The 56,548-nt window shown below is 70.6% G+C and carries 52 protein-coding genes, 2 tRNA genes and 1 other RNA gene (1 of these 55 only partly in view); 33 read left to right on the forward strand and 22 right to left on the reverse strand.

Annotation, left to right across the window (positions count from 1 at the left end; genetic code table 11):
• Positions 1-681: 681 nt before the first annotated feature.
• Positions 682-766: transfer RNA gene (locus ACGFIW_RS13385), tRNA-Ser, on the reverse strand.
• A gap of 82 nt (positions 767-848) precedes the next feature.
• Here ACGFIW_RS13385 and ffs point away from each other — a divergent pair.
• Both ffs and ACGFIW_RS13395 read left to right on the forward strand, forming a co-directional pair.
• Positions 849-938, forward strand: an RNA gene (ffs, locus tag ACGFIW_RS13390) — signal recognition particle sRNA small type.
• A gap of 203 nt (positions 939-1,141) precedes the next feature.
• On the forward strand, positions 1,142-4,144 hold the full coding sequence (locus ACGFIW_RS13395) for a DNA polymerase III subunit gamma and tau (protein ID WP_393314164.1): 3,003 nt from the start codon (positions 1,142-1,144) through the stop codon (positions 4,142-4,144).
• Between the two features lie 58 nt (positions 4,145-4,202).
• On the opposite strand, the gene ACGFIW_RS13400 is transcribed toward ACGFIW_RS13395, so the two are convergent.
• A complete protein-coding gene (locus ACGFIW_RS13400) occupies positions 4,203-4,877 on the reverse strand; it encodes a DUF998 domain-containing protein (protein ID WP_393314167.1) in 675 nt (224 codons plus the stop codon).
• Between the two features lie 201 nt (positions 4,878-5,078).
• Between ACGFIW_RS13400 and ACGFIW_RS13405 the strand changes: the two genes are divergently transcribed.
• From ACGFIW_RS13405 to ACGFIW_RS13435, 7 genes are all read left to right on the forward strand, one after another.
• A complete protein-coding gene (locus tag ACGFIW_RS13405; protein WP_007466279.1) occupies positions 5,079-5,387 on the forward strand; it encodes a YbaB/EbfC family nucleoid-associated protein in 309 nt (102 codons plus the stop codon).
• 8 nt (positions 5,388-5,395) lie between these two features.
• Positions 5,396-5,989, forward strand: coding sequence for a recombination mediator RecR (recR, locus tag ACGFIW_RS13410; protein WP_278149514.1), 594 nt, complete (start codon positions 5,396-5,398; stop codon positions 5,987-5,989).
• A 244-nt stretch (positions 5,990-6,233) separates the two neighbouring features.
• Positions 6,234-7,907 carry an ABC transporter substrate-binding protein gene (locus ACGFIW_RS13415; protein WP_393314170.1) on the forward strand — a complete coding sequence of 558 codons (1,674 nt, stop codon included), beginning with the start codon at positions 6,234-6,236 and terminating at the stop codon, positions 7,905-7,907.
• 97 nt (positions 7,908-8,004) lie between these two features.
• Positions 8,005-9,012 carry an ABC transporter permease gene (locus ACGFIW_RS13420; RefSeq protein WP_357803309.1) on the forward strand — a complete coding sequence of 336 codons (1,008 nt, stop codon included), beginning with the start codon at positions 8,005-8,007 and terminating at the stop codon, positions 9,010-9,012.
• A gap of 107 nt (positions 9,013-9,119) precedes the next feature.
• Positions 9,120-10,079 carry an ABC transporter permease gene (locus ACGFIW_RS13425; RefSeq protein WP_357554740.1) on the forward strand — a complete coding sequence of 320 codons (960 nt, stop codon included), beginning with the start codon at positions 9,120-9,122 and terminating at the stop codon, positions 10,077-10,079.
• 112 nt (positions 10,080-10,191) lie between these two features.
• On the forward strand, positions 10,192-11,178 hold the full coding sequence (locus ACGFIW_RS13430) for an ABC transporter ATP-binding protein (protein WP_393314174.1): 987 nt from the start codon (positions 10,192-10,194) through the stop codon (positions 11,176-11,178).
• Entirely contained in the window at positions 11,175-12,275 is a 1,101-nt protein-coding gene (locus ACGFIW_RS13435; protein ID WP_393314177.1) for an ABC transporter ATP-binding protein, read from the forward strand. Before ACGFIW_RS13430 ends, ACGFIW_RS13435 begins: the two co-directional genes overlap by 4 nt.
• A 60-nt stretch (positions 12,276-12,335) precedes the next feature.
• Here ACGFIW_RS13435 and ACGFIW_RS13440 read toward each other — a convergent pair whose 3' ends face one another.
• Complete coding sequence (locus tag ACGFIW_RS13440; protein WP_393315271.1) at positions 12,336-12,665, reverse strand: hypothetical protein; 330 nt, start codon at positions 12,663-12,665, stop codon at positions 12,336-12,338.
• A gap of 35 nt (positions 12,666-12,700) precedes the next feature.
• On the reverse strand, positions 12,701-13,357 hold the full coding sequence (locus ACGFIW_RS13445) for an HNH endonuclease family protein (protein ID WP_393314180.1): 657 nt from the start codon (positions 13,355-13,357) through the stop codon (positions 12,701-12,703).
• 107 nt (positions 13,358-13,464) lie between these two features.
• On the opposite strand from ACGFIW_RS13445, the gene ACGFIW_RS13450 reads away from it, so the two are divergent.
• Positions 13,465-14,958, forward strand: coding sequence for an MFS transporter (locus ACGFIW_RS13450; RefSeq protein WP_393314183.1), 1,494 nt, complete (start codon positions 13,465-13,467; stop codon positions 14,956-14,958).
• A gap of 30 nt (positions 14,959-14,988) precedes the next feature.
• Here ACGFIW_RS13450 and leuA read toward each other — a convergent pair whose 3' ends face one another.
• Together leuA and ACGFIW_RS13460 are read right to left on the reverse strand one after the other, a co-directional pair.
• The gene (gene leuA, locus ACGFIW_RS13455) at positions 14,989-16,740 is read right to left on the reverse strand and encodes a 2-isopropylmalate synthase (protein ID WP_393314186.1); all 1,752 of its coding nucleotides are present in this window, start codon (positions 16,738-16,740) and stop codon (positions 14,989-14,991) included.
• Between the two features lie 237 nt (positions 16,741-16,977).
• Positions 16,978-17,529, reverse strand: a complete 552-nt coding sequence (locus tag ACGFIW_RS13460) for a hypothetical protein (RefSeq protein ID WP_393314189.1) — start codon at positions 17,527-17,529, stop codon at positions 16,978-16,980.
• Between the two features lie 38 nt (positions 17,530-17,567).
• On the opposite strand from ACGFIW_RS13460, the gene ACGFIW_RS13465 reads away from it, so the two are divergent.
• Positions 17,568-18,557, forward strand: coding sequence for an ArsR family transcriptional regulator (locus ACGFIW_RS13465; RefSeq protein ID WP_393314192.1), 990 nt, complete (start codon positions 17,568-17,570; stop codon positions 18,555-18,557).
• Positions 18,558-18,569: 12 nt separating this feature from the next.
• On the opposite strand, the gene ACGFIW_RS13470 is transcribed toward ACGFIW_RS13465, so the two are convergent.
• Together ACGFIW_RS13470 and ACGFIW_RS13475 are read right to left on the reverse strand one after the other, a co-directional pair.
• Positions 18,570-19,100, reverse strand: coding sequence for a nitroreductase family protein (locus ACGFIW_RS13470; protein ID WP_393314195.1), 531 nt, complete (start codon positions 19,098-19,100; stop codon positions 18,570-18,572).
• Between the two features lie 84 nt (positions 19,101-19,184).
• Entirely contained in the window at positions 19,185-19,973 is a 789-nt protein-coding gene (locus tag ACGFIW_RS13475; RefSeq protein ID WP_393314198.1) for a hypothetical protein, read from the reverse strand.
• 258 nt (positions 19,974-20,231) lie between these two features.
• On the opposite strand from ACGFIW_RS13475, the gene ACGFIW_RS13480 reads away from it, so the two are divergent.
• Both ACGFIW_RS13480 and ACGFIW_RS13485 read left to right on the forward strand, forming a co-directional pair.
• A complete protein-coding gene (locus ACGFIW_RS13480) occupies positions 20,232-21,497 on the forward strand; it encodes an aspartate kinase (protein WP_393314200.1) in 1,266 nt (421 codons plus the stop codon).
• 5 nt (positions 21,498-21,502) lie between these two features.
• Complete coding sequence (locus ACGFIW_RS13485; protein WP_393314203.1) at positions 21,503-22,564, forward strand: aspartate-semialdehyde dehydrogenase; 1,062 nt, start codon at positions 21,503-21,505, stop codon at positions 22,562-22,564.
• Between the two features lie 196 nt (positions 22,565-22,760).
• Here ACGFIW_RS13485 and ACGFIW_RS13490 read toward each other — a convergent pair whose 3' ends face one another.
• Positions 22,761-24,125 carry a diguanylate cyclase gene (locus ACGFIW_RS13490; RefSeq protein WP_393315274.1) on the reverse strand — a complete coding sequence of 455 codons (1,365 nt, stop codon included), beginning with the start codon at positions 24,123-24,125 and terminating at the stop codon, positions 22,761-22,763.
• A gap of 250 nt (positions 24,126-24,375) precedes the next feature.
• Between ACGFIW_RS13490 and ACGFIW_RS13495 the strand changes: the two genes are divergently transcribed.
• The 6 genes from ACGFIW_RS13495 to ACGFIW_RS13520 all read left to right on the forward strand — a co-directional run bounded on the left by ACGFIW_RS13495 (position 24,376) and on the right by ACGFIW_RS13520 (position 27,555).
• Positions 24,376-24,717 (forward strand): ArsR/SmtB family transcription factor, encoded by a 342-nt coding sequence (locus ACGFIW_RS13495; protein ID WP_393314206.1) that lies wholly within the window; start codon positions 24,376-24,378, stop codon positions 24,715-24,717.
• Positions 24,718-24,945: a hypothetical protein gene (locus ACGFIW_RS13500; protein WP_393314208.1), complete on the forward strand. Its 228-nt coding sequence runs from the start codon at positions 24,718-24,720 to the stop codon at positions 24,943-24,945.
• Positions 24,942-25,532 carry a CDP-alcohol phosphatidyltransferase family protein gene (locus tag ACGFIW_RS13505; protein ID WP_393314211.1) on the forward strand — a complete coding sequence of 197 codons (591 nt, stop codon included), beginning with the start codon at positions 24,942-24,944 and terminating at the stop codon, positions 25,530-25,532. Before ACGFIW_RS13500 ends, ACGFIW_RS13505 begins: the two co-directional genes overlap by 4 nt.
• A gap of 11 nt (positions 25,533-25,543) precedes the next feature.
• Complete coding sequence (locus tag ACGFIW_RS13510) at positions 25,544-26,029, forward strand: hypothetical protein (RefSeq protein WP_393314214.1); 486 nt, start codon at positions 25,544-25,546, stop codon at positions 26,027-26,029.
• A gap of 87 nt (positions 26,030-26,116) precedes the next feature.
• Positions 26,117-26,896 carry a phosphodiesterase gene (locus tag ACGFIW_RS13515; protein ID WP_393314217.1) on the forward strand — a complete coding sequence of 260 codons (780 nt, stop codon included), beginning with the start codon at positions 26,117-26,119 and terminating at the stop codon, positions 26,894-26,896.
• An 11-nt stretch (positions 26,897-26,907) separates the two neighbouring features.
• A complete protein-coding gene (locus ACGFIW_RS13520) occupies positions 26,908-27,555 on the forward strand; it encodes a histone deacetylase (protein ID WP_393314220.1) in 648 nt (215 codons plus the stop codon).
• A gap of 164 nt (positions 27,556-27,719) precedes the next feature.
• Here the strand turns inward: ACGFIW_RS13520 and ACGFIW_RS13525 are convergent, their stop codons facing one another.
• Complete coding sequence (locus ACGFIW_RS13525) at positions 27,720-28,517, reverse strand: alpha/beta fold hydrolase (protein ID WP_393314223.1); 798 nt, start codon at positions 28,515-28,517, stop codon at positions 27,720-27,722.
• A 258-nt stretch (positions 28,518-28,775) separates the two neighbouring features.
• On the opposite strand from ACGFIW_RS13525, the gene ACGFIW_RS13530 reads away from it, so the two are divergent.
• Positions 28,776-30,482, forward strand: a complete 1,707-nt coding sequence (locus ACGFIW_RS13530) for a bifunctional metallophosphatase/5'-nucleotidase (RefSeq protein WP_393314226.1) — start codon at positions 28,776-28,778, stop codon at positions 30,480-30,482.
• A 1,008-nt stretch (positions 30,483-31,490) separates the two neighbouring features.
• Here the strand turns inward: ACGFIW_RS13530 and ACGFIW_RS13535 are convergent.
• Positions 31,491-32,774, reverse strand: coding sequence for an MFS transporter (locus tag ACGFIW_RS13535; RefSeq protein ID WP_393314229.1), 1,284 nt, complete (start codon positions 32,772-32,774; stop codon positions 31,491-31,493).
• A gap of 150 nt (positions 32,775-32,924) precedes the next feature.
• Between ACGFIW_RS13535 and ACGFIW_RS13540 the strand changes: the two genes are divergently transcribed.
• Entirely contained in the window at positions 32,925-33,398 is a 474-nt protein-coding gene (locus ACGFIW_RS13540) for a hypothetical protein (protein WP_393314232.1), read from the forward strand.
• Between the two features lie 47 nt (positions 33,399-33,445).
• On the opposite strand, the gene ACGFIW_RS13545 is transcribed toward ACGFIW_RS13540, so the two are convergent.
• From ACGFIW_RS13545 to ACGFIW_RS13560, 4 genes are all read right to left on the reverse strand, one after another.
• Positions 33,446-35,362 carry a hypothetical protein gene (locus tag ACGFIW_RS13545; RefSeq protein ID WP_393314234.1) on the reverse strand — a complete coding sequence of 639 codons (1,917 nt, stop codon included), beginning with the start codon at positions 35,360-35,362 and terminating at the stop codon, positions 33,446-33,448.
• 139 nt (positions 35,363-35,501) lie between these two features.
• Positions 35,502-36,326 carry a class I SAM-dependent methyltransferase gene (locus ACGFIW_RS13550; protein ID WP_393314237.1) on the reverse strand — a complete coding sequence of 275 codons (825 nt, stop codon included), beginning with the start codon at positions 36,324-36,326 and terminating at the stop codon, positions 35,502-35,504.
• 447 nt (positions 36,327-36,773) lie between these two features.
• Positions 36,774-37,046: a hypothetical protein gene (locus ACGFIW_RS13555; protein ID WP_393314239.1), complete on the reverse strand. Its 273-nt coding sequence runs from the start codon at positions 37,044-37,046 to the stop codon at positions 36,774-36,776.
• 3 nt (positions 37,047-37,049) lie between these two features.
• Positions 37,050-37,388, reverse strand: a complete 339-nt coding sequence (locus ACGFIW_RS13560; RefSeq protein WP_393314242.1) for a hypothetical protein — start codon at positions 37,386-37,388, stop codon at positions 37,050-37,052.
• Between the two features lie 147 nt (positions 37,389-37,535).
• Between ACGFIW_RS13560 and ACGFIW_RS13565 the strand changes: the two genes are divergently transcribed.
• A complete protein-coding gene (locus tag ACGFIW_RS13565; RefSeq protein WP_393314245.1) occupies positions 37,536-38,948 on the forward strand; it encodes a helix-turn-helix domain-containing protein in 1,413 nt (470 codons plus the stop codon).
• A 3-nt stretch (positions 38,949-38,951) separates the two neighbouring features.
• On the opposite strand, the gene ACGFIW_RS13570 is transcribed toward ACGFIW_RS13565, so the two are convergent.
• Positions 38,952-39,518 carry an NUDIX hydrolase gene (locus ACGFIW_RS13570; RefSeq protein WP_393314248.1) on the reverse strand — a complete coding sequence of 189 codons (567 nt, stop codon included), beginning with the start codon at positions 39,516-39,518 and terminating at the stop codon, positions 38,952-38,954.
• A gap of 619 nt (positions 39,519-40,137) precedes the next feature.
• Here ACGFIW_RS13570 and ACGFIW_RS13575 point away from each other — a divergent pair.
• The 4 genes from ACGFIW_RS13575 to ACGFIW_RS13590 all read left to right on the forward strand — a co-directional run bounded on the left by ACGFIW_RS13575 (position 40,138) and on the right by ACGFIW_RS13590 (position 45,648).
• A complete protein-coding gene (locus tag ACGFIW_RS13575) occupies positions 40,138-41,634 on the forward strand; it encodes a hypothetical protein (protein WP_393314251.1) in 1,497 nt (498 codons plus the stop codon).
• Between the two features lie 1,043 nt (positions 41,635-42,677).
• The gene (locus ACGFIW_RS13580) at positions 42,678-44,237 is read left to right on the forward strand and encodes a replication initiator (protein WP_393314253.1); all 1,560 of its coding nucleotides are present in this window, start codon (positions 42,678-42,680) and stop codon (positions 44,235-44,237) included.
• Positions 44,234-44,431 (forward strand): excisionase family DNA-binding protein, encoded by a 198-nt coding sequence (locus ACGFIW_RS13585; protein WP_393314256.1) that lies wholly within the window; start codon positions 44,234-44,236, stop codon positions 44,429-44,431. The genes ACGFIW_RS13580 and ACGFIW_RS13585 overlap by 4 nt, the downstream gene beginning before the upstream one ends.
• Positions 44,431-45,648, forward strand: a complete 1,218-nt coding sequence (locus ACGFIW_RS13590; protein WP_393314259.1) for a tyrosine-type recombinase/integrase — start codon at positions 44,431-44,433, stop codon at positions 45,646-45,648. The genes ACGFIW_RS13585 and ACGFIW_RS13590 overlap by 1 nt, the downstream gene beginning before the upstream one ends.
• Before the next feature lie 98 nt (positions 45,649-45,746).
• Here ACGFIW_RS13590 and ACGFIW_RS13595 read toward each other — a convergent pair.
• Together ACGFIW_RS13595 and ACGFIW_RS13600 are read right to left on the reverse strand one after the other, a co-directional pair.
• A tRNA-Pro gene (locus ACGFIW_RS13595) sits at positions 45,747-45,823 on the reverse strand.
• Between the two features lie 249 nt (positions 45,824-46,072).
• Entirely contained in the window at positions 46,073-46,966 is an 894-nt protein-coding gene (locus tag ACGFIW_RS13600) for a metallophosphoesterase (protein WP_393314262.1), read from the reverse strand.
• Between the two features lie 25 nt (positions 46,967-46,991).
• Between ACGFIW_RS13600 and ACGFIW_RS13605 the strand changes: the two genes are divergently transcribed.
• The gene (locus tag ACGFIW_RS13605; RefSeq protein ID WP_357075463.1) at positions 46,992-47,447 is read left to right on the forward strand and encodes a GatB/YqeY domain-containing protein; all 456 of its coding nucleotides are present in this window, start codon (positions 46,992-46,994) and stop codon (positions 47,445-47,447) included.
• A 118-nt stretch (positions 47,448-47,565) separates the two neighbouring features.
• Here the strand turns inward: ACGFIW_RS13605 and ACGFIW_RS13610 are convergent, their stop codons facing one another.
• Positions 47,566-49,998, reverse strand: coding sequence for a penicillin-binding protein (locus ACGFIW_RS13610; protein ID WP_393314264.1), 2,433 nt, complete (start codon positions 49,996-49,998; stop codon positions 47,566-47,568).
• Between the two features lie 407 nt (positions 49,999-50,405).
• Here ACGFIW_RS13610 and ACGFIW_RS13615 point away from each other — a divergent pair, with 407 nt between their 5' ends.
• The gene (locus ACGFIW_RS13615; protein WP_184179440.1) at positions 50,406-50,726 is read left to right on the forward strand and encodes a WhiB family transcriptional regulator; all 321 of its coding nucleotides are present in this window, start codon (positions 50,406-50,408) and stop codon (positions 50,724-50,726) included.
• Between the two features lie 6 nt (positions 50,727-50,732).
• Here ACGFIW_RS13615 and ACGFIW_RS13620 read toward each other — a convergent pair whose 3' ends face one another.
• From ACGFIW_RS13620 to ACGFIW_RS13630, 3 genes are read right to left on the reverse strand one after another with little or no spacing between them, the layout of a single operon-like run.
• Entirely contained in the window at positions 50,733-51,884 is a 1,152-nt protein-coding gene (locus ACGFIW_RS13620; RefSeq protein ID WP_393314266.1) for an ArsA family ATPase, read from the reverse strand.
• Positions 51,885-51,937: 53 nt separating this feature from the next.
• Complete coding sequence (locus ACGFIW_RS13625; RefSeq protein WP_393314269.1) at positions 51,938-52,915, reverse strand: ArsA-related P-loop ATPase; 978 nt, start codon at positions 52,913-52,915, stop codon at positions 51,938-51,940.
• A 26-nt stretch (positions 52,916-52,941) separates the two neighbouring features.
• A complete protein-coding gene (locus ACGFIW_RS13630; protein ID WP_393315277.1) occupies positions 52,942-53,544 on the reverse strand; it encodes a hypothetical protein in 603 nt (200 codons plus the stop codon).
• Between the two features lie 541 nt (positions 53,545-54,085).
• Between ACGFIW_RS13630 and ACGFIW_RS13635 the strand changes: the two genes are divergently transcribed.
• From ACGFIW_RS13635 to ACGFIW_RS13655, 5 genes are all read left to right on the forward strand, one after another.
• Entirely contained in the window at positions 54,086-54,559 is a 474-nt protein-coding gene (locus ACGFIW_RS13635) for a hypothetical protein (protein WP_393314271.1), read from the forward strand.
• A gap of 46 nt (positions 54,560-54,605) precedes the next feature.
• Positions 54,606-54,761: a DUF4177 domain-containing protein gene (locus ACGFIW_RS13640; RefSeq protein ID WP_007466198.1), complete on the forward strand. Its 156-nt coding sequence runs from the start codon at positions 54,606-54,608 to the stop codon at positions 54,759-54,761.
• Complete coding sequence (locus ACGFIW_RS13645; RefSeq protein ID WP_357075477.1) at positions 54,758-55,219, forward strand: RidA family protein; 462 nt, start codon at positions 54,758-54,760, stop codon at positions 55,217-55,219. The genes ACGFIW_RS13640 and ACGFIW_RS13645 overlap by 4 nt, the downstream gene beginning before the upstream one ends.
• Before the next feature lie 116 nt (positions 55,220-55,335).
• Complete coding sequence (locus tag ACGFIW_RS13650) at positions 55,336-56,172, forward strand: MBL fold metallo-hydrolase (RefSeq protein ID WP_393314274.1); 837 nt, start codon at positions 55,336-55,338, stop codon at positions 56,170-56,172.
• Positions 56,169-56,548, forward strand: the 5' portion of a protein-coding gene (locus ACGFIW_RS13655) for an adenylate/guanylate cyclase domain-containing protein (RefSeq protein ID WP_393314277.1). The gene runs 3,247 nt beyond the window's last position; the window shows 380 of its 3,627 coding nt (coding positions 1-380); the start codon lies at positions 56,169-56,171; the stop codon falls past the right edge of the window. The genes ACGFIW_RS13650 and ACGFIW_RS13655 overlap by 4 nt, the downstream gene beginning before the upstream one ends.

A 56,548-nucleotide genomic window follows, 5' to 3' on the forward strand; every position in this document is an offset into this window, starting at 1 on the left:
CGCTGAGCGGCGGGTTCGAGGTCGACGCCAACCCTGCGGTGGACGGTCCGGGCGAGCAGCACGGCGGGTGGTGATCCGCTGAGCGGCGGGTTCGAGGTCGACGCCAACCCTGCGGTGGACGGTCCGGGCGAGCAGCACGGCGGGTGGTGATCCGCTGAGCGGCGGGTTCGAGGTGGACGCCGAGCGGCCGTGGACGGTCCCGGGTGAGCGGCGCGGCCGGTGGTGATCCGGTGAGCGGCGGGTTCGAGGTGGACGCCGAGCCGCGCGCGTCGCTCGGGTGGATCGTCGAGGCTGGTGCCCTTTGGCGGGCCGCGTCGGTTGAACCGCCCCATATCTGGGGCAGCTCTACAGGTATCTGGGGGAGCGCTACAGGTCGGCCAGCGCCCGCACCATCAACGCGGTGCGCGTCGACTCGGCGAGGTCAAGTTCGGGGGACGCCCGATATCCGGGCGCGGGTCGCTGAACGACCGGAGTAGGACGGCACGCCGGAGTGGGCGGCAAGGTGGTGTTCAACGAATGAGCACGTACAAGCGGAGCAGCGGCGGCGAGCTGGAGGCACGGCTCTCGGCGCGCGGCGCGCGGCGCGGAGAGTGTCCGGGTGGTGGGCTGACCCCGGCGCAGAGACGACTCAGGGCCGGTCCCCAGCGGGGCCGGCCCTGTCGTTCGTGCAGCTCAGGCGAGCGGAGGATACGAGATTCGAACTCGTGAGGGTGTAAACCCAACACGCTTTCCAAGCGTGCGCCCTAGGCCTCTAGGCGAATCCTCCGCGAGCCAGGATACAGGCCCCCGCCGGCCGGGCCACCCCACCACCCCCTGAAGATCGACCGGCGGTCGGGTAGGCTTGGCGGCACCTCCCGTGCGGCGGTATCTCGTGAACCTCCCCAGGGCCGGAAGGCAGCAAGGATAAGCGAGCTCTGCCGGGTGCACGGGAGGCCTTTTTGTCTGTGGGCCGGTTGATCCACTCGACATTCATGATGTCGCGGTGTCTCGGCCACGCGGACACCGCGGTTTCCAGGAAGCCGAGTCGATCAAGGTCGATTGCCGAGTCGATCAACGCGCGCAGACCAAGCTGCCCGGGGTGGTGGGTGGTCACCCGCGCCTGACCGGCGCAGAATGGCTCGGTCGAGAGGAGGCGGGACGAGTGACGCTGGCGCTCTACCGCAAGTACCGGCCGCGCACCTTCGCTGAGGTCATCGGCCAGGAGCACGTGACCGAGCCGCTGTCGCAGGCGCTGCGCAGCGGGCGGCTCAACCACGCCTACCTCTTCTCCGGCCCGCGCGGCTGCGGCAAGACCTCCAGCGCGCGGATCCTGGCCCGCTCGCTCAACTGTGAGCAGGGCCCCACCCCCGAACCGTGCGGCAAGTGTGCGTCCTGTCGCTCGCTGGCCACCGACGGTGCCGGCTCCATCGACGTGATCGAGATCGACGCGGCCAGCCACGGCGGTGTCGACGACGCCCGCGAGCTGCGCGAGCGCGCGTTCTTCGCGCCGGCCAGCAGCCGCTTCAAGATCTACGTCATCGACGAGGCGCACATGGTCTCGACCCAGGGCTTCAACGCCCTGCTCAAGCTTGTCGAGGAGCCTCCGGAGTACGTCAAGTTCATCTTCGCCACCACCGAGCCGGAGAAGGTCCTCGGCACCATCCGGTCGCGCACCCACCACTACCCGTTCCGGCTGATCCCGCCGAAGGTCCTCCGCCCGTACCTGGAGCAACTCACCCAGGCCGAGGGCGTCGCCGTCGAGCCGGCGGTCTTCCCGCTGGTGGTCCGCGCCGGTGGCGGCAGCGCCCGGGACAGCCTCTCGGTGCTCGACCAGCTCATGGCCGGAGCCGGCCCGGAGGGCGTCAGCTACGCGCGGGCCGCCGCGCTGCTCGGGGTCACCGACGCCGCGTTGATCGACGAGATGTGTGACGCGCTGGCCGCCGGTGACGGCGCCGCCGCCTACGCCACCGTCGACCGGGTCGCCGAGGCCGGGCACGACCCGCGCCGGTTCGCCTCGGATCTTCTCGAACGGCTACGCGACCTCATCGTCATCCAGCAGGTGCCGGACGCCGCCGCGAAGGGCCTGATCGACGGCCCGGCCGACCAGATCGAGCGGATGGCCGCCCAGGCTTCGCAACTCGGCCCGGCCACGCTCTCCCGCTGCGCCGACATCGTGCACGACGGCCTGGTGGAGATGCGCGGCACCACCGCACCCCGCCTCCTGCTGGAGCTGATCTGCGCCCGGATGCTGCTGCCCGGCGTGGACGACTCCACCGGCGGCCTCCTCCAACGCCTCGAACGGATGGAACGCCGGCTCACCCTGGTTGGCACCGACGCGCCGTCGGCCGCCGCCGGCTTCGCGCCGGCCACCCACCCAGGAGTACGCCCACAGCCGGGCACCCCGGTCCCGGCTGCCGCAAGCCCCGCACCCGTCAACGCCCCGACCTTCGCCCCGCCGTGGGCTGTCGACCCGGCAGCGTCCCCCACCCAGAGCGGCGCGGGCCCGGGTGCTGCCGCGGTCTCCGGAGCACCTGCCTCGCCCGGTCAGGTCTCGGGCACACCAACTCCGGCCTCGGGTGTGTCGGCCTCGCACGTCTCGGCTGCCGACTCGCCGATCCCGGCGTCGCCCGGTGCGTTGGCCGTCGCCGGATCCGTACCCGTCTCGCCCGCCGGCCCGGCCCCCCGTCGCGTGGTGCCGCCGTCGGCGGTGCTCCCCGACCCGGCCACGCCGCAGCCGCCCCGACCGGGTGCGCCGGCCGCCGCGTTGGACGCCGTCGCGGTCCGCCGCGTCTGGCCCGACGTGGTCGGCAAGGTCAACCGGACCAACAAGCGGATCGCCGCCCTGATGCGCGACGCCGTGGTCCGTGAACTCGACGGCGACATGCTGGTGCTGACGGTGAAGTCCACAGTGCTGGCCAAGATGATGGCCGATCACGCGGCGGTGCTCACCGACGCGCTCTACGAGGAGTTGGGCGGGCGCTGGCAGATCCGCTGCGAGGTCGCCGGTGAGCGCGGTGGCGTGTCGCTGTCCGGTCCGCAGCGTTCGCAATCCGCCGCACCGGCCCGACCCGCCGCCCCCGCGTCGACTCCGACTGCCGCCCCGCACGGCAACGCCGCCGGCCCGACGAGCACGCCGCCTGCCGCAGCGAATCCGGGCGGCGCGGCGGGTCTGCCGGGTGGGTCGTCCGCCGCAGCGAATCCGGGCGGCGCGGCGGGCTTGCCGGGTGGGTCGTCCGCCACACCGAATCCGGGCGGCGCGGCGGGTCTGCCGGGTGGGTCGTCCGCAGCACCGAGTCCGAGTAGCGCGGCGGGCCTGCCGGGTGGGTCGTCCGCCGGGGCGCGTCCGGGCGGCGCTGCCGGCCCGGGTGCCCATGGTGGCGTGCCTGGTGCCCCGGGTGCACGTGCCGACGAGGGCGGGGCAGGCTTCGGTGGGTCCGGTTCGGGTCAGCAGGGCGGTACGCAGCCTGCCGGGTCGGCGGATGGTCGCGCTTCGGGTCGGCAGGGCGCGGCGCAGGCCGTCGCGTCGGCTGACGACGAGGAGGACTGGCCGGAGGCGGCCCTCCCCGGAGGTGGTGCCCCCGCCGCCGAGGCGACCGATGACGAGGACTGGCCGGAGGCCGCCCGGCCGGGCGGCGCGTCGGCCGGGGACGACCCAGGCTCTGCCGCCGCACCGGGCGGCCCCGGCCCGGCACCCACCCCGACCCGCCCGAACGGCGGCGGCGCAAATGACGGCGGCTCCAACGGCGGCGGCCCCAACGGTGGCGGCCCCAACGGTGGCGGCCCCAACGGCGGTGGCACTGACGGCGGTAGCGCCAGTGGTGGCGTTCGGAGCGGTGGTGCACCGGTGAGCAGCGCCATCGCCGCGGCTCGCGCGGCGGCGGCGGGGCGCGGTGCGCGTACCGGATCGGTGGCCCGGCCCGTCGCGGACGCCGAGTGGGCGGGCGAACCGCCCTACGACCCGGACTTCGACGGCCCGGTGCGGGGTGGCCGGCCGGGTGGTGCGGCGTCGGCGGCCCCGGTTTACGAGGGGTTCGACCCGGGCGACGAGCCGTTGGACGAGGTCATCGACGAGAAGACCGCGCGGGAGTCCAGCGAGGAGCAGGCGGTACGGCTGCTCCGCGAGACGTTCGGCGCGGAGAAGATCGACGAGGTAGACGCCCGCTAGGCACGCCCCGGCTCGGCGATCTTGCACTTTCTGTCGCCGCTTTGCGCAGAATGCCCTCTTATGCCCGGGCAGAAACTGCAAGATCGCGGCGCAGGGGGTGGGTCTCGGCTAGGAGGACTCCCAGGCAGCAGGCCCAGAGGGGGAAGGGGAGCACGGCTACCCGTTCCATGCCGCCTAGTCCGATTCCTAGGCCCTGCTGGGCGGCGAACAGCACCGTCCCGACCAGCGCTACCAGCCCGGCGACGAGGGTGAGTCGTCGCCGCTGGCCGAGCGGCGTGGTTTCCGGCGCGAAGCCGGCCAGGAACAGGCCGACGTTGCCCAGTCCCATGATCAGGAATGCGCCGAGGACGTGCAGGTTCTCGTTGACGTCTGCCGGATAGAGGGCCGCCAGGGCGTACCCGCCGGTGGCCAGCAGCAGGAGGGACTGCGCGGAGCGCGCGACGACGCCGCGACCGAGGAGTTGCCAGGTCAGCAGGAGGCCGGCTGCGAGCAGGACGGCGGTGACCAGGGTCGCGGCGTTCATCAGCGGGTGCCAGGGTGAGCAGACGTAGCGGGGTCTGGTGGTGTCCCACATGCCGCAGTGGGCGTTGCCGAGATCGCTGATGTTGTGGATGGCCCAGCTGTAGGTCGGCTCGCGCCAGCGCAGGCCGGTGATCAGGTTGGCGACCAGGAAGATCGGTGCGGCCGCGACCCAGCACAGCGCGCCGACCCGGCCGGTGCGGTTGAGGTTCATGCCGTCGAGCACACCAGTGCGGCGGGTCTCGGCGCACTACCCGCAGCCGGCCGGTTCGGGGTAGTGACAGCCGTACCCGGAGGGCTCGGCGTGGGGCGCGCACCGGGCGGGGTGTGGTCGGTCCCAGCGGATAGGCTGGGCGGCGGCCGAGCAGACGAGTGCGAGAAGGAGCCATCCGTGCGCCCAGGTGGACAGCCGAACATGCAGCAGATGCTGAAGCAGGCGCAGAAGATGCAGCAGCAGATCGCCGCCGCCCAGGCCGAGCTGGCCGAGGCCGAGCTGACCGGCACCGCCGGCGGTGGGCTGGTCACCGCGACCGTCTCCGGCTCCGGTGAGCTGAAGGCCATCAAGATCGACCCGAAGGCCGTCGACCCGGACGACGTGGAGACGCTGGAGGACCTGGTCGTCGCGGCCGTGCACAACGCCGCCGAGGCCGCACGGGAGCTGACCGAGCGCAAGATGGGCCCGGTCGCCGGTGGCATGGGCGGCCTCGGCCTGCCCGGTTTCTGAGCCGGCAGATGTACGAAGGTGCCATCCAGGATCTGATCGACGAGCTGGGCCGGCTGCCGGGCGTGGGTCCGAAGAGCGCTCAGCGGATCGCGTTCCACGTCCTGTCGGCGGATCCGGCCGACGTCAACCGGCTGGCCGGCGCGCTGCGCAAGGTCAAGGAGCTGGTGCGGTTCTGCACGACCTGCTACAACGTGGCCGAGTCCGAGCAGTGCCGGATCTGCCGCGACCCGCGCCGCACCGACGAGGTGCTGTGCGTGGTGGAGGAGCCCAAGGACGTGGTGGCCATCGAGCGGACCGGTGAGTTCCGCGGTCGCTACCACGTGCTGGGCGGCGCGATCAACCCGCTGGAGGGGATCGGGCCGGACAATCTGCGCATCCGGGAGTTGCTGATCCGGCTCGGTGGCGGCGGTGTCCGGGAGTTGATCCTGGCCACCGACCCGAACACCGAGGGCGAGGCGACCGCCACCTACCTGGCGCTGATGGTGAAGCCGATGGGGATCTCGGTGACCCGGCTGGCCAGCGGGCTGCCGGTCGGCGGCGACCTGGAGTACGCCGACGAGATCACCCTCGGGCGGGCCTTCGAGGGTCGTCGCGCGGTCTGAGTCGTACCCGCGGGGGTGGTGCCGTCGCCGACGGTGCCGCCCCCGTTTCGGTGTCCGGCCCGGCACGGATCGATGTGTCGCCACATGTGTTCACTGTGCCGTCGACTGTCAGACCCCGGCCCAAGGTGTCGGCTTGGTAGCGATTGCCTAACGCCCGTTCCGCATTGCGTGTGACATGTCATAGCCTCCCGCACACGGACCGAGCCACAGCTCGGCGTGGTCATGCGCATGACAGAGGTGAGAGATGCAGGCGAGAAGGCTTAAAACGGCCGTGGCCATCGCGGCCGTTGCCGCTCTGGCGGTCGGCGCGGCCGGCTGCGCGAAGAGCGAGCGCGACGGCGACAGTGGCGAGGCCAAGACTGGCGGCACCTTCATCTTCGCGGGTGCCGGTGACCCGAAGAACTTCGATCCGATCTTCAACGATGACGGTGAGTCGTTCCGGCCGGTCCGGCAGATGTTCGACACCCTGGTGAGCCACAAGCCGGGCACCGCGGAGTTGCAGGGTGGCCTGGCGGAGAGCTGGGAGCACGACCCGGAGGGCAAGGTCTGGACGTTCAAGCTCCGTCAGGGCGTGAAGTTCCACGACGGTACGCCGTTCAACGCCGCCGCGGTCTGCTTCAACTTCGACCGCTGGTACAACATGAAGGGCGCTGCCGCCCAGTCCCAGATGATCTACTACATGGACGTCTTCGGGGGCTTCGCCAACAACGAGAGCGAGTCCGCCGGCAAGCCGGTCTACAACAAGTGTGAGGCGCAGGGCGACGGCACCGCGGTCGTCACGCTCAACCAGTACAAGGGCGCCTTCCCGGGGGCCTTCGCGCTGACCTCGCTGTCGATCGCGAGCCCGGAGGCGTTGAAGAAGTACGACGCCAACACGGTGAAGCAGAACGGCGACTCGTTCGAGTACAGCGCCTTCGCCACCACCAACCCGGTGGGCACCGGCCCGTTCACCTTCGGTGGCTGGGACAAGGCCAAGAACGAGATCACCCTGAACCGCAACCCGGACTACTTTGGCGACAAGGCCAAGGTGGACAAGATGATCATCAAGATCATCAAGGACGAGAGCACCCGCAAGCAGGAGCTCCGTGCCGGCACCGTCCAGGGCATCGACTTCCCGGCCCCGGCCGACCGCAAGGCGCTCGAGGGTGAGGGCTTCCAGGTCATCAACCGCCCGGCGTTCAACATCCTCTACCTCGGCCTCAACCAGAAGAACCCGAAGCTGAAGGACCTGCGGGTGCGCCAGGCGATCGCCTACGCCCTCAACCGTCAGCAGCTGGTGCAGACCAAGGGCCCGGGCGGCGCGAAGGTCGCCGACGAGTTCCTGCCGGACACCGTGCTCGGCTACGCCCCGGACGTGCAGAAGTACGACTACAACCCGGAGAAGGCCAAGCAGCTCCTCAAGGACGCCGGCGCCGAGGGTCTGACGCTCAACTTCTACTACCCGCCGGACGTCACCCGGCCGTACATGCCGAACCCGCAGGAGATCTTCACCGTCCTCGCCAACGACCTCCAGGCCGTCGGCATCAAGGTCAACGGTGTGCCTCGCCCGTGGAACGGTGGCTTCAAGGACGACGTGCAGCAGTTCGGCAAGCACGACCTGCACATCCTGGGCTGGACCGGTGACTACAACGACCCGGGCAACTTCGTCGGCACGTTCTTCGGCCGGGGCAAGGCCGAGTTCGGCGACCAGTCGATGACCGAGATGTTCGACGCCATCACCAAGGCTGACGGCACCGTCGACGACGCGGGCAAGAAGGCGGCCTGGGAGCAGGTCAACCGGGACATCGCCGCCAAGTGGCTGCCGGCCGTCCCGCTCTGGCACGCCCCGCCGGCCATCGTCGTCACCAAGGACGTCAAGGGCCTGGTGGCCAGCCCGTTGACCGACGAGCGATTCAACACGGTCAGCATCAGCAAGTGACGTCCCTCGGCTGAGGCCGTAGGCGTGATCGGCCCGGGTCCGGGGTTCCTCCCGGCCCGGGCCGATCCGCGATCTTTGAGAGTCTGGTGTGTGAGAGATGTTGCGAGTCATAGTCCGCCGCCTGTTGCAGCTGGTGGTGACCCTCATAGCGCTGTCGGCGCTGATCTTCATCTGGCTGCGGAACCTGCCCGGAGGGCCGGTCGAGGCGCTGCTCGGCGAGCGGGCCACGCCCGAGCGTCGCGTGCTGCTGACCAAGGCACTCGGCTACGACCAGCCGATCCTGGTGCAGTACGGCAAGTTCATGCAGCGGGTCGTCACCGGCGACTTCGGCAACTCGATCCGGACCGGTGACCCGGTCACCGAGGTCATCAGCCGCGCCTTCCCGGCCACCATCGAGCTGGCCCTCGCCGCGATGATCATCGCCGTCGGCCTCGGTGTGCCGCTCGGCTACCTCGCCGCCCGCTGGCGCGGACGCTGGCCGGACAACCTCACCATCGCCGGCACGCTGCTCGGCATCTCCATCCCGATCTTCTTCCTGGGCTATCTGCTCAAGGACGTCTTCACCCAGAACATCCACTGGTTCCCGCCGTCCGGGCGGCTCACCACGGGTCTGGACAACACGAACGTAACCGGCTTCTTCGTGCTCGACGGCCTGCTGACCCGCGAGTTCGACGCCAGCGCGGACGCCCTGTGGCACCTGATCCTGCCGGCGATCACGCTCGCCACCATCCCGTTGGCGGTGATCGTGCGGATCACCCGGGCCAGCGTGCTCGACGTCCTGAACGAGGACTACGTACGGACCGCCGAGGCGAAGGGCCTGCGACACCGCACCATCCGTGGGCGGCACATCCTGCGCAACGCGCTGCTGCCCGTGGTCACCACCATCGGCCTGCAGACCGGTGCGCTGCTCTCCGGAGCGGTGCTCACCGAGAAGGTCTACAACTGGGGCGGCATCGGCACGCTGATCACCGACTCCATCAGCGGCGGCCGGGACTACCCGGTGCTCCAGGCGATCATCCTGCTGGCCGCGTTGGTCTTCGTGGTGGTCAACCTGCTTGTCGACCTCTCCTACGCCTTCATCGACCCGAGGGTGCGTGTGCGATGAGTGACCCGACCACCCAGGCCGGCACGCCGGCTCCCCGTCCGGGAGACGACAAGCCGCACACCGGGAACGACAAGCCGCGTCCCGAGAACGACAAGCCCCGTCCCGGCATGAGCGAGCGCAGCATCGGCCTGCTCGGCGACCGCAAGAAGGCCCGGCTCGACGAGCTGGCCCAGGCGAGCGCCTCCGACCGGGGCGGGATCAGCCTCGTCCGCGACGCCCTGCGCCGGCTGCGGCGCAACCCGGTCGCCATCGTCGGTGCCGCGATCGTTGGGCTGTTCGTCCTGGTGGCGATCTTCGCTCCGCTCATCGCACCGCACGACCCGGTGCAGCGCTTCGACGAGCTGACCAAGGGCCTCACCGTGGACACCATCCCCGGGGCCAGCAGTGGGTTCCCGTTCGGCTCCGACCCGCTCGGCCGGGACTTCCTGTCCCGCATGATCTACGGTGCCCGGCAGACGCTCTTCGTGGGCGTCCTGGCGACCCTCATCGGTCTCGCGCTCGGGGTGCTGATCGGCGCGATCGCCGGTGCCTTCGGCGGCTGGGTCGACGTGGTCCTGATGCGGCTCACCGACGTGATGCTGGCCCTGCCGAGCCTGCTGCTCGCGATCACCCTGGTCGCGATGGCCAGCCGGTCGAGCCAGTGGACTGTCATCTTCGCGGTGGCCATCGTCAGCGTGCCGATCTTCGCGCGGCTGCTGCGCGGCTCCATGCTGGCCCAGCGGGAGAGCGACCACGTGCTCGCCGCCCGCGCGCTCGGCGTCAAGGAGCGCAACATCGTGCTGCGGCACATGCTGCCCAACTCGCTGACCGCCGTGATCGTGCAGGCCACCCTGACCTTCGCGGTGGCCATCCTGGACGCCGCCGCGCTCTCCTTCCTGGGCCTCGGCGACCCGGACATCAACCGGGCCGAGTGGGGCCTGATGCTCGGTGTGGACGGCCAGCGCTACTTCGAGGTCCGTCCGGAGCTGGCGTACTACCCCGCGCTCGCGATCATCGTGGTCGCGCTCGGCTTCACCCTGCTGGGTGAGGCGATGCGCGAGGCGATCGACCCGAAGAACCGGCGGTGACCACGGTGCGCGCGACAAGCACGGTCGGATCCCGCCTTCGGCGAGCGCGAGGAGTGAGCTTGCGAGCCCCGCAGCCGCGAGCGAAGGACCAAAGCAGTGAGGAAGTGACTCGATGAGCCTGCTCGACGTCCGTGACCTGAGCGTCGTGTTCCAGCGGCGCGGCGAGCGGCCCTTCACCGCCGTGGACAAGGTCAGCTTCACGGTGGAGCCGGGGCAGACGGTCGGCCTGGTCGGCGAGTCCGGCTGCGGCAAGAGCGTCACCAGCCTGGCCATCATGGGCCTGCTGCCCAAACGCGGTAACCGCGTCACCGGGGAGGTGCTCTTCGACGGCACCGACCTGCTGAAGCTGCGAGCCGACGACATGCGTGACCGACGCGGCCGGGAGATCAGCATGATCTTCCAGGACCCGCTCTCCTCGCTGAACCCCGTCATCCCGATCGGGGTCCAGGTGGCCGAGGTGTTGGAGCGTCACCAGGGCCGGGACCGCAAGCAGGCGCTGCGCGAGTCGCGGGACCTGCTCGACGCGGTCGGCATCCCCGACCCGCAGCGGCGGCTCACCGAGTACCCGCACCAGATCTCCGGCGGGATGCGCCAGCGCGCGCTCATCGCCATCGCACTGGCCTGCAAGCCCCGGCTGCTGATCGCCGACGAGCCGACCACCGCGCTCGACGTGACCATCCAGGCGCAGATCCTCACCCTGCTCAAGCAGTTGGTCGACGACACCGGCACCGCGCTCGTCATGATCACGCACGATCTGGGCGTGGTGGCGGGGCTGTGCGACACCGTCAACGTCCTCTACGGCGGCAAGGTGGTCGAGCGGGACCGACGGCACGAGCTGTTCGCGCACGCCCGGCACCCGTACACGCACGGGCTGCTCAACTCGGTGCCCCGGCTGGACTCACCGCGCGGTGAGCGACTGCACGCGATCCGCGGGTCGGTCGCCGACAACATCCCGTGGGCCGAGGGGTGCGCGTTCGCGCCGCGCTGCGACAACGTTGTGGACGCGTGCCTGGAAGGGCCGCCGCCGCTCGAACCCACCGCCACCGGCGGCGACCTCCGCTGCAACAACCCCGTCTCCGAGGAGGTGGCGGCCCGATGACCGAACAGACCGAACCCCTGATCGAGCTGCGCGACGTCAAGGTCCACTTCCCGATCAAGAGCGGCCTGCTCTTCGACCGCACCATCGGGTACGTCTACGCGGTGGACGGGGTGTCGCTGAGCATCCGCAAGGGCGAGACGTACGGCCTGGTCGGCGAGTCCGGCTGCGGCAAGTCGACGTTGGGCCGCGGCCTGCTGCGACTCGTCGAGCCGACCGACGGCGAAATCATCTTCGACGGCACCGACGTCCGCGCGCTCAAGGGCGAGGCGATGCGGAAGGCCCGCCGCCGGATGCAGATGATCTTCCAGGATCCGCTCTCCAGCCTCGACCCCCGACAGTCGGTGGAGTCGCTGTTGGTGGAGGGGCTCAAGGCGCACGGGCTGGCCGGCGACAAGGCCGAGACCAACCGGAAGCTGCGCGAGACGCTGGAGGCGGTCGGCCTGCCCGCGTCGGCCCTCGGCAAGTACCCGCACGAGTTCTCCGGTGGCCAGCGCCAGCGGATCGGCATCGCCCGCGCACTGGTGCTCAACCCGGACCTGATCGTCGCCGACGAGCCGGTCTCCGCGCTTGACGTGTCGATCCAGGCCCAGGTGCTCAACCTGCTGGAAGATCTCCAGAACGAGCGTGGCCTGACCTACCTGATCATCGCGCACGACCTGGCGGTGGTGCGGCACATCGCCGACACGGTGGGCGTCATGTATCTCGGCGGGCTGGTGGAGGAGGCGTCAAGCGACGACCTCTACCGCGAGCCGATGCACCCGTACACCCGGGCGCTGATGTCCGCGGTGCCGGTGCCCGACCCGCTGGTGGAGGACCGCCGGGAGCGGATCCTGCTCGCCGGTGACCTGCCGTCGCCGACCCACCCGCCGTCGGGCTGCCGGTTCCACACCCGGTGCCCGTGGGCGCAGCCGACCCGGTGCGCCGACGAGCGGCCGGAACTGCGCGACGTGGTCGGTGGGCACCGGGTGGCCTGCCACTTCGCCGAGGACATCGCCGCCGGCCGGATCCGGCCGCACGAGGTCGAGGTGGAACTGGTCCGCCCGACCGAGGGCACCGGCCCCGTCGACCCGCCGGGCGAGCTGATCCCCACCCCGTGACGCCGCCAGGGGCCGTCCGGAAACGGACGGCCCCTGAACCGGTACGTGAGGTCCGGCCGCTCAGCCCTCGGGGCGGTGCAGCAGGCCCACCGCGACGCCGTGCACCGCGTCCAGCCCCGCCGGATCGGCAAGCGCGACAGACGTGCCGGTCACCGCATACCACTCGTCCGCGTCCTTGTACTGCACCCGTAGGGTGACCTTGCCGTCCGCGTACTCGGTGCGCAGCGTCAGGTCGCCAGTGACGACGCCGACCTCATCGGTCATCACGCCACCGGGGCCGGGCACGATGTCGCTGGTGCGGCTCTGCGGGCCGGCCGCGCCGCCGGAATCCGCGACCATGCCGGCACCCGGCACGGCGGCGGGGGTCTCGGCGGTGCCGTCCGCCGTCATGCCGGCGGCCGCCGGGCCGCCCGCCTCGGCGGCGGTCACGAATCGCCTCCCACTGAGCAGCCCTCCAACATCTCGGTCAGGGCGGCCTTCTCGGCGCTGGTCACCGTGAGCCGCCAGTAGTGCTTGACCGTCACCCAGCTCTCGGCGTACTTACACCAGTACTCCCGGTTCGCCGGCTTCCACTGGGACGGGTCCTGGTCACCCTTTGCCCGATTGGAGGACGCGGAAACCGCGAGGAGCTGCGGACGTGTCGTGTCGTTGGCGAAGTCGCCGCGCTTCTGGTCGTCCCACTCGTCGGCGCCCGAGCGCCACGCGTTGGCCAACGGCACCATGTGGTCGATGTCCACATCGGCGGGATCGGCGGCGCTGCGGCCGTCGTACACGCTCACCCAGCGCCCACCGACCACGTTGCAGCCGGAGAGCTTCACGTCCTTGCCGTCGCGCTGGAGGATGCTGTCCCGCACGTCGCAGTTCTTGCCCGTGTCCCGCCAGTGCGGGAAGTGGTCCCGGCTGTAACCCTTCATCGACCCTGCGGTGGCGACGGTGAGTTGGCCGAGCTGCTGCGCGGCGTTGCCGCCGTCGCTCGGCGGCGGGATGTCCGGCTCGTCCGGTGGGACGCAACCGGCCACGCCGAGCGCCAGCGCCGCGGCGAGCGCGGTCGCCGCCACTCGCGGTCCTGATCTGGTACGCACAGACGACACCTCTCCAGCTTGCGGTCTCCCGGCGATTGCGCACAGTACCCGGGAATGGTTTCGGCGTTTCGTGGCGTCTCCCACATGATGCAAGGCACATTGGTGGGATGACCGCACCCGCACCGGCGTCCGCCCTCCGGATGGGCACCTCCGCCGGCCGGGGGACGCTGCTCGCCGCCGTTCTCGCCTCCGGCATGGTCTTCCTCGACAGTACGGTCGTCAACGTGGCGCTGCCGAAGCTCGGGCAGGACCTCGGCGCGAACGTGGCAGATCTCCAGTGGACCGTCAACGGCTACCTGCTGATGCTCGCGGCGTTCGTGTTGCTCGGCGGCGCACTCGGGGACCGCTTCGGTCGGCGACGCGTCTTCCTCATCGGGGTGGTCTGGTTCACCGCCGCCTCGGTGCTGTGCGGGCTGGCCCAGGGCACCGGTTGGCTGATCGCGGCCCGGTTCCTCCAGGGTGCCGGGGGCGCGTTGCTCACGCCCGGCTCACTGTCGGTGCTCCAGGCCAGTTTCCACCCGGACGACCGGGGCCGGGCGATCGGGGCCTGGGCCGGGCTGTCCGGGGTGTCCACCGCGCTGGGCCCGTTCATCGGTGGCTGGCTGATCGACGCGCTGTCCTGGCGTTGGATCTTCTTCCTCAACCTGCCCATCGCCGTGTTGGTGGTGCTGGCCACGACGCGGTGGGTGCCGGAGAGCCGGGACGAGAGCGCCTCCCGGACCGCGGGGCCGGGTCGGACCCGTCGGCGGTTCGACATCGGGGGCGCCCTGCTGGGCGCGCTCGCGCTCGCCGGCGTCACGTACGCCCTGGTCGACGCCCCGGCGCGTGGCTTCGACTCGGCCCCGGTGCTGGTCGCGGCGCTGGTCGGGGTGCTGGCCGCGGTGGCCTTCGTGCTGCTGGAACGGCGGCGCGGCGACTCCGCGATGCTGCCCACCGGGCTGTTCGGCAGTCGGCTCTTCTCGGTGCTCAACATCTTCACCGTGGTCGTCTACGCGGCGCTCGGCGGCTTCACCTTCTTCTTCGCCGTCTACCTACAGAACGTGGTCGAGTGGTCGGCCTTCCGCACCGGCATCGCGTTGCTGCCGATGACCCTGCTGCTGTTGGCCGGGTCGGCCCGGGCGGGCGCGCTGTCCGCGCGGATCGGCCCCCGGCTGCCGCTGACCGTCGGGCCGGTGATCGCCGCGATCGGTCTGCTGCTGCTGCGCGGCGTCGGGCCGGGCGCGTCGTACTGGACCGACGTGCTGCCCGGGGTGCTGCTCTTCGGCATCGGGCTGACCCTGGTGGTGGCACCGCTGACCGCGTCGGTGCTGGCCGCCGTGCAGGATCGGTTCTCCGGGGTGGCCAGCGGCTTCAACAACGCCGCGTCCCGGGCCGGCGGCCTGCTCGCGGTGGCGGCGCTGCCGCTGCTCGTCGGCCTGTCCGGCAGCGGCTACGCGCAGAAGGCCGAGCTGACCGACGCGTTCCGGGGTGCCATGGTGTGGTGTGCGGGCCTGTTGCTGGCCGGGGCGGTGCTGGCCCTCGTGCTGGTGCACCGGCCGCCCCGCGCGGCCCCACCGTCGCAGCCCTGCCCCTCGCTGCCCGCGGCCACGCCCCCGAGGTAGGAAACCACCTCGGGGACGCGGCACGGGTCGTCAGCCGCGGGCGCGGTTGACGGCGCTGGTGACCGCCTTGATCGAGGCGGTGACGATGTTGGCGTCGGTGCCGACACCCCAGACCGTCCGACCGTCGACCTCGCACTCCACGTACGCGGCGGCCTGCGCGTCCCCACCGGAGGACAGCGCGTGCTCGTGGTAGTCGAGCACCCGCACGCCCACCCCGACCGACTGGAGCGCGTTCACGTACGCGTCGATCGGGCCGTTGCCGACCGCGGCGAGCGAGCGCTGCTCGGCGCCCACGACGACCTGGGCGTCGATCTCGACCTTGCCGTCGGTGGTGCCGATCGTGTAGCCGCTCAACCGGACCGCCGGGTCGGGCTGGTGGTCGAGCAGGTAGTGCGCCGCGAAGATCTCCCACATGGCGCCCGGGTCGACCTCGCCACCGTCGTGGTCGGTGACGTGCTGCACCACCCCGGAGAACTCGATCTGGAGCCGGCGCGGCAGGTCCAGTTGGTGCTCGCTCTTCATGATGTACGCGATGCCGCCCTTGCCGGACTGCGAGTTGACCCGGATGACCGCCTCGTAGGTGCGGCCCAGATCCTTCGGATCGATCGGCAGGTACGGCACGGCCCAGGTGTGCTCGTCCACCGGCACACCGGCGGCCTCGGCGTCGGCGGCGAGGGCGTCGAACCCCTTCTTGATGGCGTCCTGGTGGGAGCCGGAGAAGGCGGTGTAGACCAGGTCGCCCGCGTACGGGTGGCGTTCGTGCACCGGGAGCTGGTTGCAGTATTCGACCGCTCGGCGGATCTCGTCGATGTTCGAGAAGTCGATCATCGGGTCGATGCCCTGGGAGAACAGGTTGAGCCCCAGCGTCACCAGGTCCACGTTGCCGGTGCGCTCGCCGTTGCCGAACAGGCAGCCCTCGATGCGGTCCGCACCGGCGAGCAGGCCCAGCTCGGCGGCGGCGACCCCGGTGCCCCGGTCGTTGTGCGGGTGCAGGCTCAGCACCACGCTGTCGCGGCGCGGCAGGTGCCGGTGCATCCACTCGATCGAGTCGGCGTACACGTTGGGGGTGGCCATCTCGACGGTGGCCGGCAGGTTGATGATCAGCGGCCGGTCCGGCGTCGGGTCGATCACGTCGATCACCCGGGAGCAGACCTCCAGCGCGTACTCCAGCTCGGTGCCCGTGTACGACTCCGGCGAGTACTCGTAGAAGATCTCCGTGTCCGGGGTGTGGATCTCCGCGTACTTCTGGCAGAGCCGCGCACCGGTCGTGGCGATGTCGGCGATGCCGTCCTTGTCCAGCCCGAAGACCACCCGGCGCTGGAGGGTGGAGGTCGAGTTGTAGAAGTGCACGATGGCCCGCTTCGCGCCACGCAGCGACTCGAACGTCCGGTCGATCAGGTGCTCCCGGCACTGGGTCAGCACCTGGATGGTGACGTCGTCCGGGATCATGTCCTGTTCGATGAGCTGCCGGACGAAGTCGAAGTCGGTCTGGCTGGCCGACGGGAAGCCGACCTCGATCTCCTTGTAGCCCATCTGGACGAGCAGTTGGAACATCCGGCGCTTGCGCTCGGGCGACATCGGGTCGATCAGGGCCTGGTTGCCGTCGCGCAGATCGACCGCGCACCAGCGGGGGGCGGCGTCGACGGTGCGGGTGGGCCAGGTGCGGTCCGGCAGCTCCACCCGGACCTGGTCCCGGTAGGGCTGGTAGCGGTGGTACGGCATCCGGCTCGGGCGTTGCCGGGCGATCGGATCGGTCTCGGCGTCGGTGGCAGGTTGAGCCATCTCAGAGTGCTCCCTGGAACATGTGGCGTCAGCAGATCGGAAGGTGTCGGCGCGCTGCCGGGCGACGATGCGCGGCGGTGCCGAGAAGAAAATCGGATGTGCTGGACGGCGCGATGCGACTCCGCGACGAGGTGCCGGCCGGTCAGGCCTCGTCGCGGCGGCTAAGGAGGAGAAGCGCCCGCCACATGACCAAGTCACCCTACGTGATGAAACGGAGGGTGGAAAGGTTCGTCCGGACTATGGGACTCGGGTCCCGATCGGCTCCGGGGCCTCGGCACCCAGCCGTGGCGTCCGTTCGGCCCAGGCCACCACGGGTACGACAGCCACTCCGATCAGCACGAAGATCGCTGCTGTCGGTAACCAGCCCCACCCGCCCGTGCTCACCCCGAGCGCGGTCAGCGCGGCCGGGGCGACCAGATACTGCATCTGCTTGCCGAGCCGGAACGCCCCCACGTACGCGCCGCGCTGGGCGGCCGGCGGCAGGGTGGCGGTGAGCCCCCAGGAGCCCGCCGACTCGATCAACTCGGCCAGGATCAGCAACGTCGCGGCGGCCACCAGCACCACCACGGTGAGCGGGCCCCGGGTGACCCCGGAGATCGGCAGGACCAGACAGAACAGGGCGATAAGCAGAGCGCCCCGGCGGGAGGCCCGCGCCGCGCCCGGCGCGGTGTCGGCGCCCCGGCTGACGCGTACCTGGAGCAGCACGATGAGGACGGTGTTGAGCAGCACCAGCCCGGCGATCACCGTCTTCGGGGCGTCGGTGTGGCTGAGGATCCACAGCGGCAGCACCGTCAGGCTGAGCCGAATCCTGCTCCGGAGGGGTGCGCGTGTCCGAGTTGCGGTTCTGCCTGGCCGACGTGGCAGGAGTGCGGCTCGCCGTGTCGCCGGCCAACGAGACGGCCATGAGCATGTGGGCGGTTGCCGACCCGGTCCGCTACGCGGTGCACCTGCCCTGGATCGACCGGGCCCGGGCGGCGCTGCGTCGCCCCGAGGTGGCCACCCGGGTCCGACCGCTCGTGGAGCTGACCCTGCCCCGTCGCTGGTTGCCCGACTTCCTCACCCCGGCGGCCCGGCCGAACGCGCAGATGACCGAGCAGCTCGACCAGATCGCCGCGACGCCGCCGGCTGTGGTGGTGCAGGATCTGCTGGCGACCACTCCGCGTGGGCCGTTGGGTCCGTTCGGGCGGGCGCTGCTCACCGACCCCCGTGGGTTGCTGCCGCAGCTCGTCGACGCGGTGCGGGTCTGGCACGACGAGGCGATCGCCCCGGACTGGCCACGGATGCGCGCGCTGCTCGACGCGGACGTGGCGTACCGGGCCGCGCAGCTCGCCGAGGGCGGTGCCGGCCGGCTGTTCGAGCAGCTCCACCCGAGCCTGCGCTGGCTCGGCGACCGGGTGGTCAGCGACGATCCGTTCGAACGGGACTTCGATCTCCGCGGTCGCGGGTTGGCACTGAATCCGGGCGTGTTCACCGACCGGCGGGTGCTGTGGAACCTGCTGGAAGACTCGCTGCCGGCCGGCGTCTACCCGGTCCGGGCGGTCGGGACGCTCTGGGAGGCGGCCGGGCCACCGCCCGGCGACCCGCTGGCCCGGGTGATCGGCCCCGGCCGGGCCGCGCTGCTGCACCTGCTCGACACGGCGGCGACCACCACCGACCTCGCCCGCCTCGCCGCGATGTCCGCCGGAAACGTCTCCCAGCACCTGGCCGCGTTGCACGCCGCGGGCCTGGTCACCCGGTCCCGACAGGGTCGACACGTTCTCTACCGCAACACCGACGCCGCGCGGGTCCTGCTGCGGGCCAGTGGCGGGGGCGGGTGAGCCGGCGGTCGGTCAGCGCAGCAGCAGGTCGGCGACCGGGCGGCGGTGCCGCAGGCCGGTCTCCCTGGCGCGTAGATCGGCCGGCAGGGCGAACGGGTCCCCGAGCCGGCCGACGGCGGCGACCACCAGCGGGCGTACGCCCCCGGGCAGGTCGAGCTCGGTGGTGAGGCCGGGCTGGTCGAAGCGGGTCAGTTGACGCACGTGCAGGCCGATTGCGGTGGCCTGGAGGGTCAGGTGGGCCATCGCCTGACCGAGGTCGTACGCGGCCCGCTCGGCGTCGCCGCCGGTGTGCGCGCCGACCACCAGGGTCGCGGCGTGTCGGGCCCAGCCCTGGTCGCCGGCCGGAAGATTGGTCAGGATCCGCTTCCAGGTGTCGTCGTCGCGGTGGCCGAGGGCGAACCGCCAGGGCTGTCCGTTGTCCGCCGACGGCGCCCAGCGCGCGGCCTCCAGCAGTGAGGCTGCCTCGTCCGGGGTCAACTCGGCGCTCGGGTCGAAGGCGCGGGGGCTCCAGCGGAAGGCGAGCAGTGGGGTGAGGTCGGCCATGGGTGAAGTGTCCCAGATGGGCGATCTCACCCTCTTGCCCGGATCGGTCAAATGTGTGCAAGAGCACCCGTAACGGGATGAAGGTCAGGGCGTTCCCGCGCTTGGACTGCCCGACGGGTCGGGGCTTGGCGGCGCCGCGATGTCGAGCGGGTCCCGGTCGATGACCACCGGCCCCGCCAACTGCACGGTTGCCGGTGCCGCACCCGGCGGTGCGGCAAGCCTCAGCGTCCCCGCCTCGGTCCGCACACCGGTCGGTGTGCCGTCCCGGTCGTAGCAGTAGATGCCCACGTCCAGCGGGGCGTTGAGCGACGCCGAGGTGGAGTCCACCGAGTAGCAGGTGCCGGTGAGGCCCTCGGGTGGGTTGGCGGACGCCACCGCCAGCGGTGAGCGGCGGTCGGTGAGCACGTCCAGCCAGTCGGTGAGCGGATGCTGGAGCCGGGGGTCCGCCCGGCGCGGGATCGCGTCGTCGCGCTCACCGAGGCGTACGCAGCTCGCCGGCTCCGGTCGACCGGCCGAGGGCAGGGCGCACTGGAACAGCCCGTCACTGGTGGCAGCCATCGAGATGTCGACGGTGCCACCCCACGCGCCGCCCGGCACGTCGACCCGCCAGCTACCGTCGTTCGCGCTGGTGAACGCGATGGTGCGGTCCGGCTTGCCCGTCTCGGCGTACACGTACTGCGCCACCAGGTGGCGATCCTGGGCGGCTGCGGCAAGGGTGGCCAACTCGTCGCGTGCGGCGTCCACGGCGACCGGCCCCGGATCGGCGGGCGGCGGGGTCGGCGGCTGCGCGTCGGTGCAGGCGAGCAGCAGAGCGGGCAGGGCGAACACGAGCGGCCCGAGCACGCGGCCGGCCGAGCGGGTGAGGACGGGCACCGGCCCATTCTGGTGGGTGCGGGCGGTCGGCGGGGACCTGCGCGTACCGGTCCGTGCCGGCGTGTCGGGCGTGTCCGTTTCGGCGTACCGCCGGACCTGCTGGGACCGGCCCGGCCGGCCTCGCGCGGGCCGGATGGTGGGATCACCTGACCCGGGGTCGTTACCCGCCGGTTACCCTCAAGGGGTCTGACACGCGCCGCCGGCCCCGGTTCCGGCGGCGTCGGCACGCTCAGGGTCGCTGGGAGGGAGTGCACAGTCGTGGCACTCGTGGTGCAGAAGTACGGCGGGTCCTCCGTCGCCAACGCCGAGCGGATCAAGCGGGTGGCCGAGCGCATCGTCGACGCCCGCAAGGCCGGCGACGACGTGGTGGTGGTGGTCTCCGCGATGGGGGACACCACCGACGAGCTGCTTGACCTGGCCAACCAGGTCAGCCCGCTGCCGCCGGGCCGCGAGCTGGACATGCTGCTCACCGCCGGAGAGCGGATCTCCATGGCGTTGCTCGCCATGGCCATCCACAACCTGGGGTACGAAGCCCGCTCGTTCACCGGCTCGCAGGCCGGCGTGATCACCACCTCGGTGCACGGCCGCGCCCGGATCATCGACGTCACCCCCGGGCGGCTCAAGGGCGCGCTCGACGAGGGATCGGTGGTCATCGTGGCCGGCTTCCAGGGCGTCTCGCAGGACACCAAGGACGTCACCACGCTGGGCCGGGGCGGCTCGGACACCACCGCCGTGGCGCTCGCCGCCGCCCTGCACGCCGACGTGTGCGAGATCTACACCGACGTGGACGGCATCTTCACCGCCGACCCACGGATCGTGCCCAACGCCCGGCACATCCGGCAGATCACCTACGAGGAGACGCTGGAGCTGGCCGCGTGCGGCGCGAAGGTGCTGCACCTGCGTAGCGTGGAGTATGCCCGGCGGGCGGGGTTGCCGATCCACGTTCGTTCGTCATACTCGACCAACACCGGCACGATGGTCACCGGATCGATGGAGGACCCTTCCGTGGAGCAGGCACTGATCACCGGGGTCGCACACGACCGCAGCGAGGCCAAGATCACGATCGTCGGGGTGCCCGACGAGCCGGGTGCCGCCGCGCGGATCTTCGACACCGTCGCCGGTGCCGAGATCAACATCGACATGATCGTGCAGAACGTCTCCACCGAGGGCACCGGCCGGACGGACATCTCGTTCACCCTGCCCAAGGCCGACGGCCCGACCGCGATGGCCGCGCTCAGCAAGATCCAGGAGCCGGTGAAGTTCAAGGGCCTGCTCTATGACGACCACGTCGGCAAGGTCTCCCTGATCGGCGCCGGCATGCGCTCGCACCCCGGTGTGGCCGCCGGCTTCTTCGCCGCGCTCGGCTCGGCCGGGGTCAACATCGAGATGATCTCCACCTCCGAGATCCGGGTCTCCGTGGTCTGCCGGGACACCGACCTCGACGCCGCCGTCCGCGCCATCCACGACGCGTTCGAGCTGGGCGGCGATACCGAAGCCGTGGTCTACGCGGGGACAGGTAGGTAGCGCCGATGACGGCGCTGCCCACCCTCGCCGTGGTCGGGGCGACAGGTGCCGTCGGCACCGTGATGTGTGAGCTGCTCAGCGGGCGTCGCAACGTCTGGGGTGAGATCCGGCTCCTCGCCTCCGAACGCTCGGTCGGAAGGCGGGTGCGCTGTCGAGGTGAGGACGTCGTCGTCCAGGCGCTGACCCCGGAGGCGTTCGACGGCGTCGACGTGGCGATGTTCGACGTGCCCGACGAGGTCTCCGCCGAGTGGGCGCCGATCGCCGTCGCCCACGGCGCGATCGCCGTCGACAACTCCGGTGCGTTCCGGATGGACCGGGACGTCCCGCTCGTCGTTCCGGAGATCAACCCCGAGCAGGTCCGCGACCGGCCCCGGGGCATCATCGCGAACGCCAACTGCACCACCCTCGCGATGATCGTCGCGGTGGCGCCCCTGCACCGCGAGTACGGCCTGCGGGAGCTGGTGCTCGCCTCCTACCAGGCGGTCTCCGGCGCCGGTAAGGCCGGCGTGGACATCCTGCACGACCAGCTCACCAAGGTCGCCGGGGATCGGGCGCTCGGCTCGCGTACCGGCGACGTCCGTCAGGCGGTCGGCGACGACCTCGGCCCGTTCCCGGCCCCGCTGGCGCTCAACGTGGTGCCCTGGGCCGGCTCGCCGGCCGACGACGGCTGGTCGTCGGAGGAGATGAAGATCCGCAACGAGTCGCGGAAGATCCTCGGCCTGCCCGACCTCAAGGTGTCCGCCACCTGCGTCCGGGTGCCGGTGGTCACCGGCCACTCGGTGGCCGTGCACGCGGTCTTCGGCACCGAGGTGGACGCCGAGGGCGCCCGCGAGGCACTGCGCAACGCGCCAGGGGTGATCCTTGTCGACGACCCCGCCGCCGGGGAGTTCCCGATGCCGATCGACGCGGTCGGCACCGACCCGTCCTGGGTCGGCCGAATCCGCCGAGCCCTGGACGACCCCCGCGCCCTCGACTTCTTCGTCACCGGCGACAACCTCCGCAAGGGCGCAGCCCTCAACACAGCCCAGATAGCCGAACTACTAGCAAAAGAACTAAGAACCCCCTAACCCCACCCCGCCCCACCGTGCCCCGCCCCGGCCGTGCTCGCGTGCGCCCCGCGCCCCGCCATCGCGGTCGATCATGGAGTTGTGGTGGGTGAATTATCCAGCTCTAAGCCTTTTGCGCGGCACCACAACTCCTTGATCGACGCCGACGCCGACGCCGACGGGGGCGCGGGCGGGGGTTGTGGGGTTGTGGGGTGGGTCAGGCCGCGGAGAGGAGAACCCCGTCTCGGCCCTGGCGTTTCACCGCGTAGAGGGCCTGGTCGGCTCTTCTCAGGGTGCGGTCGGGGGTTTCGCCGGGGTGGGGGAGTGCCACGCCCACGCTGATCGTGCGGCCGATGCGCCGGGCCGCCTCGGTCAGCCGTTCGGCGATCCGGACCGCCTCCTCGGGGCGGCTCACCTCGATCACCGCGACGAACTCGTCACCGCCGATCCGGTACAGCTCGTCGCCGTGCCGGAGCGCCTCCTCCAGAGCGCGGGCCAACCCGACAAGCACCCGGTCGCCGGCCTGGTGGCCGTACGTGTCGTTGACGATCTTGAAGCCGTCCACGTCGATCGCCAGCAGCGCCGTACGTCCCGGGGTCGCCGCCGCGATCCGCTGCCCGAACGGGCCGGTGTGCCGCAACCCGGTCAGCGGGTCGGAGCTGGCCTGCTCCCGTAGTCGGGCCAGCGTGCGGAGCCGGTCGAGGTTGGTCCAGGCCTGCCCGGCGAGTAGTTCCATCAGGCTGACCGTGGTCGGGTCCGGCCGGAGGGCGCGTTCGTCGGCGACCAGCAGCACCCCGTCGGCCTCCGGGGGCCCGACCGGTACGGCGACAAGTGTGTGCACCCCCGCCCGGGTCAGCGGCCGGTAGTCCTCGGTCGGGGGGTGCCCCGCCTCGCCCAGGGTGTATCCGGCGCCGTACCGGTGTGCCCGGTCGACCATCCGGTCCAGGGCCGCCGGCCCGGCCTCGGTCAGCTCGGCGCGGATCCGGGTCTCCAGGTCGTTGGGCACCGCCGGGGGTGGGCCGAGTTGGCCGGCGAGCAGGAGCACAGCGGTGGAGAGGGTGGAGACCTCCCGGGCGGCGCTTGCCGCCGCGCCCATCAGCTCCCCCTCGCTGAGCGCGGTGGCGAGTGCGGCGGTGTGCCGGAGCAGCTTCTCGCTGCGGCTCTCCTCGGGTGGGCCGCCGAGTGCGGCGATCCGCGCGCCGAGCCGGTCGGCCAGCCGCTGTGTCGTCTCGCGCCACCGCTCCAGGTCGGTGGGCGCACTCCACTGCAGGTCGAGCACGCCGATCGTCCGGCCCGTCGGGTCCAGCACCGGTACGCACAGCTCGGCGGTCACGTCGGGGCGTACCGGGAGGTAGTCCGGGTCGACTGTCACGTCCGGAACGACGGCGGGGCTGCCGGTGGCGTACACCCGCCCGACGATGCCGCTTCGTGCCGGCACGGTCGCGAAGACCTGCCACGCCCCGGTCGCCGCGACGCACCGCAGGCGGTCGTGGACCGCGAGCAGCACGGAGATGGTGGCGGGGGTGTGGCGGGCCAGCGCGGTGACGGTCCACCGGCAGGCTTCCGCCACGCTCGACGCCATCGGGAGGTGGACGGTGACGTCACGGACGACTCGCTGATGATCCACTCGCACGTCGTTCCAGGTAGGGGAGGGGCCCGGCCGGCGCCGAGCCGCGCGATCAAGCGTACTCACGGTGGCGAGAACTGCCGGTCTTCGTACACACGTGCTATCCACAGGCTGTGGACACAGCCTGTGGGCGACGTCGTAGGCGTCGAAGTTGACGATCGCGCTTGCGCATGCCAATAATAGTTGGCATGAGCCAAGGTGAGTTATGGGTGAGCTGAGCGGTGATCGGCTGGTCGAGGTCCTCGCCGCGCTGGCCAGCCCGCACCGACTGCGGGTGCTCGCCGCACTGGCCGGCGGACGTGTCTACGTCTCACAGCTCGCCCGCGATCTGGGCATCAGCCGCGCACTGCTGCAGGTGCACCTGAAAAAGCTGGAGAAGGCCGGGCTGGTCACCGCACATCTGGAGTTGTCCGAAGACGGCAAGGCACTCAAGTACTACGAGACGACGCCGTTCTCGTTGCACCTCACGCCCGACGTGGTGGCGGCCGCCGCCACGACCCTGAGCACCGCCGGAGACGGCGATGCCCTACCGAATGGACACAGTTAGATGGACGTCACCGCCTCGATCTTCCTCGTCGCCGTCGCCGCCCTGCTCATCTCGGGTGTCTGGTATGCGGGCGTCCGCACGCGGACCGCGCTGGCGGGCGAGCTCCAGCGGCAGTACGCCGAACAGGCCGCCGAGACGCAGCGCCTGCTCGCCGACGTGAGCGCGCAGTTGGCCGACCTGAACCGACGCACCGCGGACATGCAACGCATCCTCAAGGACGCCGAATGACCACCCTCAGCCTCAGCCCACCGGTCACGCTGCTCAACGTCCCCAACGCCATCACCGCCGTACGCACGGCCAGTGCCGTCGGGCTCGCCGTGGCGGCGCTGAGCCAACGCAGCGCACACCTGCTGATCGCCGCCTACCTGGTCTACTGGATCGGGGACATCCTCGACGGTGTCGCCGCCCGGGCGCTGGGCCAGGAGACGCGTACCGGAGCGGTCTTCGACATCGTCGCGGACCGTGCCTGCACGTCGGCCTGTGCCGCCGCGCTGATCGTGCTGCGGCCCGACACGGCCCTGCCGATCGCGGTGTTCCTGGTCCAGTTCATGGTCATCGACCAGTTGCTGAGCCTGATGTTCCTGCGGTGGCCACTGCTCAGCCCGAACTACTTCGCCAGCGTCGATCACCGCATCTACCTGTGGAACTGGTCTCCCCCGGCGAAGGCGCTGAACACCGCCGCAGTGGTGCTGCTGGCGATCTTCGCGCCGATGGCCGTTGCCGTCACGTTCGCCCTCGGGGTCGCCGCGGTGAAGGTCGTCTCGTTGATCTGCGCCGCCAGGCTGCCGGCGGGCCTCCCGCACACCCGGCCATGATTGCCGTCCTGGTGGCTACGGCCGTCGGGCTGCTGTCGGCCTTCCTGCCGTTCACCCCGGCCGAGCCGTACCTGGTAGCGGCCGTCGCGACGACAAGTGCGCCGCCCGTGGCGCTCGGCGTGGCCGCCGCTGCCGGCCAGACCGTCGGCAAGGTCCTGATCTTCCTCGGCGCGCGCGGCGCGATCCGTTCGACGTGGCTGCGCCAGCGGCTCAGCAGACGCCCGACGACCGCGCCGCGGCAACCGGGCCGACTGGGCACGATGCTCGCGCGTCCGAAGGCGACCGGAGCGCGACTCGTGGAGATGCTGGAACGCCCCCGCCAGTCCAACGGCATGCTCCTGGTCAGCGCCGTCACCGGCTTCCCACCGCTGCTGGCCGCCAGCGTCTACCTGGGACGCACACCCATGCGCCCGGCCGCCTTTGCCCTGACGTGCCTGTTCGGCCGGGCGATCCGGTTCGTCACGGTCGCACTGGCCCCGCAACTCGCCGGCTACTGAAACGGTGCCGGGCCGATCTGGTCACACCCCACAACCGCGCCTCGGGCCTTAGCGTGAAGCCCACGACACCGAGGAGGCGAGCCACCCATGATCATCGCTCAGCTCAGTGATCCCCACCTGACCACCGGTCCGCTCGCCGCCGCGCCGGCCGCCGGGCTGAATCGTGCGCTCGGCCGGGTGCTGGCGTTGCGGCCCCGACCCGACTGCGTGGTGATCACCGGTGACCTGGTCGACAACGGTCGGCCGGACGAGTACGAGGTGCTGCGCGAGCTGATCGGCCGGTTCCCGGTGCCGGTCTACCTGGCCCCCGGCAACCACGACGACCGCGAGGCACTGCTCGACGCCTTCGGGGGCACACCGTGGCTCGGCGGCGGTTTCTCCGCCTACTACCACGTCGACCACGAGGCGGCGACGATCGTGGTGCTCGACTCGCTCGTCGCCGGCAGCGACAGCGGCCAACTCGGCGAGGAGCAACTCGGCTGGCTCGACGGCGTGCTCGCCGGGCGACCCGAGGTGCCCGCCGTGCTCTGCCTGCACCATCCGCCGGTAGCTGTCGGTTTCCCCGCGGCCGACTCCATCCGGCTCGCCGACGGTGACGCGCTCGCCGAGGTGATCGGCCGGCACCGGCACGTCGTGCGGGTAGCCGCCGGCCACCTCCACCGCGCGGTCACCACGGCGTACGCGGGCACTGTGCTCACCGTGGCACCCAGCACCTGGAGGCAGAGCGCGCTCACCATGAGCGCCGACGAGCAGTTCGGTTGGGTCGACGAGCCGACCGCCTTCCTGCTGCACCTGGTCGAGGCGGGCGGCTGCGTGACACACACCGTGCAGGTGAGCCACTCCGCCGGCCAGACCGGCGGCTTCTGACGGCACCCCTCATGGAGGTCTGGTACGTCGCGTACGGCTCGAACATGCACGCCGCCCGGCTGGCGTGGTACATCGGCGGCGGCTGCCCGCCCGGCGGGAAGCGAACGTACCCGGGTTGCCGGGACCGCCGCCCACCGAGCCGGTCGGTGCCGGTGTCGCTGCCCGGCGGCATCTACTTCGCCGGCGAGTCCCGTGCCTGGACCGGGGGCATGGCCTTCTACGACCCGCACCTGCCAGGCCAGGCCGCAGCCCGCGCCTACCTGGTCACCAGGGAACAGTTCGCCGACATCGCCGCCCAGGAGATGTACCGCCCAGCGGGTGCCGCCGACCTGGTCCCCGCGACCGACGCCGCGATCGAGGCGGCCGTCGCCCACGGGCGGGCGACACTCGGCCCCGGGCGGTACGAGACGTTGGTCTGCCCCGGCAGCCACGGCGGCGTCCCCCTGCTCACCTTCACCGCACCCGAGGGAGCATCGGCCGTGCGGTGCCGACCACCCGCGCCGATCTACCTCGGCATGATCGCCCGCGGTCTGCGTGAGGCACACGACTGGCCAGCCGGGCGGATCACCAGCTATCTGGCCGCCCGGCCCGGCGTGGCCGACGCCTGGCCGCCCGACGCCGTCGCCGCCCTGGTCACCGAGGCGCTGGCCGCCGGCTGACCCGTTGTGCCGCTGACTGACTTGCTGCGCTGGTTGACCCGCTGACCCGCTGGCTGACTTGCTGTGCCGGCTGACTTGCTGTGCTGGCTGATCCGCTGTGCTGGCTGATCCGCTGTGCTGGCTGGCCCGCTGGGCCGGCGGTTGACCCTCTCCGCCGGTGGCCGTCAGGCGAGCAGGAACTCGCGCAGCGCGGGAGCCAGCGTCGCCGGAGGCACGTCGTGGTAACCACCGTCGAGGCTGATGGACCGACCGCCCGGGACCGCCTCGGCCGCGGCCGCACTCGCGTCCCGCAGCCACTGTGGACTGCCGGTGCTGTGCACGGCGAGAGTCGGCACGGTGATGGCCGCCAGTCGATCGGCCGGCAGTCGCCCTCCGGCGGTGACGATCGAGTCGTACACCAGGGTGTGCGCGACCGCGGTCAGTGCGCCCCACACCTGTTGCGACCGCATCCTGGTGATCTCCTCCGCCGGCAGCCCCACCGAGTCGCTGAGGAAGAGCTGCACCGCGCCGTCCCTGTCGTCGGCGGCGATCAGCTCGATGAGGCGGGGGGTGAGGTCCCTCCAGACGCCCACGTGCGGACCAACCTGGAACGGTGGCTCGAACAGGGCCAGCCTGGTCACCGGCAGGCCCTGCGCGGTGGCGAGGGCGGCCAGGACCGCGCCGGAGGAGATCCCGTAGACGGCGGCGGAGCCACCGGCCGCCGCGATCAGGGCCGCCAGGTCGTCGATCTCGCGACCGATCTCGTAGGGCGCGGTGTCGCCGCTGTAGCCCCGGCCGCGACGGTCGTAGCCGAAAGCGGTGAAATCCGGTGCCAACGCCGCGGCCAGCGCGCCAGTCGCACCGCGATCGCTGAACGCGCCGCCGACCAGGACGATCGCGGGCCCGGCGCCGGACCGCTCGAACGCGATGGGCGTGCCGTCCGCCGATCGCACCTGCTCCACCGTCGGTGTCGTCTCACTCACGATGCTGCCTCCGTCCGCGCCCACCATCCCGTCCTTTCTAGACCCTGGGTACGACGATGTCTGCCAGACCGCGGTAAACGCCTGTCACAGGCGTACCCGCAGCTCCGGGTCGACCCGGCGGCGTCCGGATGAGAGGCTGTCGGGGCAGGCGGCCATCCCCTCACCGCCGCCAACCGCGACCCTGACGACGGTGTCGTGCGGCGGCCCGGCCGACCCAGAGGCCGGGCCCCGCGGGCGCCGATTCTCACAAGGAGATCAATGTCCATAACCGGGATGCGACGGGCCGCTGTCGGCCTGACCGCGCTCGCGGTGGCCGCGTTCGGCGCGGTCGCCACCAGCCCTGAGCAGGCCGACGCACGACCGAAGCCGGTCGACGTCACCCTGCTGGCCCTCAACGACTTCCATGGCAACCTCGAACCGCCGAGCGGGTCCAGCGGCACCATCGCCGGGCAGACCGCGGGCGGCGTCGAATACCTGGCGACCCACCTCGCCGAGCTGCGCGCCGCCGCCAAGAAGAAGAACACCATCACGGTCGCCGCCGGAGACCTGATCGGCGCGTCCCCGCTGCTCTCCGCCGCGTTCCACGACGAGCCGACAATCGAGGCGCTGAGCATGGCCGGGCTGGACTACGCCAGCGTCGGCAACCACGAGTTCGACGAGGGCGCCACCGAGCTGCTGCGCATGCAGAACGGCGGCTGCCACCCGGTGGACGGCTGCGCCGACGGCACCCCGTTCCGGGGCGCCGGCTTCAAATACCTGTCCGCGAACGCCTTCAGGACCGCCACCGGCAAGCCGCTGCTGGCACCGTACGCGATCCACAAGGTGCAGGGCGTCAAGGTCGGCTTCATCGGGATGACCCTGGAGGGCACCCCGCAGATCGTGAGCCAGCAGGGCGTCGCCGGCCTCACCTTCGCCGACGAGGCGGACACCGCCAACCGGTACGCTCGCGAACTGCGCCGCCAGGGCGTACAGGCGATCGTCGTGCTGCTGCACGAGGGCGGCACCCAGGCGGCGACCGGCGGCATCAACGACTGCGTCGGCATGACCGGTCCCATCGTGGACATCACCAACCGGATGGACCCGTCGATCGACGTGGTGGTCAGCGGGCACACCCACCAGGCGTACAACTGCGACATCAACGGCAAGCTGGTCACCAGCGCCAGCTCGTTCGGCCGCCTGGTCACCGACATCGACCTGAAGATCGACCGCCGGAGCGGTGACGTCGTCTCCGCCGCGGCGAACAACGTCGTGGTCACCCGCGACGTCGCCAAGGACCCAAAGCAGACCGCACTGATCAACCACTACAAGACCGTGCTCGGCCCGGTCGCCGGCCGCCAGGTCGGCGTGACCAGCCAGGCGATCACCCGGAGCCAGGAAACCCTCTTCGGTACGAGTCTGGGTGAATCCCCACTGGGCAACCTGATCGCCGACGCCCAACTCGCCGCCACCGACAACGAGGAGGGCGCGGTCGCCGCCTTCATGAACCCGGGCGGTGTCCGGGCAGATCTCGACGCCGGCCCGGTCACCTACGAGGAGGCGTTCACGGTGCAGCCGTTCGCCAACAACCTGGTGACGCTCGACCTGACCGGCGCGCAGCTCTACTGCGTGCTAGAGCAGCAGTTCGTCACCAACCGGACGCTGTACCCGTCGTCGACCGTGGGCTATGTGGTCGACCCGAACGGCACCACAGGCACGGTTGCCGACCCCTGCGCCGGCACCCGAGTGGTCCGGGGCAGCCTCACCCTCGGCGGAACCGCCGTCGACACCGCAGCCACCTACCGGGTGACGGTGAACAACTTCCTGGCCGGCGGCGGCGACGGCTTCAGCGCCCTCACCGGCGGGACCAACCAGGTCACCGGCCAGATCGACCTGGACGCGTTCGTGGCGTACCTGACCGCCCAGTCGCCGGTCTCCGCCCCGACGCTGGACCGGATCCGCACCACCGCCGAGGTCCCCGCCGCCTGACGGCCGACCCCGCGATCATCGGGCCCCGGAGCGAGTGCTCCGGGGCCCGATACGTCCTCGACGTTGTCTGCCCGCGTCCGTGCGTGGCCGCGCTCGACATTGTCTGCCCGTGCGTGCCCGTGCTCGATGTTCCGTGCCCGTGCTCCGTGCCCGTGCCCGTGCCCGTGCCCGTGCCCGTGCCCGTGCCCGTGCCCGTGCCCGTGCCCGTGCTCCGTGCTCCGTGCTCCGTGCTCCGTGCCTCGCTCGTGTCCTGCGCGCGGCCCGTCCCAGGGCCCACGCCTGCCCACGCCTGCCCGCGCCGGCACCCGCGCCCGCGCAAGATCGCGCTCGAACATGGACGTAGTGGCATCGGCGCTTGAGGATGCCACTACATCCTGGATTCAGCACGATCTTGAATCGCCACGAGACCAAGCGGGCTCAACCTCGACGCAATAACCACCACAACGAAGATCACCGAAGGTTGCAACCACTGGTTGAGCCCGCCGAATGGGGAAGGTCCGCACAACATCAGGGATGTTGCTGCCTCCCGCGTGCCCGAGGCAGCAACATCCGTGATGTTGCGCGGATCATGGCGCCAGGGCCCCATGGTGGGCGCCGAGACGCGGGGGCGAGGGCGCGCCGAGACGCGGGGGCGGTCGGAACGCCAGGGCGCCGAAACGCCGAAGCGCCGGAACGCCGGGCGCCGAGACGCGGGGCGCGGGGACGGTCGGAACGCCAGGGCGCCGGAACTCCGGGCGCGGAGCGCTGGGGCGCTGAAGTGTTTGGTGCTCGGCGGGGTGCTTGGTGAGGCGCGGGGCGGGTCACGGAGGCGGTGGCCGATCTGCCCGGTCCGGCTGCCGTGTTTGGTGGGGCGCGGCGCGCGTGGGGCCTGGGGCGCGGCGCGCGTGGGGCCTGGGGTGCGGCGCGCGTGGGGCCCGGGGTGCGCAGGGTGCGGGGTGCGCGCGGGTGCCGGGTGCGGGCCTGGGGTGCGGGAGGGCCCCTTACGGGCCGCGCGTGGGGTGTTCGAGGTCAGGCCGGGGTGGGCGCGGGGGCGGTGGATGCCGGGGCGGTGGTCGCGAGGCCGTCCTGTTCGGCGCTGAGCAGCCGGCGTAGGGAGAGCGCGACCAGTGAGGCGACCAGGCAACCGCCGACCACCGTCGCCACCCAGACTCTGCCGTCGGCGGCGCCGATGAGTGGGCCGGCGGTGACCGGGCCGATCACGCCGCTGATTGCGAAGATCATTGAACTCATCGCGTTGTACCGACCGCGTAGCTCGTCCGTGGCCAGCGCGTTGGTAAGGGCGGGCATCACCGGCGACAGCATCGTCTCGCCGAAGCCGAAGATCGCCGAGCAGGCCACCACGCACACGGCCGCCAGCAGTGCGCTTTCGCGGGTGACCAGGCCGGCCGCGCCGAGGACCAGCCAGGCGGCGGCGAACACCGCTCCCACCACGGCGAGTGCCCGGGTGCGGCTGCGCCCCTCGATCCGGCGGATCACCAGCAGTTGCGCGAGCACGATCATCAGGGTGTTGGCCGCGAGCGCCCAGGCCACGACCCGGGGGTTCACCTCGACCACGCGCACCGCGTACGCGGCGAAGCCCACCTCGACCTGCGCGTACCCGCAGGTGGTGAGGATCAACCCGAAGATCACCAGTCGTCGGAACGGGCGGTCGCGGAGCACGGTCAGGTAGCCGCCAGGTGATGGTTCGTCGACGCCGCGACGGCTGCCGAGGCGGTGGCCCACGCTGGGCAGGGTGAGCAGAATCAGCGCCGGCAGCAGGTAGGTCACCGCGTCCAGTAGGTAGATCGTCTGGAAGGTGCCCGGCCGGGCGGTGTCGACGATCGCGCCGGAGGTCATGCCACCGATGCCGATACCGAGATTGAGCAGGGCGAAGTTCAGCCCGAAGACGCGTTGCCGCTCACCGTCGTCGGTCAGCGACGCGAGGATCGTGTTCTGCCCGGACCAGATCGCCGAGCTGCCGATGGCGATCACCGTCATCACCAGCAGGGCCGAACCGGTCGAGTGGACCAGTGCGAGCGAGCCGGTGCCGACCGCCTCGATCAGCAGGCAGGGCACCACCACCCAGCGGGCGCCGATCCGGTCGATGAGCGTCCCGCCCAGCGGCGACAGCGCCAGGGTGACCACGCCGTACCAGCCGATCACCAGCCCGGCGCGGGCGTCGGTGAGACCGCGTACGTCGGTCAGGTAGATGAACAGGAACGGCAGGGTCAGACCGCGCCCGATCGCCGACAGCAGGGTGCCGAGCATGATCCGGCGGGCTTCCATTCGGCGGGGCAGGGCACGACGCAGCATGTTCGGCATTCTGTTCGCCAGGTGTGACAGCACGCGAACCGTTTAAACCACGTCCAGTTGTCGCCGGAGGCGTCGGGTGACCAATCCCACGATGATCCACTCGGTTTGGTGGCGTCGGTCGGTGTCCGCCGGGTCTGCGATGCTGGCCCGATGACCGGCACCTGGCGACATCTGCCCGCTCCCGCCCGCGCCATCGCGGTGACCGCCACGGCGGCCGTCGCAGCCGCCCAGGCACGCGACGGTCAGGCGTACGAGGAGGCGATCGGTGACCTTGCCGCCGACGAGCGTTCCGGCCTGGTGCTCGGCGCGGTGGTCCGGCTGCTGCTGGAGGAGAGCCATCCGGAGGGGCTGACCGGCGACGACATCCGCCAGGTGTTGACCCGCTGCGTGCAGGGCGCGACGCGGTGGCGTTCGGACGTGGACCCGCACGTGGTGCTCGTACTGCTGGCCGGCGCGCTCGGCGTGTACGACCCGGAGAGCGACGAGTCGCCTCCGGCCGCGTCGGCGCTGGCCCGGCACGCCCCGCTTCTGGTGGCCGACCTGTTGGCAACGACAAGCGTGCCGTTGAACGACTACCTGGCCGCCGCGTTCAGCGAGATCGAGCGCACCGAACGGCAGGACTGACCGGCAGGGGGCGGCCACAGCACCGCTGTGGCCGCCCCCTGTGCAGATCAGGCGGCGGGGGCCGCCACCTCGAACGAGTACCAGTTGGCGTCGTATCCGACCGTGCCGTCGGCGTGGACGCCGTAGACGGTCAACGTCACGTACCCGCTGGCGGTCGGCGTCCAGGTGATCGTGGCGCGACCGTTCTCGTCGGCCGCCACCTCGGTCGGCTCGGCGTCGTCGAAGCTGTAGCGGTAGGCCGTGGTGTCCGTCCAACCCACCGGCGGGGAGAAGGTGAAGGTGCCCTCGACCCCCACCCCGCCGACCGCCGAGCCGTCACGCGAGTAGTAGACGTCGGACTTCACCCCGGGTCCGGGGCTGTAGTACCCGGACCAGGAGGCCGCCTGTGACACGAATCCGTTGTCGCTGTGGCTGCGTACCGTGAGCCCGGGTCCGTCCGGCTTGGTGGAGACGAAGCGGAAGTACGCCGTCCCGTCCTCCTCGGCGGACCGGATCTCCGGGTCTCGCCCGTCCAGGGTGATCTCGTACTCGCGGACGCCTGTGACACCGGGAGCCGGGACGAACCTGAGTACCACTTCCTGCCCCCACTGCGGCGGACCGTTCTCCTCCCGTACCTCAGGGGCGGTCCACGGCAGGAGGGTGCGGTATTCGACGGTCCCGGAGACGTTGCCGGCGACGTCGATGGAGCGAACGGTCAACGTCTGCATTCCGAAACCGGTCGGATTGATCGTCACGGTCGCCGAACCGCCCGGCTTGTCCGCCCGGACCGATCCCGGCTGGTCGAGCGGGTTCTTGCACTCCAGTTGACCGTAGTCACCGCTGGCCGAGCAGCCGTGGACGCCCAGGCCGCGCCAGGAGTACTCGAAGCCGGCGACGTCCTTGTTGCCGTTGCCGGAGAAGGTGAAGGTCCCGGGCACACCTGCCGGCGCCCACTCGCCGGTGCTGTCCGCCGGGTAGTTGGCCGAGGTGACGGTGGGCGCGCCGGGCGCGGTGCGGTCGTGGGTGAAGAAGCACTTCTTCGACCACGCCGAGGCGTCGGTGCCGTCGGTCACCCGGGCCTGCCAGACGTACGACTCGCCGTCGGCGAGGAAGCCGTCGGGCAGGTTGACGGTGTTGGCCCGGCCGGAGATGCCGTGCTCGCCGGTGAACACCTGCCGGGCGTCCGGCGTGGCTTTCGGCCAGATGGCGACCTCGGTCCGGACTGCACTCGCGTCGTCCTGGTCGGCGTCGGAGCCGACTGCCTGCAACACCGTGGCGAACCCGCCGATGCGCGGGTACGGCTTCAGTTGGGTGCAGGGCAGACCACCGTTGTACAGGTGGGCACCGTCGATCTGCGGCACCGAGTTGTACTCGGTGCTCATCCGGACGCCCTGGTAGGCGTCGAGTCGTCGACCGTAGGAGGCGTCGCTCTCGAACTGCTCCGGCACCCGGATCTCGAAGGTGATGTGGCGCTGCCGGTGTGCCACCGCATCCTGCACAGCCGGGGTCACGTCGAGGGCGATGCCACGGGGGCAGTACTGCGTGGGCGTCATGTCTTCGGCGACCTTGACGAGCGGGCTGGGCGACCGATTCCAGGTGGGCGTCGTGGTCACCGGCTTCGTACGCCAGATCTCGACGGCCCGCTTACCGCAGTCGGCGACGCTGTCCTCGTCGACGAAGACCTTGCCGGAGTAGATCTTCTTGCCCTCGTACGCGGAGAGGTCGAAGGTGACGTACACCCGCGAGGTGTGGCTCTTGCCCGCGTCGTCCTGCCAGGTGCCGAGCGGAAGGGGGGTGCCGTCTTCCGACGGGTACGCCTTCTTCGGCGTCGCCGAGTCGGTCCAACCCACCGCGACGGTCGGCGTGCGCTCGGGCTGCGGTGCGGCGAGGGCCGTGCTCGTGGTGGAGACGAGACTGAGCCCGCTGACGCCCATCGTCAGCGCGAGGGCGCCGAGGGCAGCGCGGCGCGGCCTGGATCTGATCACAGTGAAGTTCCTCCCGTGTGCCATCCGGCTACTGAACGGATGATCAGGCGCAGCAAACCCTGAAAGGCGCGGGGTGGCAACAGCCTTTCGGCCGGCGTGGTGGCCGACTGAAAGGATCGATGATATTAAAGGCAGGGCGTCAGGCCGGGGCGGCGAGTCGTCGCGCCACGACCTCCAGATACTCCGCCGGGATCCGTACCGTGCCGTCGATGGCCCGGTTGTGCGTACGGGCCAGCTCGACCAGCTCGGCGTGCAGTTGCGGTCGCCGTTCCTCGGGCAGCGCCTCGAACGCCTTCACCGTCGGCCCGTAGTTGGCCCGGAAGAAGTCGGCGAACTCCTCGGGTGTGCCGAAACGGAAGACGAACTCCCGACGTACCGTCCGCAGGTCGCCCACGGCCCCGCCGAGCAACTCGCGGACCCGGGCCTCGTCGCCCCACTCGACGGGCGCGCGCAGCCCCGGCGGTGGCGGCACATGCCGCGCCACCGTGCGGAACAACTCGCCGACGAACCCCTGGGGCGTCCACGAGGCCAGCGCCACCGTGCCGCCGGGGCGGCAGACCCGGACCAGCTCGGCGGCCGCCCGCTGCTGCTCCGGGGCGAACATCACGCCGACGACGGAGAGCACCGCGTCGAAGGTCCCGTCGGGATGTGCCAGGTGCTCCGCGTCCCCGGTCACGAAGGCGACCGGGAGCCGCTCCGCCGCCGCCCGCTGACGACCCCGTTCCAACAGCCGGGGTACGTAGTCGACGCCGGTCACGACGCAGCCGCAGCGGGCGGCGGCGATGGCGGCGTTGCCGGAGCCGGTCGCCACGTCCAGTACGCGGGCACCGGCCGACAGGTCCGCCGCCGTCACCAGCAACTCGGAGATCGGATGGATGAGCGCGGCGACCGCGCCGTAGTCGCCGCTGGCCCAGGTCACCTGCTGGCGTGTCTTCACTGCGTCGAAGTCGAGTGCGGTGGTCATGTGCGTCCCCCTCGGGCGGTAGTGGTGCTGCCGACGCTAGGTGGCTGACCGCCTCGGGGGATCGGCAGAAGTACCTATGTTGGCGGCGGTATCGGCAGGCAGGGCACGCTCAGTCCTGGTTCCAGGTGTCCGTCTCGAGTGTCGACGGCGCACGATCCGTGTGCGCGTGGCAGGGCGGCGAGCCATCAGCCGTCGGCGTGAGACTCGGAAATCAGGGCTTGCTCGCGTGGAGGTACACAGTCACGGTGTCCTCCCTGTCGAGGTCCACCAGCAGGCGACGGTAGGTGCCGTTGGCTCCCGGTGCCTCTTCGTTGATCCCGGAGACCGGAAAGCACCAGAGGGCACATCCATGGATCGGATGTGCCCTCTGACCTCTGGTCGGGGTGGCCGGATTCGAACCGACGACCTCTTCGTCCCGAACTGGCGGCACGCCGGTCGGATCGGGTGTCATCCGAGGTCATCCGGCCTGCTGGGGTCGCGCTGGGTCGGGTGTGGTCGGCTCGGTTGCTGTACTTCGCTGCTGTACTGCTCGTCGACGAGGAACTGCCGGAAGTGGGTGCGCATCTCCAGCCAGTGGCGGTGGTCGTCGCAGGGGTGGAGTCGGCCGCAGCGGCACAGGCTCAGGGCCGACTCGGCGTGCTTGGTAAGCAGGATGTCCGCATGGGTCACCTGCGCCTTTGCGTACTCCCGAAAGGCTGTCGAGGTGTAGATGGCTCCCATCGGTCACCGCCCTGGCCTGCGGGCGTGGCGGTGGTGCCAGAGGGCTTCGGCGACGGCGTCCACGGGGTCGATGTCCCCGGCCGCCAGGCGCTCGCGGGTGACGGCGATCCAGGGTGGCGACGTGGGGGTGGCTTCGCCGCACGCGGTGCGCATCCCTTCCTTGGCGAGTTGGGCCAGCCGGCAGGGGTCGCGTTGGTTCGTCTGCCAGCAGCCGGTGGCCACGCAGAAGCCGGCGCTGTCGGGCCGGTGAGCCTCCCAGAGAGCGCGAGCCAGTCGCCACAACAGGCGGTGCTGGCAGTCGGCGGGCGGCTCCACGGGCGGGTTCTCGGCATCGAAGGACATGCGCCGACCATCCCGGCCATAGGTGGCGGGCTCCATGGCCAGCGGTCATGTCACTGTGACATGGACGGGCTCGACCAGCGTGAATGGTCGCCTTAGGCTGTCGGCCTGAACACCTTGAGTAGTCGGAACGCGACGCTGGGAGTTGCCGTGCTGCTCGATCCGCTTCGGATTTCGGAGGATGCGTGGTCGCACGGCGAGGTGCTGGCCGTCCTGGCTGCCCGCGACATCGGCGGGTTGTTCCGGTGGATCACGAGTCTCACCGGGGCGAGTCAGAGCCGGATCGGGGCCGCTGTCGGGCTGGAACAGGGCTACGTCAGCCGGATCATGGCCGGACGCAAGGTCACCTCGATCGACGTCCTGGAGCGGATCGCCGATGGCTGCCGGATGCCCGACCAAGCGCGGACCGCGATGGGCCTGGCACCCCGGCAGACCGCACCGCTGGCCGGCCCCGACCGGCGCACCCCCAGCGAGCCGCCGGCCATCCGGACCTGGCAGGAGGACGTACGCAGTGCCGCAGAACTTTGGCGAGGTGACGTGAACCGTCGAGACGTACTCCGGCAGGTGGCTTTCAGCTCCGCCGGCTACACCCTGCCGGCGCTGCGCTGGTTCACCGCCCCCGACCCGGCCCCGGTCACCCAGCCCGGCCGCAACACCATCGGTCAACCCGAGATTGACACCATCCGCGCGATGACGGCGACCTACCGCCAGTTGGACAACCAGTACGGCGGCGGGCACGCCCGCGACACCGTCGCCCGCTACCTCCACCAGGAGGTGACCCCGCTGCTCACCGACGGCCGGTACGACCATCCCACCGGGCAACGGCTGCTCAGCGCCGCCGCCGAACTGGCCCAACTCGCCGGCTGGCAGGCGTACGACACCGCCGAGCACGGCATCGCCCAGCGGTATCTGACCCTTGCTCTGGACTTCGCCCACGCCGCCGGAGACGACGGCCTCGGCGCGGAGATCCTCGCCGCGATGAGCCACCAGGCCACCTACCTCGGCCACACCGCCACCGGCCTCGACCTCGCCCGCGCCGCCGGCCGAACCGCCTGCCGCGCCGGGGTTCCCGTGCTGACCGCCGAAGCCCACGTCATGGAGGCCCACGCCCTGGCCAAGGCCAACGACGAACGGGCCTGCGCCGCAGCCCTGCACCAGGCGGAACAGGCCCTCGACCGGGCCGACCGCAGCAGCGACCCGCAATGGCTCAGCTACTTCGACGAGGCGTACCTGTCGGCCAAGTTCGGCCACTGCTTCCACGCCCTCGGCCGCAACACCCACGCCGAACGCTTCGCCGCCCGATCGCTGCGGATGGACAACCGGTACGTACGCGGTCGGGCCTTCAACCTCGCCCTGCTCGCCAGCGTCCACGCCCAGCAGGGCGAACCCGACCGGGCCTGCGCCATCGGCGCGGAAGCCCTGACTCTGACTAACCAGCTCCGCTCGGCCAGGGCCGTTCGCTACCTCCGCGACCTGCAAACCCAGCTCGCCCCACACCGGCGACTACCCGCCGTCCGGCACTTCACCGGTCGCATCGATGCCACCCTCGGCCCTCGACGCTGACCGTCACAGCTCTCCCCGGGCTTTGCGCGCCACCAGCTCCAGCACCGCGATCACCGTGCCGGCACCGACGATCTCACCTCGGGACACCAGGCCGTACGCCTCGTCGAGCGGAATCCAAGCGACCTGCTCGGCCTCGTTCACGTCCGTGGGCGTGCCGATGTGCTCGGCGTGCCGGGCCAGGAAGAGAAGGTTCTCGGCGTCGGCAGTGCCGACCCACGGTTGGAAGGACAACAACGGCTCCACCGCCTGGGCTCGCCAGCCGGTCTCCTCCTCGACCTCCCTTACCGCACACTGCGCCGGTTGTTCCTCGTCGTCGACGTAGCCGCCGGGCAGCTCCCATACCCATCGGTCGAACACGAACCGGTGCCGCCGCATCAACAGCAGGCGCTCCCGGTCGTCGAGTACGGCGACCATGGCTGACCGGGGAGCCCGGATCACGTACTGCTCGAAGCGGACTCCGTCGGGTAGCTCCACCTCGGCGATGCTCAGCCGCGCCCGGCGGGTATCGTCCACGACCCGCTCGCCGTGGATGGTCCACCGGGTCAACTCTGTCGCCTGCTTCTTCACCACCTCGCCAGTATCCGCGCCGACCCCATCACCATGCGCGACAGGCGGCATCTGCTGGTCGCACCACCCCGGCGTTCGGCCCCTCGCTTGTAAGTTCTGAGCGATCCGGCCGGCCAGGTCCGTCTACGTCTGCGACCTCGGGCAGTTGTCCGCGCTCGGCGGCCGGTGGCTGCCCCGTCTTCGCCGGTTGCTGTCAGCGCTGTTCCGCACACGGCTTAGGAAGGGTATAGCGCCTGTTGCGCCACCAGCGGTCCTACCAGGACATACGCCCGACGGCTTCGAACCGATACGCTTGATCATTCCGTGCACGTTCCGGATCTTCTCGCGTGGCCTGATGCTATGGCTCTCCGCGTTCGGCCCTGTTGCTGTCAACAGCCACCTCCATGGCACCCGGGAACACCAGCACTCGTCGCCCAGCGGGGCCCCATGGGGTGGTCTCACGATAGCCAGAACGGCCCCACCACGACGCAGGCAGGTCCTCCGTTGCGGTGACTGTGGAACGCCCTCTTGGCCGGCATCACAGCCGCTGGCCCATGATCGAGGCATCTTCGGATGATCTTCTCCGGCCATCTGCCGGCTAGATTAAGGTAGGCGACTCTGCCGGAGTCATGGGAGGAGCGGCGTGAGCGGCGAAGGTAAGCGCATCGGAGGCCCTCAAGAGCACTTGCTCAAGCAGCTCGTCTTCCCGTCGAGGTTCGAAGTGCTGGAGAAGTACCTTGGCTCAGAGATAGCCCGTCTAGTTGTCGAGCCTCCAGCCCCGACCCGAGACGCGCTTGAGTCGGCCAGTCAGGCAGCCAAGGCACGCGGCGAGGGAATCTTTTTACCTTTTTACGCCAGCTCAGGGACAGGAAAAACTACCCTGGCAAACAGCCTGAGCACGTTCTTCCCAATGGATTTCGCTCCCACTGAAGATCTCGAAGGAATAGTTAGTTTCGATGAGCTGAAGAGGGTGGCCTCTTCGGCAATGGAACGATTGCCGGCGAACGACCGCCGCGTAGTTCCTATCAACATTGACCACCGAGAGAGCGATCCTCCAAGTTCGACCGAACTTTCTCAGATCAAGAGGTTCCTTAGAGAGCCGACGGTCGGCTATCGCACGGCGCTCCTCTGGCCGGAAACGTCCGGAACCATCGCGCATAAAATGGCTAGCGACTTTAGCGCAATTGCGGGCACGCCCGCGATTCGGATTCCAGTAGAAGTCGAAGGTCCCTCACGGGAAACCTGGATCTCAATCGCGCAGAACACCCTACAGCTCGCCAATAACGTCGATTCACTAGAGCTGCTCGGCGTCAACCCGAAGGATTACGATCCCGGAGAATTTTCCTCGATCGGCGAGTTTTTACGCCAAGTCTCAAACGACTTTAGTGCGCGTCGAATGGAAATGCTTCGCGAGACGCGCAAGCCGATCCGACTAGCAGTCATCTTCGTGTCGGAATCACCTGATGCCGGCGTCCTCATGCAACTGACCAACAGCGGCAAGTTCGGGCTAATGGATGGGAGTGCACTTCTTGACGCTACACGCGAAAGCGTGGTGGGCCGGTGGTGGGATCAGCATCGCGGTCTATTAACGCAGATGATAGTCCAGCTTGACGCCCGGCTGTTCGGCATGGCGCCACAAACGACTATCCCGATCTTGCGACGCTTCGGGTCTGAGAGCATCGTTAAGGACCTGACCGACCTTGATGTTGGAGCTGCGCGTCCATCTGACATCAAGACTTCATTGAGACGGTCCGATTTCGGAAAATACCTCAATGGAACCGCTCGTCCAACTTACGAGACACGAGGCACTCCGTCTGCCATCTCATCTCCCGCCTTCTCTCTTTTGGCGGACAAAGGCTTCACGAGCGGGCAAGATAAAATATTTAACAAATCGATGCTTGAGGCTATCAGAATATACCTCGAAGGCGAAGGAATAGCGGTGTCCAGTAGCGGCGCTGAACAGAAGCTCGACTTTTGTCCGCTTATTCCAGACAACCACTTCGAAGTTGACGGGGAAGTGGTATGCGTCGAATACACTTGGCGCAAGGGCACCTTCTTGACGAATACTAACCGAGGCAATATCGCCCAGTATGTCTTGCAGAAATTGCAGAACTACGCGCGAGAACTTGGCAGAGCGTAACTGGCATCCCGTCTGCCGTCGACCCGCGCTCCTGTGGAGCGGGCCGCCGCCCGGCCCGCCACGTCAAGCGGACCTTGACGGCTCGTACGGGCGCTGGCGGGTTGGGCGGTGGTCTGCTCGGCTTGCCCCGGGTCGTCGGCGGGCGGGATGGCTGCGCAACCACCCACGGACCGCAACCCGCCGACGGTCTTCGGCCATCCTGGAGCCGGAGCGCCCCCGCCGGAGGCGCCGTAGCCGCAACCCCGCGACCAGCTCGCCGCGCGCATGTCCGGACTCGGCGTGCGCTGCCCTACGCCGCGCCGGCCTGGCGCGGCGACCCGGCCGGCTGCCGGCCGACAGCATCAACCCATCACGAACACTGTCGTCCTCGGCGGCCCGCTGGGCTTCCCGCTATCCGCGCCAGCCGCCGGGCGTGTTGCGTGGCCGGCGTGGAGCGCCAGCGGAGCGACGGACGCGCGCCCAGGTGGCGGCGCGTGCGGCCCGTTCAGGGCCGCCTTGATAGACGTACAGAAAGTCCTCCCACACCGGCCGGCAGTCGGCCGCCCTGCGGGTTCACGGCGGGTTGACGTGTCGGTACCCGGTGCTACTCTGGCCCTCGTCGAGCACGTCAGCGCGGCCTTCCCGCCGGGTCGCTGAACTCGACTTCGGAGTTGCCGAGCGGTCTTCCTGCCGCTGATGCGGGTCACGTCCCGCCGGCTCTCGATCGCACCGGCCACTGCGCCGACTCGGAATCCGCTGAGCGGCCCAGCACGGCCTTCCCGCCGTCCACGATGGCCCTCGGATTCGCGCACCTCGACGGGTGGGGATCGCCTGCGGCAACCACCGGAAGCCGATGACCAGGCACCCCACCCGTTCCGGCCTCACCCAAGATCCAGAAACCCAGCTTAACGGCGGTCCAAGGCCGATGGTCTGCACCCGCCCTCCGGCGTGAGCCGCCCTCTCCGGCGGTGCCAGGAGACACCACGAACACCACCGACGGACACCGCTTCGGCGTCCGGTGGCAGTTCGCTGCCTGTCCCCTGACACCCCTTGAGGAGAGAACCGTGTCCACCCTCACCGCCGGCCGTGACGCCCAGGCCCTGTACCGCGCCGCCGCCCCGGACTTCTTCGGCTGGCTGGAGCACACCCGCGCCGCCGGAGGCTGCACCCGCCCGATCCGCCTGGCCGGCACCCTCACCGCCGTCGAGTCCGGCACGGGCCGGGTCCTGGCCGAGCGGCACACCGACGAGCTGCCCGATCGGACGCTCTACAAGGCGTGCGGCAACCGCCGTGCCGCCCAGTGCCCCGACTGCGCCTGGGTCTACGCCGGTGACGCCTTCCAGGTGGTCCGCTGCGGCCTGACCGGTGGCAAGACCGTCCCCTCCACCGTCAGCGCGCATCCGGTCGTCTTTGCCACCTTCACCGCGCCGTCCTTCGGCCCGGTCCACCACCGGCACATTCCCCGGCACACCTGCGCCGGCCGTCGGCGCTGCGACTGCCGTCCCGCACCCTGCCGCGCCCGGAGCACCGCCTGCACCTGCCCACACGGGCAGCCCGCGGCGTGCTTCACCCGCCACGACGCCGACGATCCGCAGCTCGGTCGACCGCTCTGCCTGGACTGTTACGACCACGATCACCAGGCCGTCTGGAACTACTTCTCGGGTGAGCTGTGGCGGCGCACGAAACAGGCCATCGAACGCCACCTCACCGCAGCGTGCCGCCGACGCGGCATCCCCCACGTCCAGGTCACCACCGATTCCGGGCGGGTGCGCCAAGTGCCTCCGGTGCGGGTGTCCCACGGGAAGGTCGCCGAGATGCAGCGCCGGGGCGCGGTGCACTTCCACGTCCTGCTGCGCCTCGACGGCGTCGACCCGCACGACCGGCACGCCCTGGTGCCACCGCCGGCCGGCGTCACCGTCGACAACCTTGACGCCGCCGTCCACGCCGCCACCCGACAGATCACCGTCACCACCCCAGCGCACCCCGACCGGCCGCAGGGCTGGCCGGTCGCCTGGGGCGCGCAGGTCGACGTACGCCGCATCGGCACCAGCGACGGCGACGTGACCGACGGGAAGGTAGCCGCCTACCTCGCCAAGTACGCCACGAAGTCCACCGAGGTCACCGGCCACTGCTCCACCCGACTCACCCCGGACACCGTCGACGCCTACGCCGACCGGGAAGGCGACCACCTCGCCCGCCTCATCGACGCCTGCTGGCGGCTCGGCCGCCCCACCCGGCACCACGTCACCCGGACAGCCGGGAAGACCGAAGACCGTCAAGGCGACCTTGACCCCGCACCGAACGAATACGCCGGGCTGCGCCGCTGGACGCACATGCTCGGCTACGGCGGCCACTTCCTCACCAAGGCCCGCCGCTACTCGGTCACCTTCGGCGTGCTTCGCGACACCCGCGCCGCCTACCGCCGCACCGAGCACACCGGCACCGCCGACAGCGACGACACCGCCGGCACCATCACCGTCGGCACGCTGGCCTTCGTCGGCTCCGGCTGGCTGACCGACGGTGACGCCCTGCTCGCCAACACCGCCGCCGCCCAACGCCGCGAACGCCAACGCATCGGCCGGGAAGAACTCGCCCACGAAGCGTGGTCGGGGGTGGGGGCGTGACCCAGCCCCTCACCCCACGCTGGTACTCGCCCGCCGAGGTGGCCGTCCTGCTCGGCTTCGGCCTGTCCAAGGTCAAGATGAAGATCGCCACCGGCGAACTGCGCTCCATCAAGGACGGCAAGTACCGCCGCGTCCTGCCCGAGTGGGTCGATGAGTACGTCCGCGAGCAGGTCCAGCGGCAGGAGGCCGCCTGATGCCCGGCCGCACCCGCGCCAACGGCGAGGGCTCGATCTTCCCGTACCGCAACGGCTTCGCCGCGTACGTCTGGGTCACCAAGCCCGACGGCAAACGGACCCGCAAGTACGTCTACGGCCAGACCCGGGAAGCCGTCCACGACAAGTGGATCAAGCTGCACCAGCAGGCCAAGGCCGGCCCGGTCGCCACCCGGGTTCCCACCCTCGGCGACTACCTGACCTACTGGCACCGGGAGGTCGTGCGCCCCAACCTCGCGCCGCTGACCTGCGCCACCTACGAGACGATCCTCCGGCTGTACGTGATCCCCGGCCTCGGTGGGAAGCGGCTCGACCGGCTCCAGGTGCGCGACGTGCAGACCTGGATCAACGAGGTTGCCCGCGCCTGCCAGTGCTGCGCCCAGGGCAAGGACGCCCGCCGCCCGGAACTCAAAAGGCGCTGCTGCGCGCTCGGCCGGTGCTGCGGCGATGTGCCGTCCGCCCGCACGGTCAAGGACGTCCGGGGTGTGCTGCGCTCGGCGCTCAACCACGCGGCCACCGAGGAACTGGTCACCCGCAACGCCGCCGCCCTGGTCAAGCTCCCCCCGGTCCGCCGCCGCAGGGGCAGGGCGTGGACCAGTGACGAGGCCCGTCGCTTCCTGGAGTCCGCGCGGGCCGACCGCGACCCGCTGTATGCCGCGTACGTGCTGATCCTGGTCCTCGGCCTGCGCAAGGGTGAGGTGCTCGGCCTGACCGGGGACGCCGTGGACCTGGCGGCGGGGGAGTTGTCGATCGGCTGGCAGTTGCAGCGGGTCGGCGGGCAACTGCTGCACCGGGAGACCAAGACGCAGACCTCGGACGCCACCCTTCCGCTGCCGGACATCTGCGCGGCGGCGCTCGGCCTCCGCCAGCAGGCGAGGAAGGCCGACCGCGACGAGGCGGGCATCGCCTGGCAGGGCTCGCCGCTGCTGTTCACCACCCGCTACGGGACCCCCGTCGAGCCGCGCAACTTCAACCGCTCCTGGGACGCCCGCTGTGCCCGTGCCGGAGTCCGGAAGATCACCGTGCACGATGCACGGCGTACCTGCGCGACCCTGCTCGTCGACCTGGACGTGCACCCGCGCGTCATCATGCAGGTGCTCCGGCACGCCGAGGTGTCGGTCACGATGGAGATCTATTCGCAGGCGTCCTCGGACGCCACCCGCGACGCCCTCAAGCGCCTGGGGGAGAGCCTGCGCTGATCCGTTGCTGTACTTCACTGCTGTACAGTTGCTGTACTTCACTGCTGTACAGAAGCACCAGAGGGCACATCCATGGATCGGATGTGCCCTCTTACCTCTGGTCGGGGTGGCCGGATTCGAACCGACGACCTCTTCGTCCCGAACGAAGCGCGCTACCAAGCTGCGCCACACCCCGAGGCGTGCCGACAAATAGTAGCCCACCCGCCCGGATGGTCAAACTCGGTACCCCCGCCGCCCGGACCCGGCCCAGACCCCCAAGGTCCGCACAACATCAGGGATCCTGCTGCCTCACAGCACGCCGAGGCAGCAGGATCCCTGATGTTGCGTAGATCTTGGGCGAGGGCGAGGGCGAGGGCGAGGGCGAGGGCGAGGGGAGCGAGGGCGAGGGCGGCGGGGGCGGGCCCGAGGGGTCGGCGCCGGACTGTTAGCGGGGGATGAGGGTCAGGATGCTGGCCTCCGGGGGGCAGGCGAAGCGGATCGGGGCGGTCGGGTGGGTGCCGAGGCCGGCGGAGACGTGCAGCCACGAGTCCGAGCCGGGCCAGCGGTGCAGACCGCGCGCCATCGAGCGGGGCAGGCCGCAGTTGGTTACCAGAGCCCCGTAACCCGGGACGCAGACCTGACCGCCGTGGGTGTGCCCGGCGAGGAGCAGGCCGAAGCCGTCGGCGGCCATCTGGTCGAGCACCCGTGGCTCGGGGGAGTGCGTCAGCGCGATGGACAGGTCGGCCGAGGACGAGACCGCCCCGGCCACGGTGGGGTAGTCGTCCCGGTCGATGTGGGGGTCGTCCACGCCGACCAGGTCGAGCTGCCGACCGCCGGCTTTCAGCGTGGTCCGGGCATTGTTGAGATCGGCCCAGCCGGCACCGGTGAACACCTGGCGCAGCTCCTCGTAGGGCAGCTCGACGCCCTCGGTGTACTCCCGGTCGGGCAGGAAGTAGGTGAAGGGGTTCTTCAGCACCGGCCCGGTGTAGTCGTTGGAGCCGAACACGAACGCACCTGGATAGTCCAGCAGTGGTTGCAGGGCCCGCAGCACTCCGGGGACCGCGCCCGGGTGGGCCATGTTGTCGCCGGTCACCACCACCAGGTCGGGGTCGAGGGCGGCCAGCGACGCCACCCAGCGCTGCTTGCGCGACTGGTCGGGCATCATGTGCAGGTCCGACAGGTGTAGCACGCGCAGCGGTTCCGCGTCGGCGGGCAGCACCGGCACGTCGTACCGCCGCAGGGTGAACATGTTGCGCTCGATGAGCGACGCGTACGCGAGCGTGGCCGCGCCGACCGTGGCGGTTCCGGCGGCAAGCCGGAATAGTGTGCGCTTTCGCATGGCGTTCAGGGTAGTTTGACCGTCCATGAGCACGCTGAAGGACCGCCTCACCGCCGACATGCGTTCCGCGCTCAAGGCGCGCGACGAGCTGACCACCTCCACGCTGCGGATGGCCCTGGCCGCCGTCGGCACCGCCGAGGTCGCCGGCAAGGCCAAGCGCGAGCTCTCCGATGACGAGGTGCTCGCGGTGTTGACCAAGGAGGCCAAGAAGCGCCGGGAGGCGGCCACCGCCTTCGCCGACGCCGGCCGCGCCGAGCAGGCCGCCAAGGAGAGCGCCGAGGGTGAGGTACTGGACCGCTACCTGCCCAAGCAGCTCTCCGACGCCGAGCTGACCGAGCTGGTGTCGGGGGCGCTCGCCGCGGGCGGCTTCACCGGTAAGGCCCAGATGGGCCCGGCCATGAAGGCGGCCCAGGCCGCGGTGGCGGGCCAGGCCGAGGGTGGTCGGGTGGCCGCCGAGGTACGCCGACAGCTCGGCCTCTGACCCACCGGCATCCCGGTCGGCGTCCCCGGAGCGTCGACGCGGTCGACCCGTGGTCCGGGAAGACGGAACGGGCGGGCACCCGTGGTGGGTGCCCGCCCGTCGTGTCCTACTCGTCGACTCAGCCGCCGGGACGGCCGCCGGGTCGACCGGTGTTGCCGGGCGTGCCGCCGCCGGTGTTGCCCGGCGTTCCGCCGCCACCGCCGTTGCTGACCTGGATGGTGACCACGCCGCCCTTGATGGTGCGCCCGTCCGGGCTGGTGCCGGCGGCGGTGCCGGCGGGGCAGGTGGACGGCACCTTAGCCTCGGAGACGACCGGCTCGAAGCCGGCACCCTTGATCCGGGACTTGGCAGTGTCCACCGGCTGGCACTTCACGTCGGGGATGCTGCGCTGGTCACCCTCGGAGATCTTCTGGCCCGGTGGCTCGAAGTTGATGCGGTCCTTGCCCTTCATGGCATCCCGCAGCGTCTCGTACACCGGCGGGTTGATGCCGTCCCTGTCGCTGTGCTTCATCTGGACGTTGGTCTGCGGCCAGTCCGGGTCGGCCATGATGCCGGCCACCGAGTACTGCTTGGTCATCACGACCAGGGCGGCGGTCTTCTCCGAGTCGGTGGTGCCGGTCTTGCCGGCCACCGGCGCGTCGACGATGCCCTTCACGACGCTGGCGGTGCGGCTGCCGCCGCACTTGCTGGTTGCGGAGTTGTCGCCGACCGGGCAGCGGGCGGCGTCCACGGCGGCTCGGGCCACGTCGGTGCTGAACCGCTTCTCACAGCGCGGGTTGGCGATGTCCAGTTTGTTGCCGTCCGGGTCGCGGATCTCCTGCACCGGGATCGGTTCGCAGTACTTGCCGTCGGCCGCCAGTGTCGCGTACGCGTTGGCCAGGTCCAGCGGGGTGGTCTGCGCGACACCGAGGGTGAAGGCACCCCACTGGTGCGCGTCCTGCTTGGTGCCACTGAGTCGGAGATCCTCGTCGGTGCGGAACTGGATGCCGGCCCGCTTGGCGGCGTCGACCACGTTCTCCGCGCCGACCTGCTGCTGGAGCGGGACGAAGTAGGTGTTGACCGACTGGGCGAACGCGGTCCACATGTTCTGTACGCCGCCGGCCTTCAGGCCGGAGTTGGTCGGGCAGTAGAAGTGGGTGCCGGGGCACGCCGCCTTGCTGCTGGGATCGATGATGTATTCCGACTTGAACTGCTGCGGCGCGTTGAAGCTGTAGCTGAGCGGGATGCCCTTCTCCAGCGCCGCCACGATGGTGAAGATCTTGAAGGTCGAGCCGGCCTGGTACCCGGTGATGCCGTCACCGCCGCTGAGCAGCGGGTTGACAGTCGCCGGGTAGTTGCCTCGGATGCCCCTCCGGCTCTTCGCCGGATCGCTGGAGATCTTGTTCTTCGGGTTCTTCGGGTCGTCCAGCTTGAACTGCCGGTTGACCGCGAGCGCCCGGACCCGGCCGGAGCCGGGCTCGACCACCGCGACCATTGCGGCTTCCTTGCTGTTCTCGCTCTTGGACCTGCGGACCGCCTTGTCCGCACCCTTCTGCGCCTGGACGTCGATCGAGGTCACGACGGTGTAGCCGCCGCTCTTCAGCCGCCGCTCCCGGTCGTACGTGGTCGAACCGAACGTCTCCTGCTGCATCCACCAGCGGTAGAAGTAGTCGCAGAAGAAGCCCCAGCTGTTGACGTTCGCGGCGACGCAGCCGTTCGGGGTGCGCTTGTCCTTCACCTTCAGCTCGACGGCCTTGGCCGCGTCGGCCTCCTGCTGGGTGATGGCCTTGATGTCGACCATGTTCTGGATGACGTAGTCGCGCCGGTCCTTGGCGAGCGGGTAACCCGTCTCGGTGGTCGGGTCGTTCGTGGTGGGCGCCTTGACCATGCCGGCCAGCAGCGCCGCCTCCTCGATCTTGAGCTTGCTCGGCGGCTTACCGAAGTAGACCTGGCTGGCGGCGTAGATGCCGTACGCGCCGTTGCCGAACGAGGCGAGGTTGAGGTAGCGGGTGAGGATCTCGTCCTTGGAGAATTCCTTGTCGACCTGGAGGGCCAGCCGCATCTCGCGAAGCTTGCGGGCGCTGGTGTCCTCGGTCGCCGCCACCACGTCGGCCGGGTGGGTGGCCGAGTACGCGATGGCCAGCCGGACGTACTGCATGGTCAGCGTCGAAGCGCCCTGCCGGGAGCCGTCGCTCTGGTTGTTGACGAACGCGCGGGCGACACCGTTGATGTCGACGCCGTTGTGCTTGTAGAACTCATGGTCCTCGGCCGCGATGATCGCCTTCTGCATGTACGGAGAGATGTCGGCGAGCTTCACGTCGCGCCGGTTCTCGTCGTACATCGTCGCGAGCGGTGTCTTGCCGTCCGAGGCCAGCAGATAGCTGATCTGGGGCGCGCGGGCCACCGTCAGCTCCGTGGGCAGGGCGCCGAATGTCTCGGCGCCGGCCTTCGCGGCCAGGCCGGACATCGCTACCGCGGGGAAGGCCGCCGCAGCGACCACCACACCGGCCAGTAGGCCACACACCAGCAGCGATGCGGCGTTGGTCAGCACATTGTGGTCACGTTTCCGCATCCAGGTCACCTCGGCATGGTACGCGAGTAGGGAACGAGGGGCGCCTGGGTGTTCTTTCCCCATTTCCTGCGCGCGCTGCCCTCGTTGTGCTAAACGCACGACCCCCGGTGCTTGGTTGCGGGTGACCCGGCGTGAGTCTCCTCCGATCGAAGGAGGCGGCGCGGCGTTATCGGCGACCTCGGCGGGGTAACCGGCGGTCGAAGGCCCGGGAAGCCGGGACTGTCCGAAATGATGGATTTCGTCGACAACGTTGCGTAATCAGTCGACTACAGAGCATGATGGGGGCGGCGACAGCGCCACATGTCGTCCGTGCCGCCTTGGGGAAGGCGAGCCGGGCGATCGGGGGGAATTGCCGGCTGGCGTGCATCGACGAGGTCGGTAGGTACTGCAAGGGGGGACGTGTACACATGGGCATGATCACTGACTGGCCGTCGCTGGCGGCGTGTCAGAACGGGGACCCGGACGCGTTGTTCGTACAGGGCGCCGAACAGAACGTGGCGAAGCGGATCTGCCGGAGCTGCCCTGTTCGGTACGAGTGCCTGGCCGACGCGCTGGACAACCGGATCGAGTTCGGTGTGTGGGGCGGCATGACCGAACGCGAACGGCGGGCGCTGCTGCGTCGACACCCGCAGGTGACGAGCTGGCGCAAGATGTTCGAGGCCGCGATGAAGAAGAACAGCAAGGAAAAGGCCGGAAAGGACAAGATCCTCGTCAGTGCGGCCAACTGACGACGGTCACGGCCGGCTGATCGCCGCGCCGATCGTCCGTAGCCCGTCGACGTCGTGCACGTCGGCGGGCTGCGCCGTCACCGACACCGTCGGCACCGCGGGGAACGCCTCGGTGAACCGCGCGGCGACCTGCTGCTCGCGTACCGCCTGACGGGCCAGCGCCGCGTGCGCCCGCAACACGTCGGCGGTCGCCTCGTGCCCACCCAGCTCGGTCAGCCGCTCGGCGGCGACCCGGCTCTGCTCGGCGTCCAGCTCGGGCACCGCGAGCCGGTGCACCCGGTTGAGCACCAGACCGGCCAGCGGCATCCGCTCCTCCCGCAGGCGGCCCGCGAAGTAGGCGGCCTCCCGGACCGCGTCCGGCTCCGGTGCCGCGACCAGGAGGAAGGCCGTCTCCCCTGCCTGCAGGATCCGGTACGTCTGCTCGGCGCGCTGTCGGAAGCCGCCGAACATCGAGTCCAGTGCGGCCACGAAGCCGGACAGGTCGGTGAGCAGTTGCGCGCCGAGGACCTTCTGCACCACCTTCGAGAACATCCCGAACGAGGCGGTGACCAGGCTGAACATGCTCCGGCCGCCGCTGCGAGCCGGGGCCAGCAACAGCCGCAGCATCCGGCCGTCGAGGAAGCGGGAGAGTCGGGCCGGCGCGTCCAGGAAATCAAGTGCCGAGCGGGACGGTGGCGTGTCCACCACGATCAGGTCCCATTCGCCCCGGGCGTGCAACTGGCCGAGCTTCTCCATCGCCATGTATTCCTGCGTGCCGGCGAACGTCGAACTCATCGCCTGGTAGAACGGGTTCGCGAAGATCTCCGCGGCCTTCGTCGGATCGGTGTGCTGGAGCACCACGTCGTCGAAGGTGCGCTTCATGTCCAGCATCATGGCGTGCAGCTCGCCGCCGCTGCTCTCGACGTCGATCCCCTTGACCTGGCGGGGAGTGTTGTCCAGCTCGGTCAGGCCCAGCGACTGCGCCAGCCGTCGGGCCGGGTCGATGGTGAGCACGACAGTGCGCCGGCCGTGGTGCTCGGCGGCCCGCAACGCCAGCGCCGCGGCGGTGGTCGTCTTGCCCACCCCGCCCGCGCCACAGCACACGACGATCCGTACGCCCGGGTCGGCGAGGATCTGGTCGACGTCCAGCTGCGGCGCCGCGTCTTCGGAAGGCACCAATCGAGCGTATCGGGCCGCATGGGTCAACCGCCTGTGCTGGGCTCAGGTGTGAGTCAATCGGCGCGGACGAGGGCCTGGGCCAGTGCCGCGAGCCCCGCCCGGTCCACCCCGTCGGGCAACAACGGCAGCTCGATCATCGGTAGCCCCAGCTCCACCAGGTCGGCGCGGAGCGAATCCTCCAGTTCGCGCCGGATGAGCTGGTCACGTGCCTCGTCGTGCAGACCGGCCACGGTGTCCCGATCGGCCGGCAGCCCGGCGGCGACCAGCCCCCGCCGCAGCTCCGCCGCGGTGACCGCCTGGCCGGCGGGCAGCGGCGGTCGGGTGCCGTTGACGATCACCTTGCCGGTGCCGAAGCCGAGTGCGCTCAGGTCGGCGATCGCGTCCACCGTCTCCTGTACGGGCATCTCCTCCAACAGCGTGACCACGTGGACCGCCGTCATCGGGGAGCGCAACAACGCGGCGACCCCCTCGCTCTGGGTCTTGATCGGGCCCACCTTGGCCAGCCGGGCCGTCTCCGCCGTCACGTTGAGGAACCGGCCGATCCGCCCGGTCGGTGGGGCGTCCAGCACCACCGCGTCGTACGCGCGCCGCTGCCCGGAGGTGCGGGTGGTGGCCTCCTTGAGCTTGCCGGTGAGCAGCACGTCCCGCAGGCCCGGCGCGATGGTGGTGGCGAAGTCGATGGCGCCGAGCTTGCGCAGCGCCCGACCCGCCGCGCCCAGCTTGTAGAACATGTCGAGGTATTCGAGCAGCGCCTCCTCGGCGTCCACCGCCAGGGCGCGTACCTCACCGCCGTCCGGTGCCTCGGCGAGGTGTCGCTCCTCGTACGGCAGCGGGTCGATGCCGAAGAGCTGGGCGATGCCCTGCCGCCCCTCGACCTCGACCAGCAGGGTGCGCCGGCCACCGGCGGCGAGCGCGAGGGCCAGGGCCGCCGCCACGCTGGTCTTGCCGGTGCCACCCTTGCCGGTCACCACGTGGAGGCGTGCCGACCATCCGGTACCGGCCGGGTCGACCGGCCGCTCAGCTGCACACACCAGTCGAGCCTATCCACGCCCGGTGGTCAGGCGACCTCGCAGACCCACCAACCCGTCTTCTGCACCACAGTGAAGCGCAGGTCCTGGTCGGCCACCTTCTCGTCGGCGGTGGTCATGGTGACCCGGGTGGAGACGGTGGCCCGGTCCCCGGTCTGGTTGTCCACCTTCGGAGTGGTCCACCGGAAGCGCGGGTTCTGGTACTCGGAGGCGTACTTCTGCACCTCGGCGACCTTCGCGGCGATCTTCCCGTCGTCGCGGGAGGCGGCGCACACGCGGGTGGCCGCCTTGGTGGCGTCCCGATCCCGGTAGACGGCGGTGAGGAACTCGTCGACGGCGACCGCGGGCTCCTTGGCGCCCTCGCCGGTCTCGGTGTTGCGCAGGGTCAGGAACGCCAACACTCCACCACCCACGCAGAGCACCATGATCACGACCAGTGCGATCGCCGCGATCAGCAGGCCGCGCTTCTTCTTCGGCTCGGTCGCGCCCGGATAGGGCGGGTACGCCGGCGGTGGCGGCGGAATGGCCGACGAGCCGGGGGTGCCCGGTTGGGTGGGTGTCGCGGCCGGGGAGCCGCTCGGCGTGCCGGTGGCGTCGACCCCACCGGTCGGCCCGGGGAAGACCTGCTGGATGGGGACGGTCGGTGCGGCGGGAAGCGCCGCCGGTGCGGGGGGCGCGGGGAGCGCGAGCTGCCCGGACGGCGCGGCGGGGGCCGGCTGGGCGGGGACGGCCGGACCGCCGGGCTGGTCGGTGGGGTCCGACTGGGCCGGCGGGAGGGCGGGTGGACCGGCCTGGTCGCCGCTGGGCGGTTGGGTCATCGTCTTCCCCCAGGGGTGCGGCGCCCGCCGCCACCGGAGGCGTCGAGCGTGATCGAGCGGGCTGCCGGGCGCTGCGCGACCGCCCGACCGGAAGGGTAGCGGTCGATGACGGCGGCGGTGTTTCCCGTGCCGCGCCGCGCGGCGAACCGATTCGGCCGGTGGGAACCGGCCGCCGATGCGCCATCGGGCTTCTTACCCGCCGTGTGTCGCATATGTGACTGTGGGTGACCATTCGGGCGCGTCCTGCTGGCGGGGCTGCGGCCACCGACCTACCTTCGTCCCGGCGCGGGGGGCGGAACGGACGAATGGGTCCGGACCGGAAGAGTGATCCGAGCGGTACGACCGGAGGCAGTGCATGCGCGACGCGGACAACATCCCTCGCACCCATTTCCCGACCAACGACCGGGCGCGCCGGCCCGGATCCTTGTTCGAGGCCGGTGGGCCGATCGGCGGCCAGCCGATCAACGAACGGTCGTACCGCCGAACGCCGGAGCAGGCGGAGGTGGCCCGGGCGCCGAGCGAGCGGGCCCGCGACGACGACGAGCCGGGCTTCGTCATCCACCTGCCGATCCGGGTGCCGAGCCTGACGGCGGCGACCGTGCTGGCCGGCCGGGTCGCGGTGTCCCTGGGCTTTCTCCCCGAGCTGGACGCGGGTGAGACCACCGTGTCCAACGCCGACGACCAGAACAACAGGCACCGGGTCTTCTGCGACCTGCTGCTGCCCGACCGGTCCCGCTGCCCCCAGGGGTACGAGCACGAGGGGCGCTGCGGGGAGTCGCCGGCCGCACCGGAGCAGCGTCCCGCGCCTCGCCCGGCCAGTGGACCGTAGGCTGTCCCTCGAACAAGATTCCACACCGAGAGGGAGCCCTTCAGCGATGCAGAAGTGGGAATACTCCACGGTCCCGCTGCTGGTCCACGCGACCAAGCAGATCCTCGACAACTGGGGCGAGGACGGGTGGGAGCTCGTCGCCGTGGTCCCCGGACCGAACCCGGACCAGTTGGTCGCCTACCTGAAGCGGCCGAAGGCGTGAGCAGCGGTCCGCACGCGAAGCTCGCCGAGCTGGGGCTCGACCTGCCCGAGGTCGTGCCGCCGGTGGCCAGCTACGTGCCGGCCGTGCAGTCCGGGCAGCACGTGTACGTTTCCGGCCAACTGCCGTTCGCGGAGGGCAAGCTGCTCGCGACCGGCAAGGTCGGCGCCGGGATCTCCGCCGAGCAGGCGAAGGACCTGGCCCAGCGGTGCGCGCTGAACGGGCTGGCCGTGGTCGACTCGCTTGTCGGCCTGGAAAACGTGGTCAAGGTGGTCAAGGTGACCGGTTTCGTGGCCTCCGCGCCCGGCTTCACCGGTCAACCCGCGGTGATCAACGGTGCCTCCGACCTCTTCGGCACCGTCTTCGGCGAGGCCGGCCGCCATGCCCGTAGCGCCGTAGGGGTGGCCGAACTGCCCCTGGACGCCCCGGTGGAGGTCGAACTCATCGTCGAGGTCGCCTGACCCCACCCCCGCGATCTTGCACTTCCCGCTCGGATGAAAGCCCCGAACAGGGATGAATCAGAGTGCACAAGTGCAAGATCGCGGGGTGTTGCGGGCGGGGTCGTACGATCGCAGCCATGAGCGGGCACGTGACGGGGGCGGTGGCGGCGCTTGCCGAGGATCTGCCCCGCTGGGTTTCACTGCTGCGGGCACCGAATCCGGGGCCGATGACCCTCGACGGCACCAACACGTGGGTGCTGCGCGCCCCGGCGGCCGAGTCCGGCATCGTGGTCGACCCGGGGCCGGCGGACGAGGGGCACCTGACCCGGATCGCCGCGCACGGTCCGGTCGGGCTGATCCTCATCACCCACGGCCACCCCGACCACACCGAGGGCGCGGCCCGGCTGAGTGAGTTGCTCGGCGGCGTGCGCGTGCTCGCCGTCGACCCGGCGCACACCATCGGCGGCGAGCCGCTTACCGGGTCGGGCGAGCACTTCGACGGCTTCGGTCTGACGTTCCGTCTGCTCAAGACTCCGGGGCACACCGCCGACTCGGTCTGCTTCCTGGTCGAGCACGGCGACGAGCGGGTCGTGCTCACCGGTGACACCATCCTCGGCCGGGGCACCACCGTGGTCGCCCACCCGGACGGGCACCTCGGTGACTACCTGAGCAGCCTGGAGCTGCTGTCCGCGTACCGGGGGACCCCGGCGCTGCCCGGACACGGCCCGGCGCTGGCCGACTGCGCCGCCGCCGCCGACTTCTACCTCGCCCACCGCCGGGCCCGGCTGGACCAGGTCCGGGCCGCCGTCGCGGCCGGCGCCCGGACGCCCGCCGACGTGGTGGCGGCGGTCTACGCGGACGTGGACCGCTCGCTGTGGTGGGCGGCCGAATGGTCGGTCCGCGCGCAGTTGGAGTATCTGGGTGTCGGCACCGGGGAATCCGGGCCCGGGGTCAGTGGGTTGGAGCACACGTGACCTGCCCCGTGTGCGGAACCGTCGCCGTTCCCGGTGCCCGGTTCTGCCACAACTGCGGTGCGGCGCTGCCGGCCGCCGCGACGTTGCCGGCGGCCGAGCGCCGGGTGGTCACCGTACTCTTCGGTGACCTGTCCGAGTTCACCTCCTGGTCGGAGGATCTCGACCCGGAACGCGTCGGCGCGGTCACCGACCGGGTGCTCGCCGCCCTCGCCGGTGCCGTGAAGACCTTCGGCGGGCACGTCGACAAGCTGACCGGCGACGGGATCATGGCCGTCTTCGGCGCGCCGGTGGCGCACGAGGACGACGCCGAACGGGCGGTCCGGGCCGCCCTGTCCATGCAGCGGGCCGTCCGGCGGGTGCTCGACGACGAGCGGGG

It is taken from the genome of Micromonospora sp. NPDC048935 (genome assembly GCF_043197875.1).
In the GTDB taxonomy this organism is placed as follows: domain Bacteria; phylum Actinomycetota; class Actinomycetes; order Mycobacteriales; family Micromonosporaceae; genus Micromonospora.

Bases quoted from the DNA above. Each gene is read 5' to 3' on its own strand.
- ACGFIW_RS13555 (WP_393314239.1), bottom strand. From the start codon at position 37,046: ATGGGAGCCATCTACACCTCGACAGCCTTTCGGGAGTACGCAAAGGCG.
- recR (WP_278149514.1), top strand. From the start codon at position 5,396: ATGTACGAAGGTGCCATCCAGGATCTGATCGACGAGCTGGGCCGGCTG.
- ACGFIW_RS13535 (WP_393314229.1), bottom strand. From the start codon at position 32,774: ATGCTGCGTCGTGCCCTGCCCCGCCGAATGGAAGCCCGCCGGATCATG.
- ACGFIW_RS13615 (WP_184179440.1), top strand. From the start codon at position 50,406: ATGGGCATGATCACTGACTGGCCGTCGCTGGCGGCGTGTCAGAACGGG.
- ACGFIW_RS13470 (WP_393314195.1), bottom strand. From the start codon at position 19,100: ATGGCCGACCTCACCCCACTGCTCGCCTTCCGCTGGAGCCCCCGCGCC.
- ACGFIW_RS13530 (WP_393314226.1), top strand. From the start codon at position 28,776: ATGTCCATAACCGGGATGCGACGGGCCGCTGTCGGCCTGACCGCGCTC.
- ACGFIW_RS13430 (WP_393314174.1), top strand. From the start codon at position 10,192: ATGAGCCTGCTCGACGTCCGTGACCTGAGCGTCGTGTTCCAGCGGCGC.
- ACGFIW_RS13450 (WP_393314183.1), top strand. From the start codon at position 13,465: ATGACCGCACCCGCACCGGCGTCCGCCCTCCGGATGGGCACCTCCGCC.
- ACGFIW_RS13425 (WP_357554740.1), top strand. From the start codon at position 9,120: ATGAGCGAGCGCAGCATCGGCCTGCTCGGCGACCGCAAGAAGGCCCGG.
- ACGFIW_RS13610 (WP_393314264.1), bottom strand. From the start codon at position 49,998: ATGCGGAAACGTGACCACAATGTGCTGACCAACGCCGCATCGCTGCTG.
- ACGFIW_RS13650 (WP_393314274.1), top strand. From the start codon at position 55,336: ATGAGCGGGCACGTGACGGGGGCGGTGGCGGCGCTTGCCGAGGATCTG.
- ACGFIW_RS13520 (WP_393314220.1), top strand. From the start codon at position 26,908: ATGGAGGTCTGGTACGTCGCGTACGGCTCGAACATGCACGCCGCCCGG.
- ACGFIW_RS13420 (WP_357803309.1), top strand. From the start codon at position 8,005: ATGTTGCGAGTCATAGTCCGCCGCCTGTTGCAGCTGGTGGTGACCCTC.
- leuA (WP_393314186.1), bottom strand. From the start codon at position 16,740: ATGGCTCAACCTGCCACCGACGCCGAGACCGATCCGATCGCCCGGCAA.
- ACGFIW_RS13405 (WP_007466279.1), top strand. From the start codon at position 5,079: ATGCAGCAGATGCTGAAGCAGGCGCAGAAGATGCAGCAGCAGATCGCC.
- ACGFIW_RS13485 (WP_393314203.1), top strand. From the start codon at position 21,503: ATGACGGCGCTGCCCACCCTCGCCGTGGTCGGGGCGACAGGTGCCGTC.
- ACGFIW_RS13505 (WP_393314211.1), top strand. From the start codon at position 24,942: ATGACCACCCTCAGCCTCAGCCCACCGGTCACGCTGCTCAACGTCCCC.
- ACGFIW_RS13640 (WP_007466198.1), top strand. From the start codon at position 54,606: ATGCAGAAGTGGGAATACTCCACGGTCCCGCTGCTGGTCCACGCGACC.
- ACGFIW_RS13560 (WP_393314242.1), bottom strand. From the start codon at position 37,388: ATGTCCTTCGATGCCGAGAACCCGCCCGTGGAGCCGCCCGCCGACTGC.
- ACGFIW_RS13435 (WP_393314177.1), top strand. From the start codon at position 11,175: ATGACCGAACAGACCGAACCCCTGATCGAGCTGCGCGACGTCAAGGTC.
- ACGFIW_RS13490 (WP_393315274.1), bottom strand. From the start codon at position 24,125: ATGGCGTCGAGCGTGGCGGAAGCCTGCCGGTGGACCGTCACCGCGCTG.
- ACGFIW_RS13600 (WP_393314262.1), bottom strand. From the start codon at position 46,966: ATGCGAAAGCGCACACTATTCCGGCTTGCCGCCGGAACCGCCACGGTC.
- ACGFIW_RS13400 (WP_393314167.1), bottom strand. From the start codon at position 4,877: ATGAACCTCAACCGCACCGGCCGGGTCGGCGCGCTGTGCTGGGTCGCG.
- ACGFIW_RS13550 (WP_393314237.1), bottom strand. From the start codon at position 36,326: ATGACCACCGCACTCGACTTCGACGCAGTGAAGACACGCCAGCAGGTG.
- ACGFIW_RS13515 (WP_393314217.1), top strand. From the start codon at position 26,117: ATGATCATCGCTCAGCTCAGTGATCCCCACCTGACCACCGGTCCGCTC.
- ACGFIW_RS13440 (WP_393315271.1), bottom strand. From the start codon at position 12,665: ATGACGGCGGACGGCACCGCCGAGACCCCCGCCGCCGTGCCGGGTGCC.
- ACGFIW_RS13540 (WP_393314232.1), top strand. From the start codon at position 32,925: ATGACCGGCACCTGGCGACATCTGCCCGCTCCCGCCCGCGCCATCGCG.
- ACGFIW_RS13605 (WP_357075463.1), top strand. From the start codon at position 46,992: ATGAGCACGCTGAAGGACCGCCTCACCGCCGACATGCGTTCCGCGCTC.
- ACGFIW_RS13495 (WP_393314206.1), top strand. From the start codon at position 24,376: ATGGGTGAGCTGAGCGGTGATCGGCTGGTCGAGGTCCTCGCCGCGCTG.
- ACGFIW_RS13590 (WP_393314259.1), top strand. From the start codon at position 44,431: ATGCCCGGCCGCACCCGCGCCAACGGCGAGGGCTCGATCTTCCCGTAC.
- ACGFIW_RS13415 (WP_393314170.1), top strand. From the start codon at position 6,234: ATGCAGGCGAGAAGGCTTAAAACGGCCGTGGCCATCGCGGCCGTTGCC.
- ACGFIW_RS13500 (WP_393314208.1), top strand. From the start codon at position 24,718: ATGGACGTCACCGCCTCGATCTTCCTCGTCGCCGTCGCCGCCCTGCTC.
- ACGFIW_RS13635 (WP_393314271.1), top strand. From the start codon at position 54,086: ATGCGCGACGCGGACAACATCCCTCGCACCCATTTCCCGACCAACGAC.